Consider the following 57,671-nt stretch of genomic DNA (forward strand, 5'->3'; position numbering starts at 1 on the left):
AAAGGATGGCGTTCATTTTCAGCTATCACGAAAGATGTATCCTGAATAGAACCTAACACATTTGATATGTATATTTCCGCAGAGAATGCAGCACATCGTTATTTTCCGGATGATTAACCATGTTCTTTTTACATAAAGTTTATAATAGGAGAATGAGAATACAAAATCGCTTTTAATTATCACAGCACAAAATTATCCGTCAGGCGTTTATTTACTCGTTATTTATACAGGCGATGCTTAATTGCGTTGACAAAAAAACCATATATCTTATTGAATGAAATAAAAGGAATACCATCATGACAATTACTTATATTAAAACTGAACTTGCACCAGCCGACAACCAGCTCGCTGCATACCTTTATTTTACCTCAGATACCCCGGTAAGTTATTCTTACACTGTTACAAAAAGGACGACCAGTCCAACCAGCGTAGATTTTACCTATACATCGGATCTCATTTATGGTGTTACGCAAACCATTAAAATCCCTGTTATTGGTCTTTATGCGCAATATGCAAACAGTGTGCAGGTCGTATTTAAGGATGACACGGGTACTGAAGTTTTCAATCAGCCATTTATCATCAGTACAGAAGATCAGGAATATGATACATCTGTCATCTTCCACCTCGATATTGAGCAAACCGATCCTGCACTATTTACCTCTGTATGGGGAAACAGTTGGTTAATGGAATCCACTGGCCGAGGTTATGACCAAAATGGTGACCTGCGTTTTAACTTCTTATCGGTTTATCATCTCCAACCGCTGCGGATCCACAATGGCTACCTCTATACCGGCAGCGACGAAGATATGGCGTGGTACGGCCGTCGCTTTTTCAAAATTGATATCATGGGCAATGTCGTCCTTGAATTCGACATGCGTGATGCTGATGGCAATCACTATGCAAATACTCATGATGTAGTCTCGGACTCCGCGGGCGACATTTATATGTTTGGCACCGATAGCCCTAACCGACTAACCAACACGATGGCGCAAGATGCGCTGGTTCTGAAATTTAACGATCAGACAGGGAAAATGATTTGGGCGAAAAACTATACCAGCGAATATAGTGGTTCTCAAATTCTGAATAACAATACGCCTAATGATGTCCATTTTAACTCTCTTACATGGATTGCAAGCAGCCCAAATAACGAAGAAGCCATTATTGTCCATTCTCGCACAACGAGTACAACTTTTGGTATCTCTATCGTTGATGGCAGTATCTTGTGGGCAATCGACACAGGTAATTTCAACCCTCAGTTCCCGGCAAAACAAGCGACTATTCATATTGATAATTCGGGTATTACTCATTTTGAAAATGGTGCCCATACGGTGTGCATTACGAATAATAGTGCTTTTTCTGCCAGTATCGATCCTACCGCAGGAAAATTTGTCTTATCAGTGTTCGATAACCGATCTTGCGTAGATGAAAATGGCAACCCCGTTATTCGTCCGATAAATGACGCAGCGACGTCGGACCCCTATCAAACAGATCCAGCCCGCATTCTGTTCTATGCGGTCGACTTAGCAGCAGGCACCGCTGTTGAGATTCATGCGCCTGTTGAACTCCCAACGACGCCTATCCTCCAATGGACCGACTTTATGGGAGGCGTGTTTGATCATGGTGATTATTTCACTATTTTTACCTGCCATGCGCGCTCATTCTTTATCAGTGACGTAGACGGTAATATGGTTGCCTCTATCTATGATGTGATTTCTTTATCTGATGGCGCTCCTCAATACCCTGGGGAGGCCTACCGTGCAAGATTATTTAATGAAACGGAGCTTACTGACGTCATCACTGCGGCATCTATTTATGCAAATTAATCAAATGATGTAACAATCTGGAACATATGCAATTGATCACTGCATATGTTAATAGGGGGTCATGTCGAGCCATGACCCCTTGATGCTATATACGAAGCGCACAGGTCATGACTTCATCGCCGAAAAGATTGAGCCATTATTCATACCTGAAGGCGCTAATGTAAATTTATCGTTATAGTCTTGCGCCAGGGAAAGTAGTATTTGCGTCACCCGCCCTGCGGATAGTTGCGCGCTGCGACTAAAATGCGTTTGTTTATATAGCCAGTTGATAAAGCACCTGCTGGCCGTTAAAGAGACCATTTTAGCGTTATTGCTATCACCACCGGTTAATGGGCAAACCATCTTACGGTTTCTTCCCTGCTCCCAAAGCTGCCACTGACTTTGCCACCAGCCATGCTGTGACGTTCTCTGAAAATTCCAGGGTATATCACTATCATTATCGTTGATTTCTTCTTCTATAAACCACATTTCACCTTGCCCCAGGCGAAACAAATTTGCCCAGGCGGTAATGACTGCTCCCCGAAGAAAGCATTCGTGTGAAATAACATGCATCTTTACCTCAGGAAAGAGGAGATTCAGTATTCGAAAATGCCCGTGAGCCGCTATCACCGGGCGCACAATCGAACCTCTGGCGTTACATTTCAGAGCCGCGCTTCCATACTGTATTTCATCGAACTGGCTCCGGCGCAGAAACTGTGTCTCTCGCATATCAACGCGTTTTACAATATCAGCGTGATGCAAATCAGGCTCGATATTTCCCTTCCAGTGATAACGTAATGTTTCCCCACTTTGATGCTCAGTAAAATTAGTGGAGAGATGAATAATATTACCGCGGATGGCATCAAAACTGATCAGGACATACAATTTCTGTTCTGCAATTCTCCCCTGGAACGGTACAACCAGTGACACAGTTTCAATACGTTCTGGATACACTATTTTTCTTTGCTTTTGCTGTTTGGGTGTCCAGACTTTTTTGCAGGCGCGGCACTGAACGCGCTGTGTCCCCCGTGGGTTATAACCATAACAAATAGTTTTCTGGCAATAACATTCAGGGCAAAAATAACCGTTTTCTAAGGCATAGGCGCTTAAGCAAGAAAAAAGCCATTCATTAAATTGTTGTTCATTAAACAGAGGGGGATAACTCCCACATGCCCGGCAGTGCAATGCTGGATATCCCAGCCTGTAGTCTGGCCAACTGTAATCTTCAGATGCTGATACTGGCAGCCCTAAATTACGGCAACCAAACGATTTACAGGTATTAATCGTAAACAGAATCAATATTAATCACCAACGATTTGAATGGGTCGGTGATTTTGCCGCATAACTCTTGCATAAGTGTGTGAGCAGGTTCGCATAAAAAATCCTTTCAGAACGTAAAGTAGCGAATCTTTATATGACTGAAAGGAACGACTTATGAAGATAAAGTTAATCGCTGCGGGTATTCTGACGACGTTACCATTTTGGGCCTGCGCTAAGGATGTCACCATCCTTTATACCAATGATCTCCATGCTCATGTAGAACCTTATAAAGTGCCATGGATTGCTGACGGCAAACGGGATATTGGTGGCTGGGCGAATATCACTACTCTGGTAAAAGAGGAAAAATCAAAAAGTAAAGCGACATGGTTTTTTGATGCAGGTGACTATTTCACTGGCCCTTATATTAGTAGCTTAACGAAGGGAAAAGCAATTATTGATATTATGAATACCATGTCGTTTGATGTTGTAACGATAGGTAATCATGAATTTGATCATGGCTGGGATAATACATTATTACAGCTAAGCCAGGCGAAATTCCCTGTCGTACAGGGCAACATATTCTATGAGAACAGCAGCAAATTATTCTGGGATAAACCTTATACCATCGTCGAAAAAGATGGCGTGAAAATTGGCGTCATTGGTTTGCACGGCGTGTTTGCCTTCAATGATACCGTCTCCGCGGCAACGCGCGTAGGCATTGAAGCGCGGGATGAAATTAAGTTGTTACAGCGCTATCTCGATGAACTGAAAGGCAAAGTCGACCTGACCGTATTGCTGGTCCATGAAGGTACACCGGCGCGTCAGTCCAGTATGGGAGGGACCGACGTACGACGTGCACTGGATAAAGATATTCAAACTGCAAGCCAGGTGAAAGGTCTGGATATTCTGATTACGGGACATGCGCATGTCGGTACGCCGGAACCGATTAAAGTTGGCAATACGCTGATCCTCTCGACCGACAGCGGCGGCATTGATGTGGGGAAACTGGTACTGGACTACACGAAGCCGCATCAGTTTACGATGAAAAATTTCGAGCTTAAAACCATTTACGCCGATGAGTGGAAGCCCGATCCGCAAACGAAACAGGTTATAGACGGCTGGAATAAGAAACTGGATAAAGTAGTTCAACAAACGGTGGCGCAGTCGCCGGTTGAGTTGACGCGCGCGTATGGTGAATCAGCCCCGCTGGGTAATCTGGCTGCGGACGCTCTACTGGTGGCTGCGGGTAAAAATACTCAGCTAGCCTTGACCAACTCGGGCGGCATTCGCAATGAGATCCCGTCGGGCGCGATTACGATGGGTGACGTCATCAGTACGTTCCCCTTCCCTAACGAGCTGGCCACAATGGATCTTACGGGTAAACAATTACGCACGTTGATGGAACATGCCGCAAGTTTAAGTAATGGCGTCTTGCAGGTTTCAAAAGGCCTAGAGGTGAAGTATGACAGCAGTAAACCAATCGGTCAGCGGGTCGTCGTATTTACCCTTAATGGCAAGCCGATTGAGGATGCGACAGTCTACCACATTGCCACTCAGAGCTTCCTTGCTGACGGCGGCGATGGTTTTACCACCTTTACCGAGGGTAAAGCGCGTAATACAACAGGCGGTTACTACGTTTCTAATGCCGTGATCGATTACTTCAAAGCGGGCAACACTATTACGGATGAGCAGCTCAACGGCATGCGCGTTGCTGATGTGAAAAAGTAAAGGTTCTTACCATACAGGCTTTTGGCGCCGCATTGGTGATGAATGCATTGAAATAAAATAAACGTTTAAGGGTTCATACCTCTACATGGACCCTTTTCAAGCTATTATTTTTTTCAAGGGAATTGATTATGAAGAAAAATATAAAGCTGAGCCTGATTACGTTATGTTGGTTCGCAACGTTAACCGCCTCAGTTCATGCAAAAGATGTAACAATTTACTATACCAACGATCTACATGCTCATGTCTCTCCTGGGAAACTACCCACCGTTGACAAAGAACGTCTGGTAGGAGGTTTTGCGAATATAGCGACCATCGTCAATGATGCTAAGAAAATAAGTAAAGATGTTTTTTTCTTTGACGCAGGTGATTACTTTACCGGGCCCTATATAAGTACCCTGACCAAAGGCGAAGCCATTATTGATATCATGAACACCATGCCCTTTGATGCTGTGTCAGTGGGAAACCACGAATTTGACTATGGCGTTGATAACATGGTTAAGCAGTTATCAAGAGCACACTTCCCCATTTTGTTAGGTAATGTTTTTTATACCAACAGTGAAAAGCCCGTCTGGAATACCCCCTGGACAGTTGTCGAAAAAGATGGCATCAAAATTGGCGTAATCGGGGTACATCAGAAATTTGCATTTTATGACACGATTGCAGCTAAGGCTTACGCTGGTTCAGAGGCGCGTGATGAAGAGCCTTATATTCAAAAAGGGCTTGATGCCTTAAAAGGTAAAGTGGATATCATCGTGCTGCTTATTCATGAAGGTACGCCAGCGCGCCAGTCAAGCTATGGAAACAAAGACGTAGCCAGAATGCTACAAGCTGATATCGATACCGCGAAGAAATTTAAGGGTATTGATGTATTAATCACAGGCCATGCCCATGTAGGGACGCCAGAACCGATTAAAGTTAATGACACTCTCATTGTTTCAACGGATGCCTATGGTACTGACATTGGTAAATTAGTATTGGATTTTGACCCTCAGACGAAGAAAATTGAGCGTTACAAAGGTGAATTAATCACTGTATTTGCTGATGAATATAAACCTGATCCAAAAGTACAGATTAAAATTGATGAGTGGAATGCCAGGCTGAAAAAAATCACTGGCCAGGTTATTGGTTCGACAACGGCGCACTTTACGCGTTCATATGGGGAGTCATCACCCGTCGGTAATTTGATAATTGATGCCATGATGGCAAAAGTGCCGGATGCCGTCGTTGGATTACAAAACAGCGGAGGGATACGTGCTGATTTCCCACAGGGAAATTTAACCTACGGCGATGTTATTACCACCTTCCCGTTTAATAATGACCTGGTTGAAATGGATCTTACCGGAAAAGATCTCACCGATTTAATGATCCATGCGACTAATCTCACCAATGGTATTTTGCAAGTATCAAAAAGCGTTCATGTTGTCTATGACAGTACAAAACCGCTGGGCAAACGTCTCATTAAATTCACTGTCAATAATCAACCCATAGATCCGACCAGGATATATCGGGTTGCTACACACTCATTTTGTGCGACAGGTGGCGATGGATTTGAAGCATTTTTAAAAGGGAAAAATATTAAAACTATTAACAGCACTACCTCTGCCGATTCAATTATTGATTATGTGAAGGCGCATAGCCCAGTTAAACCCGATCATGAAATGAGGGTGACTGATGTAAGCGCAGCAAAATGAATTAAACAAGAAGTGATTAAATACTGACATGTATTTTAAATACCACTCGCTTTTCAACATACTCCCATTAAAGGAAATACACGCATGAAAAAAATGAAATATCTTTTACCAGGCGCATTGATAATGCTCCCCATGATTGCGTTTGCGGACTCTGGTAATAATGAATATCTATCAGACTGGTGGCATCAAAGCATTAACATAGTCGGCAGCAACTCTACTCGCTTTGGGCCACAAAAAAGGTCGGATCTCTATCCAGAATACCGTGCGTGGGCCCATGTGGATTGGTTTGATTTTTACGGCTATGCGGATTTGCCTAAATTTTTTGGTTTGGGAAATGACAACGATATTGGTATTTGGGACAATGGCTCGCCATTCTTTACAGAAATAGAGCCACGTTTTAGCATCGACAAATTAACGGGACTTGATTTGAGCGTTGGTCCATTTAAAGAATGGTATTTTGCTCACAACTATATTTATGATGCGGGTACTAACGAAGGACAGCGTCAAAGTACCTGGTATATGGGAATTGGGACGGATATTGATACGGGATTACCGATGACTTTATCTGCAAACATCTACGCTAAATACCAGGGGAATAATTATAACGCTGCCAACGAAAACGAATGGGATGGATATCGCTTTAAATTAAAATATGCTATTCCTTTAACTACACTGTTTGGCGGGAAGCTTAATTACGTCGGTTTCACCAATTTTGATTTTGGCTCAGACTTAAAAGACGAATCAGGTGGCGAGCAACCCTTTTACTCCCGTACTAATGATTCAATAGTTTCTACCCATATCCTCAGCTTAGTTTACTCTCACTGGAGCTATGGCGCGACCCTTCGTTATTTCTATCATGGTGGGCAATTTGAAGAAGGCAGTAAAGCATATAATAGCAAAGGGCAGATCACCCGTATAGACTCTACGGGGTGGGCCTACTATTTAACTGCCGGATACACTTTTTAAATATGTCTAAAAGGAATTAGCCATTAAGAAATAAAATAATAATGCCATTCATTTATGGATGGCATTATTTTATTTAACCCGGTACACGTATGACCCAGGAAGACTTAGAGCCACTCTTACCGTTCCCGGCAGACAATGCGCCGCCGGGCAAAAACTAAATCTGATAATCAATCGCCACTTCTTCCGGCTCCATCACCTGGCGTTTGATCTCATCCACGGAGAGCCCCGCATTGCACAGCTCGATAAAACGCCACACATAGTTACGCTGAAGCTGCCCGCGCTTCAGCCCCAGCCAGACGGTGTTCGCATCGAACAGATGACGCGTATCCAGACGCACCAGATTACCGTCCTCATATTCTCCGCCAGACTGCTCGGCCACCAGGCCAATCCCCAGCCCTAACTCGACGTAGGTTTTGATCACGTCGGAATCCTGCGCGCTCAGCACCACGTCCGGCGTGAGCCCTTTACGCTTGAACGCTTCATCTATGCGCGAACGCCCGGTAATGCCCTGCCGGTAGGTGATAAGCGGCCATTTGACGATCTCTTCCAGCGTCAACGGTGAAACCTGGTTCAGCGGGTGTTCGGCGGGTAATAGCAGGCTGTGGTGCCAGCGGAACCACGGGAACGCCACCAGCAGCGGGTCATTGCTCAGCCGTTCACTGGCGATACCGATATCGGCCCCACCGTTATGCAGCAGCACTTCAATTTCCTGCGGCGTGCCCTGGATCAGTTCGAGACGTACGTCCGGGAAGATCTCACGAAATGCTTTGATAACCGTCGGAAGGCTGTAACGCGCCTGTGTATGGGTGGTGGCGATAGTCAGCACACCCGAAGCGTCGTTGGTAAAGAGATCCGCCAGCCGACGAACGTTGCTGGCCTCGTTGAGAATGCGCTCAGCGATGGTCAGCAATGCCTTGCCTGGCTCGGTCATACCCAGCAGGCGCTTGCCGCGACGGATAAAAATCTCAATGCCTAACTCCTCCTCCAGCTCGCGGATATGTCGGCTGACGCCCGACTGAGAGGTGTAAAGCATATTGGCGACTTCGGTCAGGTTGTAATCCCGCCTGGCCGCCTCACGAATAATTTTAAGTTGCTGGAAATTCACAATTCACTCCGGCGCATCTGACATAAGGCTATTGTTAGAGTCAGGCGGGCTGGAGAACAAATAATAAAAACCAGCATCTTATGCTTATTTGGAATATCAGCTGACGAGTTGCAGCTCGCGATTTTCCAGCGACGGCTTACTGACCAGAGACATCAGGATCTCTTTCACCGCCTGCGCCTGCGGTGACAGGGAGCCGCGCGCGGACATATTCAACGACAGCGGTAAGCTCATGGATGGCGTGGTGATGCGGGCCATCCAGCCGTTCGCCGCGCTGCACAGTGAACATGCGGCAGACTCGGGCAGAACCGTTACCCCCATGCCGCTGGCAATGGCGGCAGTCAGCGTGGAGATGGAATCAATCTCGCCGATAATTTTGGCCGTCAGACGGCGCAGCGAGAACGCTTCGTCAACGCGCACGCGCACGGCACTGTAGTCGCGCGGCAGGAACAGGTTCATCTCTGCCACAGCGGTTAAATCAATGCTCTGGCCGGGGCAATCACGGGTACCGACCAGGTAAAGATCTTCCTTCAGCAGCGGCTGGCTGGTGATCCCGGCAACCGGGGAGCGATCGTACAGCACCGCCATATCCAGCTGACCGTTGAGCAGTTTGTCATTGAGCACGGAACCACTGTTCTCATGCAGATAAACCAGCACTTCCGGTAGCTCCGCGCGCACCGCCTGAAGCAGCGGCATGGTGACAGACGATGCGGCCGTTCCCGGCGCCAGGCCAATGGAGACATGGCCGCTCAGGGTCTGACCCACATTGTGCACGGCAAGCTGCGCCTGTTCACACTGACGCAGAATCGTGCGGGCATGGGTATATAAAATTTTTCCCGCTTCGGTAGGCGTTACGCCGCGCTTTGTGCGGATCAACAGTTGCTGGTCCATTTCGCCTTCCAGAGTCGCGACCTGCTGGCTCAGCGCAGGCTGCGCGATATGCAGCACTTCAGCCGCCTGGGTCAGGCTGCCGATATCGACGATTTTTACGAAGTATTTCAGTCGTCTTAAGTTCATGTTGCCCCCTGTTCGAAAATAGCGTGCCGGTAACGGCTGTGTTGTTAAACAGGTTTTGCAATATGGATGCCAGTTTTTTGCAGCGGGTGTATGTCGCTGCTAAGCGGCTGAAAATAAGGAAAGCCAATCACTGGTGCCTGTTTTGAGACGGGGACAACGGTTTCCGATCTGCCCCATTCGGGGTATATCTGCACAATAATGGTGCATTCCGTTGGCAAAAACGTCACTTTGCTGGTTTTGTCAGCAAACAGTTCAAAGTCGGCGATCCATCCTTTGACAAGGCGTACGCAGGTCGATAATATGCGCCCCGTTCACACGATTCCTCTGTAGTTCAGTCGGTAGAACGGCGGACTGTTAATCCGTATGTCACTGGTTCGAGTCCAGTCAGAGGAGCCAAATTTGAAAAGCCTGCTTTTAAAGCAGGCTTTTTGCTTTTCTGCGTTCGGTCAGTTTGTCGGGTGGCGCTGCGCTTACCCGACCTACATTCTGCGTTCGGTAAAATTGTCGGGTGGCGGCTTCGCCTTACCCGACCTACGGTCCTGTAGGCCCGGTAAGCGCAGCGCCACCGGGCATAGCAAGCTTCACCGGCATCCCCGACCGCCGTTCCAGCTCAGCGCCCGCCCCTTCACTAATTAGCTGCGTCCTTTGTGCGGCTGAAATGGGCAGCGGCACCTTATTTGTCGATTCAAATTCCGCGCGATTGCGTGACAGCGGCTCGTGAACCTCTACCCAACGGCTACCGTCCGGCTCGGTGGTCACCTTTAAGGGCTGATCGATAAGCTGTACCCGCGTCCCCACCGAAACGTTATCGAACAGGTATTTGATATCGTTATTACGCAGGCGAATGCAGCCCTGGCTGACGCGCAGACCAATGCCGAAATTTGAGTTGGTACCGTGGATCGCGTACAGCCTGCCGATATAGAGGGCATACAGCCCCATCGGATTATCCGGCCCGGCGGGAACGAACGCAGGCAACGTTTTCCCCTCTTTCGCGTAAGCGCGTCGCGTATTTGGCGTGGGTGACCAGGTTGGGCCTTCCTGTTTGCGCTCAACGGCGGTTACCCAGTTACGCGGCGTTTCGCGCCCGGCCTGGCCGATGCCAATAGGCAGCACCTCAACCGTGTTGCTGCCGGGTGGATAATAGTAAAGTCGCATTTCCGCGACGTTCACCACAATCCCCTCGCGCACCGTTGGCGGCAGAATAAGCTGCTGCGGCACCACCAGCTGTGTTCCGGCTCGCGGTAAAAACGGATCTACCCCCGGGTTGGCTTCCAGCATATTGCTCAACCCCTGCCCGTGCTGCGCTGCAAACGCTTCGAGCGGCAGGGTATTGCCCTCAGGCACGGTGATGGTGACTGGCGCCCCCACCAGGCGGCTGCCCTCGGGAGGGAGGAGGTAGGTTACAGCAGATGCAGCGGGAACCAGAATACCAAGCGTAAAAACGAACGAGGCAAATCGAATCATAGTGTTCTGTACTCAGTCAAAGAGAAAGCCTGCCGGTGGGCAGGCTTAGCCTGCTCATTCAGTCATCTTTTCGTCGTGCGCCATCTCCGGGTAAGGACTTTTTCTGCTTCAACAATCATGAACATCGCAAACCCAATCAGGAAGGTGATGATCCAGTAGCGGAACGGTAGCGCTTCGGTACCGAACAGCATTTGCATGAACGGCGCATAGATGATCAGAAGCTGAAGGGCGAGAAGTACGCCGCTCACGATCCATATTCCCTTGTTAGCCAGCAGACCTTTACCCAGGGAGAAGCCGTCGGTGACGCGGCAGTTGAGCATGTAAAACCACTGGGCGGTGACCAGCGTTTGCAGCAACACGGTGCGAATGAACTCCGGTGAGTAGCCGCGTGGTTGCAGCCAGGCCTCCAGCACAAAGGCGCTGATGGCAATCATCAGGCCGACAAACACCACTCGCCAGATGGCATAACCGTCCATCACATGCAGGTTTGACTTACGCGGCGGCCGGTTCATGATGTCCTTCTCACCCGCTTCAAACGCCAGGCCAAACGACAGCGTTGCCGAGGTTGCCATGTTCATCCACAGGATCAGTACCGGCGTTAGTGGGATCAGGTTCCCCGCCAGCAGGGCAATAATGATCAGTAAGGCCTGGGCGATGTTGCTCGGGATAACGAACAAAATGGTCTTTTTCAGGTTGTCGTAGACCCGACGCCCTTCATGGACCGCCCGGGCAATGGTGGCAAAGTTATCATCCGTTAACACCATATCGGCGGCTTCTTTGGTGACTTCAGTACCTTTGATCCCCATCGCGATGCCGACATCCGCCCGCTTCAGCGCCGGCGCATCGTTCACCCCGTCCCCGGTCATTCCGACCACTTCCTGCTTACTTTGCAGCGCCTGCACCAGGCGGAATTTATCTTCCGGGCTGGTGCGGGCAAAGATATCGTATTTTTGCGCCGCCTCGCTCAGCTGGTGGTCGTCCATCGCCTCCAGCTCGCGCCCGGTAATGGCGCTCGCCGCGTTGCCAATACCCAGCATCTGTCCAATGCTCATCGCCGTTTGTGGATGATCCCCGGTAATCATTTTCACGCGAATGCCCGCCTGCAAGCAGTCGGCAATGGCCGAAATAGCTTCCGGGCGCGGGGGATCCATCATGCCCGCAATGCCGAGCAGTATGACCCCTTCTTGCAGATCCGCATGCGTCAGCTCGCGCTGCCCGCTGGCAGCCGGTTTCCAGGCCGCAGCCACCATGCGCAATCCCTCGCGCGCATACTCTTCAATCTTCTCTTCCCAATAGTGCAGGTTGAACGGCTCCAGCCCGTTTTGGGTCTGCTGGTGCTGGCAAAGACGGAAAAGGACGTCCGGCGCACCGGTGATTAACATCACCTCTTCGTCGCCCAGGCGATAGAGGGTGGACATGTATTTATATTGCGAATCAAATGGGATTTTACTGCGCAACTCGGCGTCAATTGCCGGAAGCGGGATTTTGGCCGCCAGCACCTTCAGCGCGCCTTCGGTTGGACCGCCGGTGATTTTCCACAGCCCCTGCTCATCTTTGATCAGCTGGCTGTCATTACAGAGATCGACTGTGCGCAGATATCGCTCCAGCACAGATCCCGGGGTCACGGTGACCGGTGTCGGATCGTCAACGGGGTGAATAGTACCCACCGGCTCGTAGCTGTCTCCCTCCACGCGGTAGGTGGTGTCCGCGGTAATCACCGCTTTTACCGTCATCTCATTCATGGTCAGGGTGCCGGTTTTATCCGAGCAGATAACCGTCATCGCCCCCAGCGTTTCCACGGTAGGCAGCTTGCGAATAATCGCCTTGCGACGCGCCATCGCCTGCACGCCCAGCGAGAGGATGATCGAGATAATGGCCGGTAATCCTTCCGGCACCGCCGCTACCGCAAGGCTAATCAACGACAGCACCAGCTCTGATACGGGCATATCACGGAAGATAAGACTGAAAACGAACAGCGCCAGCATCATTACCAGAATGGTGATAAAAATGGTCTTGCCGAGCTTGTCCATTTGCACCATCAACGGGGTACGGTGTTTTTCAATGTCTGACATCATCTGGTTGATATGGCCGAGTTCGGTCTCCCCACCGGTCGCCACCACCAGCCCTTTTCCCGCGCCGGAGCTGATGGTGGTGCCAGAATAAAGCAGGTTGTAACGGTCGCCTAACGGCAACTCCCCGTGGAGCGCATCGCTGCTTTTCTCCACTACCGTGGATTCGCCGGTGAGAATAGCTTCTTCCACCCGCAGATTGTGCGCCTCTGTCACGCGAAGATCGGCAGGAATGCGATCCCCGGCGCGTATCACGACGATATCTCCGGGCACCAGCGCTGTCGTCGGGATAGTTTCATGGTTGCCCTGCCGGATGACCACAGCCTCGCTGGAGAGCATATTGCGAATACTTTGCAGCGATTTCTCCGCATTGCTCTCCTGAATATGGCCAATCAGGGCGTTAATGATGGCTACCCCAAGAATGACAAACATATCCACCCAGTGTCCCATTATCAGCTTCAGCAGCGCCGCCGCCAGAAGGACGTAAATAAGGACATCGTTGAAATGGGCCAGAAAGCGCAGCCAGCCAGGTTTACCCGGTTTTTGCGGTAAGGCATTTTCACCGTATTTTTCCAGCCTGGCGGTGGCTTCTGTACTGCTAAGTCCGTCGAGGCTGGATTGGATATTTGTCAGGGTTTCATCAACGGTTTGTTGATAATACGGACGGTGAGGCTTTTCTGTTATCATCGTTCCTTCCTCGGGTTCTTTTCAGAAATCACCTTGCTTTCATGACATTAACGAATAACGAAAACAGGAACATGCGCGTAACGAACGATACTCGCCGCCTCTGATCCTAATAAATGAGTTTGAATATTTGGATTACGCGATCCCACAATAATCGCACCGACGTTAAGCTCATCCGCCAGTTTGATTACCTCATCACGTATATTCCCGCTGCGAACATGTAGATGGACATTTGCTTCCGGCAGGTTGATTTTTTTTACCAGCTCAGCCAGTTTTTCTTTAGCATTATTAATCATATATTCATCCATCTTTCTCGCGTCTGCAATAAAACCGCGGGTCAGTTCCGCCGAGAACTTTGGCATAACGTACAGCAGATGGACATTACCCGATGCGCTTTGCGCCAGGAATTGGGCATGCTGTAGTGCTTTATCAGACAACGCTGTTTCGTATACATCCACCGGCACCAGAATCGTTTTATACATATCAAGCATCCTTTTTTATAACCAACACAACAGTGAGTGAATCAGAAGAGATCGCATCAAACCCATGGGTACAGGCGTGAATGCCTTTTACGGAAAAAAAGGAATGGATGCTATTAAACGTAGCACAGGAATATCAGGATGTTATTCAAAGGAGATACACCATCGTAACGCTTGTTTCGCCTGAGTATGTCACGCCACTAATAATGGTTATTTAACATTTATTTATTCACCGACTATGCTCATAGTCAGGCATGCAACACGTTTATTCTCTTTATCCCGCGCCACCTTCAACCTCATGGAGGAATGCATGTACGGTTTAAGCCTGATTCGCCTTGGTTTGTTTATTGCGCTCGCCATTATCGCCAGCACAGCAATCGGTTTATTTACCTATGTGGTCGTCTCGGCCCTGGCAGAATAGCGCCACCCCAGCATTGATGACGAAATAAATAAAACAATTATTATCAGGGGAATACTGTGAAGCGCTACCTCTCTCTTCTGCCTGCTGTTTTATTGCTGCTGACGGCGTGCGATCCGAAACCCGACCGCGCCGCGCCCCTGCCGAAAATGGTAAAAGTCGCAGAGGTGGTCAAGGCCGGCAACGCGCAGCAGCGCGTGTTTCCCGCCCGTATTGAATCCGGCGACGCCACGGATCTCGCGTTCAAACGAGCCGGGCAGATTGAGACCCTGGACATTCGCCAGGGTGCCGTTGTCAAACAGGGGCAACGGCTCGCCAGCCTCAACGCCCGTGAAGCCCGGCAGCGCCTGAACGACAGGCAAACGGCGGCGACCCTGGCTCAGCGGCAATTCGACCGCTTCCAGACCCTGGCGGGACGCCAGGCCGTGTCGAAAGCCGAGATGGATGTCCAGCGCGCCAACCGCGATTCAGCAAACGCCGCGCTACAGATTGCGCGCGAAGAATTAAGCCAGATGACGCTCGTCGCCCCCTTTAGCGGGACAGCGGCCAGCGTCCATGTGCGAAATCATCAGGTCGTCTCCGCCGGCCAGCCCGTCGTCACTTTGACCCGTACCGATCTGCTGGACGTGGTGTTCAGCCTTCCAGAGAACCTGTTTAACACCTTCGATATTCGCAATGCGCAGTACAAACCGGTAGTGAGGATCAACGCCCTGCCCGGTCGCGAGTTTACCGCTGTGTACAAAGAGCACTCAGGCAGTAGCGACAGCAACACATTGACCTGGCAGGTGATTTTAACCATGCCCCGCCCGGATGATTTTCCCGTCGTGGGCGGCGTCAGCGGAACGGTCACCATCAATTTAACCAACCTTCCGGCTGGTGTGGGCAGTGAGGCGCTGGTAGTGCCGGTTGAAGCGGTCTTTAACCCGGATAACCGCCCGCGCAATGAGCCACATGTCTGGGTGGTGACGGGCGAAGGCGATACGTTGCACCTTGAAGATCGTAAGGTCAGCGTGGGGCAAGTCAGCGCTGAGGGGGTCGTCATCGTCGGTGGGCTTAAGGCCGGTGAACGCGTGGTGGCCGCAGGCGTTGGGGAGCTACATCCCAACCAGCCGGTACGTATCTGGACGCGTGAACGGGGACTGTAATGGATATCTCTCGTCAGTTTATCAGCAACCCGGTTCGCGTCTGGCTGACTATTTTGCTGCTGGGCGTAGGCGGTATTATTGCCCTGTTGAACATTGGCAGACTGGAAGATCCGGCGTTTACCATCAAAACGGCGGTGGTGATCACCCATTATCCGGGCGCGTCGGCGCAGCAGGTTGAGGAAGAGGTCACCCTGCCGCTGGAAAATGCGCTTCAGCAGTTACCTTATCTGGATAACGTCAGCTCCATCTCCTCCAGCGGCCTGTCGCAGATCACGGTCAATATAGCCTCGCGCTACCACTCAAATGCACTGCCGCAAATCTGGGATGAACTGCGTCGCCGGGTGGGAGATGCCGCCAGACAGTTTCCACCCGGCGTAGTGACCCCGTTTGTGAATGACGATTTTGGCGATGTGTTCGGCTTTTTCTTTGCCATTTCCGGAGATGAATTCAGCAATCCGGAACTGGTCCGGTATGCCGAGCAGCTGCGCCGGGAGTTGGTCCTCGTGCCAGGCGTGGGCAAAGTGGCCATCGGCGGAGCCCTCACTCAGCAGATTAACGTGGACATTTCTCTGAGCAAAATGGCCGCGCGCGGGATAACGCTGAACCAGCTTTCTGCCCAGCTCAGCAGGCTGAACGTGGTCTCCAGCGCGGGAGAGATCCCCTCCGGTACCGAGTCAATTCGTCTGCATCCTACCGGTGAATTCGAAAGTATTGACGAGCTGGCCGATCTCATCGTGACCCCGCCCGGCGTTGGGGCGGCTACCCGCTTACGGGATATTGCCACCCTGTCACGCGGGCTGGATGCGTCCCCTGCCAGCATCTACCATGCCAACGGCAGAAAAGCCGTCACCATGGGCGTCTCCTTTATCCCCGGCGTTAACGTGATCGACGTGGGACATGCCCTGGAGGCGAAGCTAGAGCAGATGTCAGCCGAGAAACCGGCAGGTATCCATATCGACCTGTTTTACGATCAGGCGGCGGAGGTCGGGCATTCCGTTAACGGATTTATCATTAACTTCCTGATGGCGCTGGCGATTGTCATCGGCGTGTTGTTGATCTTTATGGGCTTACGCAGCGGGATCATTATTGCCTTTTCCCTCGCCCTCAACGTGCTGGGCACGCTGCTGATCATGTATCTCTGGGGTATTGAACTACAGCGCATTTCACTGGGCGCGCTGATTATCGCCCTCAGCATGCTGGTCGACAATGCCATTGTTATTGTCGAAGGGGTACTGGTAGCCCGGCAGCAGGGCTCGTCCCTGATGAACGCCATTAGCGACATTATTCGCCGTTCTGCGCTGCCGCTGCTGGGTGCAACGGTCATCGCCATCCTGGCCTTTGCGCCCGTCGGGCTGTCACAGGATTCCACCGGCGAATACTGTAAGTCGCTGTTTCAGGTCCTGCTGATTTCGCTCATGCTGAGCTGGTTCTCAGCCCTCACCATTACGCCAGTGCTGATTAAGTGGTGGCTGTTTAAACGAGATGCTGCACCGCCAAAGGCCGACGAAACGGATCCCTATGACAAACGCATCTATGGGATCTATCAGGGTGTGCTCAACGCGCTGTTACGGCGTAAAGCGCCAACGCTGGTAGTGATGGCCGCACTGCTGGCCGCCGCCATCTGGGGCTTTGGCTCGGTGCGGCAGAACTTCTTCCCCTCCTCCAGTACGCCAATTTTCTTTGTCGACCTCTGGCTCCCTTACGGTACCGACATTAACTGGACCGAGAAGATGACCGGTGATATCGAGAAAACCATTAACGGCCAGCCAGGCGTGGAAACTACGGTCTCGACGATTGGTCAGGGAAGTATGCGATTTATTTTGACCTACAGCGGACAGCGGCAGTACAGCAACTATGCGCAAATTATGGTGAGAATGGACGACCAGCGTAACATCCCCGCCCTGACCCGCCACGTGGATGAGTACATCGCACGGAACTATCCGCAGGTTAACGCCAGCACGAAGCGGGTGATGTTTGGCCCCTCCGGCGACAGCGCCATTGAAATACGTATTAAAGGCCCCGATCCTGACAGGCTGCGTCTGATCGCCAGCCAGGTAGACAACATCCTTACGCGCGATCCGGCGACGGACAGCGTCAGGAACGACTGGCAAAACCGCAGCAAAGTGATCCGCCCGCAGTACGTCACCGCGCTGGGACGTGAGCTTGGCGTGGATAAGCAGGACGTCGATAACGCACTGGAGATGAATTTCTCCGGCAGTCGGGCGGGACTGTACAGAGAAGGCAGCGACCTGTTGCCCGTGGTGGTGCGCCCGCCGGAAGGCGAGCGGCTGGACGCCAATCACCTGAATAACGTTCTGGTCTGGAGCCAGACCCGGCAGCAGTATATTCCGCTGAGCAACGTCATCAGCGGCTTCGCGCTGGAGTGGGAAGATCCGCTGATCCTGCGCCGTGACCGCTCCCGCGTGCTGACCGTGCAGACCGACCCTGACCCGCTAAGCCAGCAAACCTCCGGCGATATTCTCGCCCGCGTGAAGCCGCAAATAGATGCCCTTCCCCTGCCCCACGGCTACAGCATTGAGTGGGGCGGTGACGCGGAGAACTCCAGCGAAGCGCAGCAGGGGCTATTTACCACGCTGCCGCTCGGCTATCTGGTGATGTTTGTGATCACGGTGCTGATGTTCAGTTCGGTGAAAAACGCCGTCGCCATCTGGCTGACCGTGCCGCTGGCGCTGATCGGCGTGACGCCGGGGTTTTTAATTACCGGCATCCCTTTTGGCTTTATGGCGTTGATTGGCCTGCTGAGCCTGAGCGGGATGCTGATCCGCAACGGCATTGTGCTGGTGGAAGAGATAGAACAGCAGAAAGTGCAGCAGGATCAGCACAGTGCGATCGTTTACGCCGCCACGTCGCGCCTGCGTCCCATCCTCCTCACCGCCTTTACGACCGTACTCGGCCTCGCCCCTCTGCTGCTGGATGTGTTCTTCCAGAGCATGGCCGTTGTGATTATGTTTGGGCTTGGGTTTGCTACAATCCTGACGCTGCTGGTACTCCCCGTAATTTACGCGTGTTTCCATCGTAAGGACAAAACTGAACAACAATGAATGCGACAGGGCTGAATATCATCAAGACGCTGGGGTGTATGACGGCGGTTACCTTTTTCACCATCTACAACACCTGGGATCATTACGATTATGACTATCACTGGATCCTCGGTTTTTTAACCTTCATTTCGACCATCGCCACGCCGTTATTTTTTGTGGTTGCAGGGTATCTGGACGGGCAATCCCGACACGGCACGCGCTGGCAGCTGGATAAGATCAAAAGCCTGGTGATCGTCTTTCTGTTCTGGGTAACGATTTACTACCTGTGGGAGCCCTATCAGCGCGGATATCTGATCCAGCCCTGGTTCGTGTTCGCGTTTATCGTGATTTACACGTTTCACCCGGTGGTGGAGTGGCTCAGCCAGCGACGAACGCTCTTTTGCGGGGTAATTGCCGCCCTGCTGCTTTTCTCATACGGGTACGATTTACTGTCAGCCCTCTATCCTGATGCCCATGTCCTTTCATTGTCGCCGCAGTATCGCCTGTGGACGTGGCTGCTGTTTTATCTGACGGGGCAGCTCTTTTGCGATCCGCAGATCGCGGCGTGGATCGGCCGCAAAAATGTGGTCAGGGCAGCGGTCATCGCCATACCGTTTATTTATCTCTTCACGTGGTTTTACGAACGGCACTTCTTTTTTGCGCTATTTAAAGCAGACAGAAACGCCTTTATTCTCACCGGATCGCAAATCTACATTCTGATTATTGCCCTGGTGATTGCGGCCAACGGCGTGCGTTTTCGCCGCAATGCGGAGTTTAAAGAGTCCGTGCTGGCCGCCATTAGCAAAACCATGACCGGGGTCTATATTATGCACTACTCGGTGTTTCACCTGCTGACCGCGCTCATTCCGGTGACGTCCCTGAGCACCAAACTTGCTCTGATTGTGCTTACGTTTGTTACGTCGGTCCTGTTTTCGCTGCTGATCCTGTCCAACGCAGTGGCCAAAAAAGTGATCACCCTCTAAAAGCCCAGGCGCAGCCAGGCAAACAGCACGTTGCCGTTGTTGTAGGTCCCGGGAATATAGGTGAACTGGACGGTGACGCGCTTATATCCGGCAGAGAAAAGCGGGAAGATAAACGGCAGCGGGACATAGTTGGCAAAGTCGTCGCGTGCCGTGATCCCCGCAGCGGCCCCCAGCCCCAGACGGAAATCTTTTGCGTTATCCAGATACCAGCCTTTCTCCCAGCCGTAGCCCATCGCAGGCTGCCATTCGTTATGTGAATCTTTGAACATCATGGCAAAGAGCGCGCTCCAGTTGCCCTCGTCGTTGTAGCGGGACACGCCCAGCCCCCCGCCCCACGGCATTTCGTTGTAGTTGTCGGTTTTCTCTTTGTCATACATGAATCGAGCATGCCAGCTCAGAAACGGAAGGTAGAGATCGTGACGATCCGGCTGTTCCCAGGTTTGCGCAATATCGTCCGTTACTGCATCCCACCAGCGGTGAATACGCTGTTCGCCATAGACTTTCGGCTCCGCATGCAGCGGAGATACGACTAAAAACAGGACTACCCACAGTGCAGGAAAGAGGCGTTGCATCGTTATACCCTCAGCTTACGTCACGCAGCGATCGTTATTACTGTAAACCATTCAGCCCTAACCGGAGCCAAACAGGCTGATTTATGTTGTCGCCCGATAAGATGAAATTTATTTATTCTGCGCTTTCAGGAAAGATAAAAACGTTTTCTCAGGCCGCCTGTCGCGGTAGTCTCATACATTCCGTCAATATGACGGCCGTGATGTGAGTGACCTTTTCTTATACCAATAATTAAAAATCAGTACAGACAGGACAACTATGGACTCCACCCTTATCTCCGCTCGCCGCAACGAGGAGACACCTTCGCTTAACCGCGCCCGCCGCGCCGCTTTAGGTAGCTTCGCAGGCGCCGTCGTCGACTGGTATGACTTTCTGCTCTACGGTATTACCGCTGCGCTGGTCTTTAACCGTGAATTCTTTCCCCAGATCAGCCCCGCCATGGGCACGCTTGCTGCATTTGCCACCTTCGGCGTCGGTTTTCTGTTTCGTCCTCTGGGCGGGATAATTTTCGGCCACTTCGGTGACCGCCTTGGCCGGAAACGTATGCTGATGCTCACCGTCTGGATGATGGGCATTGCCACCGCGCTGATCGGTATTTTGCCCTCCTTTGCCTCGATTGGCTGGTGGGCCCCGGTGTTGCTGGTGACGCTGCGCGCCATTCAGGGCTTTGCCGTCGGTGGTGAATGGGGCGGCGCGGCATTGCTGTCCGTGGAAAGCGCGCCGAAGAACAAGAAAGCGTTTTACAGCAGCGGCGTGCAGGTGGGTTATGGCGTGGGTCTGCTGCTCTCCACGGGCCTGGTGTCGCTAATAAGCCAGCTCACGACAGACGAGCAGTTCCTGAGCTGGGGCTGGCGTATTCCGTTTATCTTCAGCATTGTGCTGGTCGTGGTGGCCCTGTGGATCCGTAACGGCATGGAAGAGTCGGCTGAGTTTGAACGGCAGCAGCGCGAAAAACCGGTCGCGAAGAAACGGCTGCCGGTGATGGAAGCGCTGGTGCAGCACCCTGGCGCTTTTCTGAAAATCATTGCCCTGCGCCTGTGCGAACTGCTGACGATGTATATCGTCACCGCCTTTGCCCTGAACTACTCCACGCAAAACCTCGGCCTGCCGCGGGAATTGTTCCTGAATATTGGCCTGGTGGTGGGCGGGATCAGCTGCCTGACCATCCCCTGCTTCGCCTGGCTGGCGGATCGCTTTGGCCGTCGACGGGTGTATATCACCGGGGCGCTCATCGGCACACTCAGCGCCTGGCCGTTCTTTATGGCGCTGGAGGCACAGTCGGTCTTCTGGATTGTCTTCTTCGCGATCATGCTTGCGAACATCGCTCACGATATGGTGGTCTGCGTGCAGCAGCCAATGTTCACCGAGCTGTTTGGCGCAAGCTACCGTTACAGCGGCGCGGGCGTGGGATATCAGGTGGCGAGCGTGGTCGGCGGCGGGTTTACGCCGTTTATCGCCGCCGCGCTGGTGACGTTCTCAGGCGGTAACTGGCATAGCGTGGCGATTTATCTGCTGGCGGGTTGCCTGCTTTCTGCCGCCACCGCCCTGTTGATGAAGGAAACCACGCACAGCTGATCTCCTCACTTTTGTTTCACAGGCGTGTGACATACTATCGGGTAAAGCCGCACACCTGTGGAACAAGGAGACAGACATGAATAATAAGGGCTCCAGCCTGACCCCGGCTCAGGCGCTGGAAAAACTCGACGCGCTGTATGAACAGTCCGTCAATGCACTGCGCAGCGCCATCAGTGACTATATCGAAACAGGGAAGCTTCCCGATGAAAAGGCCAGAACCCAGGGCCTTTTTGTTTATCCATCGCTCTCTGTCACCTGGGACGGCAGCGCCAGCAGCAATCCGAAAACCCGCGCCTATGCGCGTTTCACCCACTCCGGCTGTTACAGCACGACCATCACGCGACCTGCGCTGTTCCGCCCCTACCTGGAAGAGCAGCTTATCCTGCTGTATCAGGATTACGGCGCGCATATCAGCGTTGAACCGTCCCTGCACGAGATCCCTTACCCGTACGTGATAGACGGTTCAGCGCTGACGCTGGATCGCTCCATGAGCGCGGGGCTGACCCGCCACTTCCCGACCACTGAGCTGTCGCAGATTGGCGATGAGACGGCGGACGGGATCTATCACCCGGCAGAGTTTTCACCGCTGTCGCACTTTGATGCCCGCCGTGTCGATTTCTCGCTGGCACGCCTGCGCCACTACACCGGCACCCCAGCCGAACATTTCCAGCCGTTCGTGTTGTTTACCAATTACACCCGCTATGTGGACGAATTTGTCCGCTGGGGCTGTAGCCAGATCCTCGATCCGGACAGCCCTTACATCGCCCTATCCTGCGCGGGCGGGATATGGATCACCGCCGAAACCGAAGCACCGGAAGAGGCCATCTCCGACCTGGCGTGGAAAAAGCACCAGATGCCAGCCTGGCACCTGATCACCGCCGACGGTCAGGGCATTACGCTGATTAACATCGGCGTTGGCCCGTCGAATGCGAAAACCATCTGCGACCATCTGGCGGTACTGCGCCCGGACGTCTGGCTGATGATCGGTCATTGCGGCGGCCTGCGTGAAAGTCAGCTGATTGGCGATTACGTCCTCGCCCACGCTTATCTGCGTGACGACCATGTCCTTGACGCGGTTCTGCCGCCGGATATTCCTATCCCGAGTATCGCTGAAGTGCAGCGCGCCCTGTACGACGCCACCAAAGAGGTGAGCGGCATGCCGGGTGAAGAGGTGAAGCAGCGCCTGCGTACCGGTACGGTCGTCACCACCGACGATCGTAACTGGGAGCTGCGCTATTCCGCCTCCGCCCTGCGTTTCAATCTCAGCCGTGCGGTCGCAATCGATATGGAAAGCGCCACCATTGCCGCGCAGGGCTATCGCTTCCGCGTCCCTTACGGCACGCTGCTGTGCGTGTCCGATAAACCGCTGCACGGCGAGATCAAACTGCCGGGCCAGGCGAACCGTTTTTACGAAGGGGCGATCTCAGAGCATCTTCAGATTGGTATTCGCGCCATCGATTTACTGCGTGCAGAGGGCGACAAACTGCATTCCCGCAAGCTGCGCACCTTCAATGAGCCACCGTTCCGCTGATAACAAGGACCCACTCACCCGGCCTGGGATTCCGTAGGTCGGGTAAGCGGAGCGCCACCCGACAATTTCACGAACGCAGAAAAGCAAAAAGCCTGCTTTAAAAGCAGGCTTTTTAAATTTGGCTCCTCTGACTGGACTCGAACCAGTGACATACGGATTAACAGTCCGCCGTTCTACCGACTGAACTACAGAGGAATCGTGTGAACGGGGCGCATATTATCGATGCGCCCTGAGGATGTCAAAGGGTGAATGCAGATTTTCAATCGTTTGCCGATTTATTCTCCACTTCGCACATTTGTCAGGCACTTGCCGTTTCCGAAACCTCCTGCTCCGGTTTTTTTCGCGGATATTTCCACAGCCAGCGCCCGCTCACCATGCGCCAGTAGAACAGCGCCCCGCGCACGGCCCAGTCAAGGAACATCCCCAGCCAGACGCCGACAACGCCCATACCCAACATTACCCCCAGCGTGTAGCCCGCCACAACGCGACAGCCCCACATGCCGAGCATGGAGACCCACATCGCAAACCGGGCATCGCGCGCCCCTTTCAGCCCGGCAGGAAGTACCCAGGACGCGGCCCAAATTGGCATAAACGCCGCGTTGAGCCAAATGAGCACCTTCACGACCTCTTTCACGTCATTTTCATGCGTATAGAACGAGGCCATCAGCCCGGCAAAAGGCGCAGTTCCCCATGCAATCGCCGTCAGTCCAATAGTTGAAAGCCAGAAGACGTGCCGAAGTTGCCGTTCCGCCTGCCCTATCTGCCCCTTTCCGAGACGTCTGCCGGTGATGATCGTCGACGCCGACCCCAGCGCGTTTCCCGGCAGGTTAATGAGCGAGGCGATGGAGAAGGCAATAAAGTTGCCGGCGATGACGTCTGTTCCCATCCCGGCAACAAACATCTGCGTCAGCAGTTTCCCACCGTTAAACAACACGGATTCGATGCTGGCCGGAATCCCGATCCCCATCACTTCCCAGATAATGGCGAAGTTAAGCGGACGGAAATAGCTTTTCAGCGTCAGGCGCAGCGATGGCGTAATTCCCGCCATCAGTACGCCAATTATCGCCGCCGCACCAATATAGCGGGAAATGGTCAGCCCTAAACCCGCGCCGACAAAGCCCAGCCCCTCCCAGGAAAAGACGCCGTAAATCAAAACGCTGCTGATAATGATATTCAGGATGTTCATGCCGCCGTTAATCAGCAGCGGAATTTTGGTATTTCCTGCTCCACGAAGCGCACCGCTACCAATCAGCGCGATGGCAGCCGCCGGATAACTCAGCACCGTCATTTCCAGGTAGGTGAGAGCCAGATCCTTCACCTCGCTGGTCGCTTCTCCCGCGACAATGTCGATAATTTCTTTGCCGTAATAATGGATAACCGCCGCAAGGATGATCGAAAAGAGGGTCATGATCATCAGCGACTGTCTGGCCGCTTCGCGGGCACGCTTCGGATCAAGCTTGCCCAGGCTAAACGCCACCACCACCGTCGTACCGAGATCGATAGCGGCAAAGAAGGACATCACCACCATATTGAAACTGTCCGCCAGCCCTACCCCGGCCATGGCTTCTTTACCGAGCCAGCTCACCAGAAAAGTGCTCAGCACCCCCATTAGCAGGACGCAGGTATTCTCCAGGAAAATAGGCACGGCAAGGGGGGTGATTTCACGCCAGAACAGAACTCGATAGCTCTTACGTTTTGCATACCAGGGCGTGCGCATAATCGCCTGGCGTAGGGGTGCGGTGACGTTCAAAATGGACCTTAGAGAGAAAGTTGAAACTCCATTTCAAATGATGGGGCAGAAATGCGTATCCTGCAAAGTATTTTCCATAAAATTATGTTTGGATTTACAACAAAATGACGACAGAATCATCAAACAAACGCTTTTGCCTGAGATCAGGTTTGACAAAAGTTTTTTCGCCGCTAAGATAAGCCTCCACAACGATTCCTCTGTAGTTCAGTCGGTAGAACGGCGGACTGTTAATCCGTATGTCACTGGTTCGAGTCCAGTCAGAGGAGCCAAATTTAAAAAGCCTGCTTTTAGAGCAGGCTTTTTGCTTTTCTGCGTTCGTGAAATTGTCGGGTGGCGGCTTCGCCTTACCCGACCTACGTGATAACAGTCCTGTAGGCCCGGTAAGCGCAGCGTCACCGGGCAACAGAGTGTGCGATTACTCGCCTTTAGCGTCGACGTTTTTGATTTCGCCCATCACTTTCAGCTTCTTGGAGATGTCGCGACGCTCTTTGGACAGCTCAGCGTTTTTGATGATGTAGTCATCAACGCGATCTTCATAATCGCTCTTCATGCTGGCGATGATGCCCTGAATAGCTTCAACGCTCATGCCAGGCTTGATGTAGTCGCTCAGGTTGTCCAGCAGCAGGACACGTTTCTGGTTGTCACGGATCTTCTTCTCTACGTCCTGGATTTCGCGCTGTAGCTTGTTTTTGCGGCGGAACAGGCGGACGAACTCCAGAACATCCTGGAACGAAGGCTTGGTAGTTTCCATTTTTACACCCCTGATAATGTGAGATTCGGATTCGTTAAAGCAACCGTTTTAACAGACAGCGGCTGCGAATGACAATGAGTATATCGTTTAAAACCATCATAACCCTAATTGTTGCTGAATCGAAGCAGCAGGCATCACATACGCTTTTTATTTGCGCAGCGCCCGGCAAATCAGCTGCGATAACAACTCCAGCTGTCGCGCCAGCTCCATACTCAGCCAGACATAACCATGGATGGGCGTTTCCGCCACATTGTCTCCCTGGCGCTCATTCATCAGCTGTTTAAGCTCGGCGACGATTTCGTTCAGCCGCTCGCTGTTCGCCCGTATCGGCTGTGGGTTACCTTCATATAGCGCATGGGCGATGGTCAGCAGGGTTTGTTGCGTCATCTGCTGCGTCTCTTTCAGCGTATGCGCGTTGAGCATCAGAAGATGGCTGGGGCGTGAGGCCCAGTGGGCATTGATTTGCAGTTCAAGCATACAGACCAGATTACGGCTGACCGTCTGAATAGCTTCAAAAATGGCTTTCTGGATATGGGTTTCTTTGCTTGCCGGGGTAATCAACCCGCGCATTTTGACCACATCATTGAGGATTTTTTGCAGGTGCTTTTCCAGACGCGGGCGCTCAATCAGATTCGGCGAAAACCCGGCCTGGTAGACCCGGTTAAATGCCGTGACGTAGTTTGCCATCTGAATGCGCCAGTGCAGGAAGGCGCGCTGCGGCCAGATGCCGGTAAACAGCATGGCGAGCAACGAGCCGAGGATTACATCCCCGCTTCGCCACAATGCGGTGGTCATATCGCCCGCCGGTGCGCCGACCACAACCGCGAGCGTAATGCCAATCAGCAGCGCCTGATACGGTTTCTTGCCGAGGGCCAGCCATCCACAAAGAAACATCGCCACCGCGCACCACAGCAACATGACCGGAAACGAAATCAGCTCCAGCTTCAGGGCGATAAGCCCAAGCGCTGAGCCTAAAACGGTGCCGCCTATGCGTTCGAAAGCGCGCGGGACCACGTTCCCCCAGAATGAGATCGGCCCCATCACCACCACCAGCGTGATCAGCGGCCACGTCCCTTCCGGGATATCCAGCAGACGAACCAGTACGAAGGTCAACACAAACGCCAGCGCAATGCGGCAACCGTGCACCACGCGATAATGTTTGTATAACCGAATTTCAAAAGGGGTTAATGACTTGTCGGGGCGCACACCCGTCTCCAGCTCTACGGCAAACCACAATTGTACTGTGTTTTCAGCCGGGTGGATCGCGCCCGGCTGAAAAACCCTGCATTCCGCAGGATTATCCCACTTTGTGCTCTACCGGTACAAACATCTCAATATCCCAGTAGCCGTCAGCATTGCCATCGTTCAGATAGCGTTCGAAGCAGGGTTTTGCCGCGATCTGGAATTTGTTGTCTTCCAGCAGGGAGTTGAAGAATTGATACCACGGAGTGGCGAAATCATGATTTTCGACGCGCGCGGCGGCAATAGCATACTCTCCGGCAGCAATTTCGGTCATCATCACCCCTTCGCTGTTTTCAGGAATAGTGAAATCGTCCGCTACCGTTACGGCGGTAACGCAGCGGAGCTTTTCTGCCGGCACGTCATCCGGATTGTCATAATAAACGGCCACCCACTCCTGCGGCTGAATATGACGCCCGTCTACCCACATGACCAGCTGTTCAAATCCCTGCTTGACCGTCTTTTCCCACGGCCCCACGAGATGAAAGCCAGCGATCGTACGTTTCTGTTGCTGCCTGATGCTGTAGTCCATGCTGCCTCCGTTTATTACTGTATATATATACACTGTAAAGCAGAATCGAGATTATCGGCAAACCAGGAGTGTTTATTATGTGAGCAGACTCGCAACACTGCCAGTCTGCCCAAAAAGGTCAGAGTTTATGATGCAGATAATCGCCGAGGCGGGAGAAAAGGCCGCCCTTTTCAACGCTTTCCAGCGTAACCAATGGCCAGTGCGCTACCACCTTGTCACGATCGTACAGCTGGATCTCCCCTACCCGCTGATGCGCGGCGATCGGCGCTTCCAGCTCTTTTTTATCCATCACGTATTTCGCCTTGATGTTTGGCACTTCCGATTTGGGTAATGCCAGCCAGAAGTCCTGATCCGTGCCCAGCGCGATCTGCTCTTTATCGCCGTACCAGATGCGCTCGGTTCCCACTTTTTTACCGTTATGCAGGATCTGCACCGTATCAAAATTTTGCTGTCCCCAGTGCAGCAGCTTGCGCGCCTGATCTTCACGTCCTTTCGGGCTGTCTGCCCCCATCACCACCGCAATCAGTCGACGCTGACCGTCCACCGCGGAGGCAATCAGGTTAAAGCCCGCGCCCGAGGTGTGACCCGTTTTCAGGCCATCCACGTTCATGGTCTTATCCCACAGCAGGCCGTTGCGGTTCTGCTGGGTGATGCCGTTCCAGGTCAGGCTCTTTTCGCTGTACATGTGATAGAACTCAGGCTCGCCGTGAATGATGGCCCGAGAAAGCACGGCGAGATCGTAAGCGGAGCTGTGCTGGCCCGGTGCATCCAGCCCGTGTACGGTTTCGAAGTGGGTATCGCGCAGGTTCAGTTTTTCAACGTAGTCATTCATCATCCTGACGAACTGCGGCTGACCGCCCGCCACGTGATCCGCCAGCGCCACGCAGGCGTCATTGCCGGAATCAACAATCAGGCCGCGGCTGAGATCGCGCACGGAAACCCGATCGCCCTCCTTCAGAAACATCAGCGACGAACCGTCAAAGACCGGATTGCCTTTTGCCCATGCGTCACGTCCGACCGTCACAATGTCATCGGGGCTGATGCGGTGGCTATCAATGGCACGATCGACAACGTACCCCGTCATCAGTTTGGTCAGGCTCGCCGGATTACGCTGCTGATGTTCGTTGCCCGCCGTTAAGATTTGACCCGTGGTGTAATCCATCAATACCCAGGAGCCAGCCTGGATGGCAGGCGGCTGAGGTGAAAAATCCAGCGGCTCGGCAGCCAGCGCGGATGAAATACTCGAAGCGAGTAAAGAAACAGCAATAAACAGACGGCGTTTCAACGGTATATCCTCAGGTCAGTAAAAATCGATGACCTTTTTACGGGAGTTCTGATGTCGTTACCTGCCTTAATTGCAAAAAAATGTGACAGCACGCAGATTTTTTCGGAACAAATCTCGCAAATTTCTTGCCTGACGGTGCTTTTTATTCGGACTGCTCACCCCAATCGTTTACCATAGAGACGTCAATTTTTAACAGGATGAGATTACTGGTGTCTGACTCTGCCGCGCGCCCGACTTTTTTGTTCCACGATTACGAAACCTTTGGCACCCATCCGGCGCTGGACCGACCGGCGCAGTTTGCGGCTATCCGTACCGATGACGAATTTAACGTCATCGGCGAACCCGAGGTGTTTTACTGTAAGCCCGCCGATGACTATCTGCCGCAGCCGGGCGCGGTAATGGTGACGGGCATCACGCCTCAGGAAGCGCGGGATAAAGGCGTTAGCGAAGCAGAATTTGCCCGTCGCATCCACGACCTGTTCACGGTGCCCAATACCTGCGTGGTGGGTTACAACAACATCCGTTTTGACGATGAAGTGACGCGCAATATCTTCTACCGCAACTTCTACGATCCGTATGCCTGGAGCTGGCAGAACCGTAATTCACGCTGGGATTTGCTGGATATCATGCGCGCCTGCTATGCGCTGCGCCCGGAGGGGATTAACTGGCCGGAGAACGACGACGGCTTGCCGAGCTTCAGGCTCGAGCACCTGACGCGGGCCAACGGCATTGAGCACAGCAACGCCCACGACGCGATGGCAGACGTTTACGCGACCATCGCTATGGCGAAACTTGTAAAAACCGCGCAGCCGCGCCTGTTTGAGTATCTGTTGAGCCATCGCAGCAAGCAAAAGCTGATGACGCTAATTGACGTGCCGCAGATGAAACCGCTGGTGCATATTTCAGGGATGTTCGGTGCGTGGCGCGGGAATACAAGCTGGGTGGCGCCGCTTGCCTGGCATCCGGACAACCGTAACGCCGTCATCATGGTGGATCTCGCCGGAGATATCTCCCCGCTGCTTGAGCACGACAGCGACACCTTACGTGAACGGCTCTATACGCCGAAAGAGGCGCTGGGTGACCTGCCAGCCGTACCGGTAAAACTGGTGCACATCAATAAGTGCCCGGTGCTGGCGCAGGCCAACACGCTGCGCCCGGAAGACGCCGACCGGCTGGAGATTAACCGTCAGCACTGCCTCGATAACCTGAAAGTGCTGCGCGACAACCCGCATGTGCGCGAGAAAGTCGTCGCCATTTTTGCCGAAGCAGAGCCGTTCGTGCCGTCTGAGAATGTGGATGCGCAGCTTTATAACGGCTTCTTCAGCGACGCCGATCGCGCGGCGATGAATATCGTGCTGCAAACTGACCCGCGTAACCTGCCCGCGCTGGATATCACCTTCGCAGATAAGCGCATTGAGAAGCTGATGTTTAATTATCGCGCGCGCAACTATCCCGGCACGCTGGATGAAGCAGAGCAGGAACGCTGGTTACAGCATCGGCGCAACGTGTTTACGCCGGAGTTTCTTAATAGCTACGCCCAGGAGCTGGAGATGCTTTACGGTCAGTATGAAGGGAATGCTGAGAAGCAGGCGCTGCTGAAAGCGCTGTTCCAGTATGCGCAAGAAATTGTCTGAGTAGCGGGTACAAAAAAGCCGGAGGCGATGTCTCCGGCTTTTTTTTGCCGGGTGGCGCTAACGCTTACCCGGCCTACGAAACTGTAGGTCGGGTTGAGCATAGCCGTCACCCGACACAGTCTTACGCGACGTCTTCGTACTGAGGAACCGGGTTGCGGAAGCTTCTGGTCACGCAAGCCAGGTAAATCAGACCGATTGCACCCCAGATCAGACCCAGAACCATTGAGCTCTCTTCCAGGTTGATCCACAGGGCGCCCACCGTCAGGGCACCACACACTGGCAGCACCAGATAGTTGATGTGGTCCTTCAGCGTCTTGTTGCGCTTCTCACGGATCCAGAACTGCGAAATCACGGAGAGGTTAACGAAGGTGAACGCCACTAGCGCACCAAAGTTAATCAGCGCCGTGGCCGTTACCAGGTCGAATTTAATCGCCAGCAGGGCAATAGCGCCCACCAGCAGCACGTTCCACGCCGGGGTACGCCATTTAGGATGCACGTAACCGAAGAAGCGGGTTGGGAACACACCGTCACGGCCCATCACGTACATCAGACGAGAAACGCCCGCGTGCGCAGCCATACCGGAAGCCAGTACGGTGACGCTGGAGAAGATCAGCACGCCCCACTGGAAGGTTTTACCCGCCACGTACAGCATAATTTCAGGCTGTGATGCATCCGGATCTTTAAAGCGAGAGATATCCGGGAAGTACAGCTGTAAGAAGTAAGACGCACCGATGAAGATCAGGCCGCCAATCAGCGCGGTCAGGAAAATCGCTTTCGGGATCACGCGCTCAGCGTCTTTGGTCTCTTCAGACAGAGAAGAGATACCGTCGAAGCCCAGGAACGAGAAGCACAGGATAGTCGCACCGGTGATCATCGGCACTACGTGAGCGCCTTCAGACCAGAACGGACGGGTGCTGGTCAGCGTACCTGCGCCTTCACCGTGGGAAACGCCGTAGATGATCAGCCCAACGATAACCGCAACAATCCCCATCTGAAGGATCACAATCAGGGTGTTGAAGTTAGCCACGGTCTTGATACTGCGCAGGTTAGAGATGGTCATAAAGGCCACCAGCGCCACAACGAAGATCCACGACGGCACGGAAGGCACCAGCGCTTCGAAGTAAATTTTTGCCAGCAGAATGTTGATCATCGGCATGAACAGGTAGTCCAGCAGTGATGACCAGCCCACCATAAAGCCAACCGCCGGGCTAATGGATTTCTGAGCATAGGTGTACGCAGAGCCTGCGGACGGGAAACGGCGAACCAGTTTACCGTAGCTCAGCGCTGTAAAGAGGATGGCGACCAGCGCAAAGGCGTACGCCGTTGCAACGTGACCGTCAGTAAGGCCTGATACGATACCGAATGTATCGAACAGCGTCATCGGTTGCATATAGGCAAGGCCCATCATAACAACCGGAATCAACGTAAGCGTTTTACGTAATTCCACGCGAGAGGTGTTTGGAGTTGCGTTATGCGACATAGTTATTCTCCTTTACGGTGATAACCGCCACGTAAGCGAAAAATTGCCCCATTTCTTTCTTCCTCAGCGACAACAACTGTCGGATTTTAGTAAATATCTATCCGGTACGAAGCCCGGCCTCTTGGTTTTTAGTTTCGTTTCGTACATGCAAAAAAAAATAACCGACGCCTTTTATATCGTCGATTATTCATTTGTTTGCAGCGGCGGCATTTTGCCCTATTCCAGATACAAAAGGCAATACATTGAGAAACCTGCCCATAAATTAATTTTACTAACTGATTGATTTCCCATCATCTGCCTGAGCGTAAACTGTGGCGATAGCACTATTTGCTAAAATTTCGTCTCGCCACCAGGCGCTGGCAAGCCCGGCGGTCTGTTCATTCCAGCCCACCCATACCGATTCGTTACTGCTTTGCGCTAAAACCTGTTTTTCCACCAGCGCTCCGCTGTCAATAAACCGCTGCGCTAAATAACGGGGAAGGTAACCGCACCCCAGGCCGCTTATTTGCAGCTCCAGCTTGGTTTTAAAATCAAAAACGGTGATGGCCTCCTGCTCATCCAGCAGCTGCGATGAAATGCCGCATTCGGGGCGAGAACTGTCTCCAACCACAATGGCGCGATAGTTTTTAATGACGCGTCGGGTAACAGGCTCCGGTTCATTCGCCAGCGGGTGATGAGGCGCAACGGCAAAAACCTGCTCCAGAACACCGAGCCGCGCAAAACCAAATTCGCTCAACTGGGGAGGCTCATGCAGCGCCCCAACGATGATATCCGCCCTGCCCTGCGTCAGGGCCTCCCAAGAACCGCCCAGCACGCCATTGATAAAAACCAGCCGGGTGACGCTGTGGCGCTGATAGAACGCCTCAATAAGCGGAGTAAGCAGGGAGAAAGGGAAAGTATCATCAACCCCAATCACCAGCTCATTTTCCCAGCCCTGGTGAAGTTTGACGGCCTGTTTTTCTAGCTCGCGAACCGTATGCAGCACGTCACGCCCTTTTTCCAGCAGCATCTGCCCTGTGCGGGTGAAACGCGCGCGATGCCCGGTGCGGTCAAGGATTTGGATTTTAAGATCGCTCTCGAGCTTTTGCACGGTGTAGCTCAGAGCCGAAGGGGTTTTATAGAGCTTCGCCGAGGCGGCGGCAAAGCTCCCCTCTTTTTCAAGCGCATCCAGAATAACAAGAACATCCAGCAGCGGTTTCATCTTCGCCCCCTTGCGGTGTGCGATTGTCTCCGCCGGCGCAATTATTCCATGGGCATAACCAGCGGATCGGGATACTGATATTCAAATCCCAGTTCATGGCAAATACGATTGCCATCAATAATTTTGCCTTTGCGTTCCCCCTGCGCCTCACTGAATACCGGCGGCGCCAGACCCAGCTGGCGCGCCATCAGCGGATAAAAGGTACTGCGCGGCGGATGCGAAGGCGCACATATATTATAGATGTGCCCCCCTTTCGGAGCCTGCAAAAGCAGTTCTATGGCGCCGATAACATCCTCAAGATGCACAAGATTAACCCCGTGCTGGCCATCCGGCGCGGATTTACCGGCAAAGAAGCGCCCCGGATGACGCCCCGGCCCCACCAGCCCGGCCAGGCGTAAGATATCCACCTGCGTGCCAGGCAAATTGTGCAGCCAGTCTTCCAGCTCTTTCAGCACCCGGCCGCTGGCGGTCACCGGACGGCGCTCGGTGTTTTCTTTCGCCGTACCGTCGATATCGCCATAGACGGAGGTGGAGCTGGTGAAAATGATACGCGGGATATGGTGCGCCAGGGCGCTGTCGACGATCTCCTGCACCGCCTGCAAGTAAAAAGACTCACCCGGGCCGCTGCGCCGCGCCGGTAAGGTAATGACCAGCGCGTCCACATTCATCAGTTCATCCAGCTCGTCGGTATCGCAGATAAGCTCGGGTTCGAGACGCAGCTCGACACCATCAATGCCGCACATGCGTGCCGCTTCAACCCCATCTCGGGTGGTCTTACTCCCTGTCACCTGCCAGCCTTTCGCGGCTAATGACATCGCCAGTGGCATTCCTAACCATCCTAACCCGACAATCGCGACCTTTTTCATTACATTCTCCGCTTAACGATGCCTGTTATAAGGCTACGCCAGCCTGGTGGAACGCACAATTCATACCATCAATATGAAATGAATTAATGATCAAAAAAAGCCCTTGCTTTATGGCGTACAACTGGTTTAGGTTAAAAGACATCAAATGCATAAGCATTCAACGAGAATTTATATGACACGCGTTCCTTTTAAAAACCACCATCATCACCATCATCCTGACTAGTCTTTCAGGCGATGTGTGCTGGAAGACGTTTGGATCTTCCAGTGGTGCATGAACGCATGAAAAAGCCCCCGGAAGATCTTCTTCCGGGGGCTTTTTTTTGGACCGCATTCAGACAGGTTAAAACAGGTTAACGAGGAACACAGAATGTTAGATAACTCACGTTTACGCATAGCTATTCAAAAATCAGGCCGTTTAAGCGACGATTCACGCGAACTGCTGGCCCGCTGCGGGATTAAAATCAACCTGCACACCCAGCGCCTGATCGCCCTGGCTGAAAATATGCCGATCGACATTCTGCGCGTACGTGATGACGATATCCCGGGCCTGGTGATGGATGGCGTCGTTGATCTCGGCATCATCGGCGAAAACGTACTGGAAGAAGAGTTATTAACCCGCCGCGCGCAGGGCGAAGATCCGCGCTACTTTACCCTGCGTCGTCTGGACTTTGGCGGCTGCCGCCTGTCGCTGGCTACGCCGGTCGATGAAGCCTGGGACGGCCCGGCCGCGCTGAACGGCAAACGTATCGCCACCTCTTACCCTCACCTGCTGAAGCGTTACCTCGATCAAAAAGGCGTGCAGTTTAAATCCTGTCTGCTGAACGGCTCCGTTGAAGTGGCGCCGCGTGCGGGCCTGGCCGATGCCATCTGTGACCTCGTCTCCACCGGCGCCACGCTCGAAGCGAACGGCCTGCGCGAAGTGGAGGTGATCTACCGCTCCAAAGCGTGCCTTATCCAGCGCGACGGCGAGATGGCCGACGCCAAACAGCAGCTCATCGACAAACTGCTGACCCGCATTCAGGGCGTGATTCAGGCGCGTGAATCCAAATACATCATGATGCATGCGCCGACCGAGCGCCTGGACGAAGTGATTGCCCTGTTGCCGGGCGCTGAGCGTCCAACCATTCTGCCGCTGGCGGGCGACCAGCAGCGCGTGGCGATGCACATGGTCAGCAGCGAAACCCTGTTCTGGGAAACCATGGAAAAACTGAAGGCGCTGGGCGCAAGCTCCATTCTGGTGCTGCCAATTGAGAAGATGATGGAGTAACGACCATGAGCTTTAACACAATCATCGACTGGAATACCTGTAGCGACGCGCAACAGCGCGAGCTGCTGATGCGCCCGGCAATTTCCGCCTCGGAGAGCATCACCCGCACCGTGGCGGAGATCCTCGATAACGTCAAAGCCCGCGGGGACGACGCGCTGCGCGAGTACAGCGCGAAGTTTGATAAAACTGAGGTCGACGCGTTACAGGTTACCGAGCAGGACATCATTGATGCCAGCAATCGTCTGGGTGATGACATCAAACAGGCGATGGCCGTCGCGGTGAAAAATATTGATACCTTCCACACCGCGCAGAAATTGCAGGCGGTGGATGTGGAAACCCTGCCCGGCGTACGCTGCCAGCAGGTGACACGCCCGGTGTCGTCCGTCGGCCTCTATATTCCCGGCGGCTCTGCCCCGCTGTTTTCGACCGTCCTGATGCTGGCGACCCCGGCACGTATTGCCGGTTGTCAGAAGGTGGTGCTCTGCTCTCCGCCACCGATCGCCGATGAGATCCTGTATGCGGCGAAGCTGTGCGGCGTGCAGGCGATCTATAAAGTGGGCGGTGCGCAGGCGATTTCTGCCCTGGCGTTCGGGACAGTATCCATTCCTAAGGTCGACAAAATCTTTGGCCCGGGCAATGCCTACGTGACCGAAGCGAAGCGTCAGGTCAGCCAGCGTCTGGACGGCGCGGCGATTGATATGCCTGCCGGTCCGTCTGAAGTGCTGGTGATTGCCGACAGCGGCGCTACACCGGATTTCGTGGCCTCTGACCTGCTCTCGCAGGCCGAGCACGGCCCTGACTCGCAGGTGATTTTACTGACGCCAGATGCCGACATGGCAAAACGCGTGGGCGACGCCGTTGAGCGTCAGCTGGCTGACCTGCCGCGTGCGGAAACGGCGCGTCAGGCGCTATCCGCCAGCCGCCTGATTGTGGCCCGCGATCTTGACCAGTGCATCGCCATCTCCAACCAGTACGGTCCTGAGCACCTGATTATTCAGACCCGCAACGCGCGCGAACTGGTCGACAGCATAACCAGCGCAGGCTCGGTGTTCCTCGGGGACTGGTCACCGGAATCCGCCGGGGATTACGCCTCCGGCACCAACCACGTGCTGCCCACGTATGGCTATACCTCAACCTGCTCCAGCCTGGGGCTGGCGGATTTCCAGAAGCGCATGACCGTGCAGGAACTCTCCCGCGAGGGATTTGCCTCGCTGGCGTCGACCATTGAAACCCTGGCCGCCGCCGAGCGCCTGACTGCCCACAAAAATGCCGTGACGCTGCGCGTTGCCGCCCTGAAGGAGCAAGCATGAACATCGAAGAATTAGCCCGCGAAAATGTCCGTCTCCTGACGCCCTATCAGTCTGCGCGTCGTCTGGGCGGCAACGGCGACGTCTGGCTGAATGCCAATGAATATCCCACGGCGGTGGCCTTTGAGCTCTCGCAGCAGACGCTGAACCGCTACCCGGAGTGTCAGCCGAAAGCGGTGATCGAGAACTATGCGCAGTATGCAGGCGTGAAGCCTGAGCAGGTGCTGGTCAGCCGTGGGGCTGATGAAGGGATTGAGCTGCTGATCCGCGCCTTCTGTGAGCCGGGTAAAGACGCGGTGATGTACTGCCAGCCTACCTACGGGATGTACAGCGTCAGCGCCGAAACCTTTGGCGTAGCCTGCCGCAACGTGCAGGCGCTCGACAACTGGCAGCTGGATTTGCAGGGCATCGCTGATAACCTCGACGGCGTGAAGGTGGTGTTTGTCTGTAGCCCGAACAACCCCACCGGGCAGATTATTCATCCGCAGGATATCCGCACCCTGCTGGAGATGACGCGCGGCAAGGCCCTGGTCGTCGCTGATGAAGCCTATATTGAGTTCTGCCCGCAGGCGACGCTGGCAGGCTGGCTTGAGGAGTATCCGCATCTCGTTGTGCTGCGTACCCTTTCCAAAGCCTTCGCCCTCGCCGGCCTTCGCTGTGGATTTACGCTGGCGAATAAAGCGGTTATCGACCTGCTGCTGAAAGTGATTGCCCCGTATCCGCTCTCAACGCCGGTTGCCGATATTGCGGCACAGGCGCTGGCCCCGCAGGGCATCAGCGCGATGCGCGAGCGTGTGGCGCAGATCCTGGAAGAGCGTCAGTATCTTGTCGATGCCCTGAAAACGATTCCGTGCGTGGAGCAGGTGTTCGACTCGGAAACCAACTACATCCTGGTGCGCTTCACCGCCTCAAGCGCAATATTTAAATCGTTGTGGGATCAGGGCATTATCTTACGAGACCAGAATAAACAACCTACCCTGAGCGGCTGCCTGCGTATTACCGTCGGCACCCATGCAGAGAGCCAGCGCGTGATTGACGCCCTGAAAGCGGAGAAAGTATGAGTCAGAAGTATCTCTTTATCGATCGTGACGGCACCATCATCTCGGAGCCACCCAGCGATTTTCAGGTCGATCGTTTCGACAAGCTGGCGTTTGAACCCGACGTGATCCCGGTGTTACTGAAGCTTCAGAAAGCAGGCTATAAGCTGGTGATGATCACCAACCAGGACGGTCTGGGCACCGACAGCTTCCCGCAGGCGGACTTTGACGGCCCGCACAACCTGATGATGCAGGTGCTGACCTCGCAGGGCATCGCCTTCGACGAGGTGCTGATCTGCCCGCATATGCCTGCCGACGAGTGCGACTGCCGCAAGCCAAAAGTGAAGCTTGTTGAACGTTATCTGGCGGAAGAGGCGCTGGATAAAGGCAACAGCTATGTGATCGGCGATCGCGTCACGGATATCACGCTGGCGGACAACATGGGCATTGCGGGCCTGCGCTATAACCGCGACACGCTAAACTGGGCGATGATTGGCGAGCAGCTCACCAGACGCGACCGCTATTCCCACGTTGAACGCAACACCAAAGAGACGCAGATCGACGTGAAGGTCTGGCTCGACCGCGAAGGCGGCAGCAAGATCCACACCGGCGTCGGTTTCTTTGACCACATGCTGGATCAAATCGCCACTCACGGCGGCTTCCGTATGGAGATCACCGTTAAGGGCGACCTGTATATCGACGATCACCACACCGTGGAAGATACCGGCCTGGCGCTGGGCGAAGCCCTGAAGCTGGCGCTCGGCGACAAGCGCGGCATCAACCGCTTCGGCTTTGTTCTGCCGATGGACGAGTGCCTGGCGCGCTGCGCGATGGATATCTCCGGGCGTCCGCACCTGGAATACAAAGCCGACTTTACCTACCAGCGCGTGGGCGATCTCAGCACCGAGATGGTGGAACACTTCTTCCGCTCGCTTTCTTATACTATGGGCCTGACGCTGCACCTGAAAACCAAAGGCAAAAACGATCACCACCGCGTCGAGAGCCTGTTCAAAGCCTTTGGCCGTACCCTGCGCCAGGCGATCCGCGTGGAAGGTGACGCCCTGCCCTCGTCGAAAGGAGTGCTGTAATGAACGTGGTGATTCTGGACACCGGATGCGCCAACCTGAACTCCGTACAGTCGGCGATTATGCGCCACGGCTACGAGCCGGTGGTGAGCCGCGACCCGGACGTGGTGCTGCGTGCGGATAAACTCTTTCTGCCGGGCGTTGGCACCGCTCAGGCGGCGATGGATCAGATCCATGAGCGCGAGCTGGTAGATCTCATCAAAGCCTGTACTCAGCCGGTGCTGGGCATTTGCCTCGGCATGCAGCTGCTTGGCCGCCGCAGCGAAGAGAGCAACGGCGTTGATCTGCTGGGCATTATTGAAGAAGACGTGCCGAAAATGACCGACCACGGCCTGCCGCTGCCGCACATGGGCTGGAACCGCGTTTATCCGAAGGCGGGCAACAGGCTGTTCCAGGGTATTGAAGACGGCGCGTACTTCTATTTCGTCCACAGCTACGCCATGCCCGTGAATGCCTACACCATCGCCCAGTGCAATTACGGCGAGGCGTTCACCGCCGCCGTGCAGAAAGATAACTTTTACGGCGTGCAGTTTCACCCGGAACGCTCCGGCGCCGCCGGTGCGCAACTGCTGAAAAACTTCCTGGAGATGTGATGATAATTCCCGCTTTAGATTTAATTGACGGCACGGTTGTTCGTCTCCACCAGGGCGATTACGGGCAGCAGCGCGACTACGGTAACGACCCGCTGCCGCGGTTACAGGCTTACGCCGCCGAGGGCGCTGAGGTGTTGCACCTGGTCGATCTGACCGGCGCGAAAGATCCGGCCAAACGCCAGATCCCGCTGCTTAAAACACTGGTGGCTGGCGTGGACGTCCCGGTGCAGGTGGGCGGTGGCGTGCGTACGGAAGCCGATGTTGCCGCCTTACTGGACGCCGGCGTGGCTCGCGTGGTAGTCGGTTCGACCGCTGTGAAAGATCCTGAGAGTGTCAAGGGCTGGTTCCGCCGCTTCGGTGCGGATGCACTGGTGCTGGCGCTGGATGTGCGCATTGACGCGCAGGGTAACAAGCAGGTCGCGGTCAGCGGCTGGCAGGAAAACTCCGGCGTAACGCTGGAAGAGCTGGTCGGGATGTATCTCCCCGTAGGGCTGAAGCACGTCCTGTGCACGGATATTTCACGCGATGGTACGCTCGCAGGCTCTAACGTCTCGCTGTATGAAGAGGTTTGCGCGCGTTATCCGCAGGTGGCGTTTCAGTCCTCTGGCGGTATCGGCGACCTGGCGGATATCGCCGCTCTGCGCGGAACCGGTGTACGTGGCGTGATCGTGGGTCGCGCGCTGCTGGAAGGCAAATTTACGGTGAAGGAGGCGATTCAATGCTGGCAAAACGGATAATTCCCTGCCTGGACGTGCGTGATGGTCAGGTTGTAAAAGGCGTGCAGTTCCGCAACCACGAGATCATTGGCGACATCGTTCCCCTGGCAAAACGTTATGCCGAAGAAGGCGCAGACGAACTGGTATTTTACGATATCACCGCCTCCAGCGATGGCCGCGTGGTGGACAAAAGCTGGGTGGCGCGCGTGGCAGAGGTGATTGATATTCCCTTCTGCGTGGCGGGCGGGATTAAATCTGCTGACGATGCGGCGAAAATTCTCTCTTTCGGTGCGGACAAAATTTCGATTAACTCCCCTGCGCTTGCAGATCCGGAGCTGATTACGCGTCTGGCGGACCGCTTTGGCGTGCAGTGCATTGTCGTGGGGATCGACACCTGGTTTGATACCGCGACAGGCAAATATCACGTTAACCAGTACACCGGCGATGAAAGCCGCACGCGCGTCACCCAATGGGAGACGCTGGACTGGGTGCAGGAAGTACAAAAACGCGGTGCGGGTGAAATTGTGCTGAACATGATGAACCAGGACGGCGTACGCAACGGTTACGACCTCGAGCAGCTGAAAAAAGTGCGCGCGGTCTGCCAGGTTCCGCTGATTGCCTCCGGCGGCGCAGGCACCATGGAACACTTCCTTGAAGCCTTCCGCGATGCGAACGTAGACGGCGCGCTGGCCGCTTCCGTGTTCCACAAACAGATTATCAATATTGGTGAGTTAAAAACGTACCTGGCCGACCAGGGCGTGGAGATCAGGGTATGTTAACAGAGCAACAACAGGCGCAGCTGGACTGGGAAAAAACTGACGGATTACTGCCGGTGGTTGTACAGCATGCCGTTTCAGGCGAAGTGCTGATGCTGGGATACATGAACCAGGAGGCACTGGCAAAAACGATCGACAGCGGCAAGGCGACGTTTTTCTCGCGCACCAAACAGCGCCTGTGGACGAAAGGGGAAACCTCGGGTCACTTCCTGAATGTGGTCAGCATTACGCCAGACTGCGACAACGACACCCTGCTGGTGCTGGTCAACCCGATTGGGCCGACCTGCCACAAAGGCACCAGCAGCTGCTTTGGCGAGGCGAGCCATCAGTGGCTGTTCCTCTATCAGCTGGAACAGCTGCTGGCAGAGCGTAAATCAGCGGATCCCGAGAGCTCGTACACGGCAAAGCTGTACGCCAGCGGCACCAAGCGTATTGCGCAGAAGGTGGGTGAGGAAGGCGTTGAAACGGCGCTGGCGGCCACTGTGCATGATCGGGAGGAGCTGACGAATGAAGCGTCGGATTTGATGTATCACCTGCTGGTGCTGCTCCAGGATCAGGAGTTGGATTTAACGACGGTGATTGGGAATTTGCGGAAACGACATAAATAAAAAAAGACCGGGGAGTCCCGGTCTTTTTTTGTGTGTAAATCAGGCTCGTGGCTTGTAGTTTCTCAGCGCGTTACGGCCAAGGACGACAGCAGAACCGATGATCCCGCCGAGGAGAACGGCAAGGATGAGGGTGATGGCCTTTTTAGGGCTGTCACGACGGATAGGCAGATTAGGTTTCATGACGTAACGATAGACGTGAATAGTGTCTGGGTTAACGTTGAGGTTCTGAATATCCAGTAAGTTTTGTTTGGTCTGGTAGTAAGCGCCTGAGAAGACCAATGGTCGGGTAGACTCATGTTGAATCATCGAACTCAACGCCTCAGTACCGAGCAGGAATAAAGTATCTTGAGTAACATCCTGAGTTTGCTGGATTTTTGGGGTAGTAATCTTCGCCGCTTCAGCAAACTTCAATGCTTCAATTATTTGCTTGATGCGCAGTTCCTTTTGCTCCTGCGCTACTTTCTCCTGGTTTTCCAGCGAGTCGTTTAAGGTAGTGATCTGTTGCTTAATGTTATCTTTCAAGTCAACGGTTAATTCTTTAGCCGTTTGCTCATCAATCTGTTGAATATATTGCGCTAACTGCTTTTGGGCGGCCTCAGCCGACTCTCCAGTATAGCTCACACTGAGCGGCAGTGACTGCCCTTTAACTGCTGCTTCAATGCTCAGTTCCTCTGGTACTTCCTGATTTTCAAGAGCCTGAGACAAAGCAGAAAAGGAAGAATTAAAACGGCCAATAGCGCGGGTCTGTATGTCCAGCATTGAAGGTGCGGCAGAACCATAAAGGATATTTAATGCATTCGAATAAGTCGCAATTTGCGCCGCATCAGGCTGTGCGATGATGGCGGATGAAGTCCATTTTTCTTTGGCAAAAGTCAGATAGCCAACCGCAAGTACGATGAATAAAACGATAACAGCACCAATTAGCCACTTACCACGCCACAGCTGTAGTACCAAATCCAGTAAATCAATTTGCTCCGGGTCATTGTTGCGTGTGACCAGGTTATTGTTGTTTTGCGTCATACAATCCCTAACAGATGAAAAAGGGCAAAAATAATCTTGTTTCCTTAGTGTATCTGTTGCTGGCGATTTTTCTATAAGAATCCGATGAGTTATATCGGAAAGATGAGTTATGTAAGTGAAGTGCGACGCGCTATCATAGTCGGATTCTGATGTCCTGGGACATCAACAAGAACACTGAAAATGAGGGAAACTATGAAATTTCTGGTAACGGGCGCGGCGGGCTTTATCGGTTCTCATGTCAGCAAGCGCCTGCTTGATGCAGGGCATGAAGTTGTTGGGCTTGATAATCTGAATGATTACTATGACCCTAACCTCAAACTCGCTCGCCTCGAACTGCTCAAATCCGAGAGTTTCACCTTCCACAAGCTGGACTTAGCGGACCGCGAGGGCATGGCTGCGCTCTTCGCCAATGAGAAATTTGACCGCGTAATCCATCTTGCCGCACAGGCGGGCGTGCGTTACTCGCTGGAAAACCCGCATGCCTACGCTGATGCGAACCTGGTAGGTCACCTGAACGTGCTGGAAGGCTGTCGCCACAATAAGGTTCAGCATCTTCTGTATGCGTCATCCAGCTCTGTGTACGGCCTCAACCGTAAGATGCCGTTTTCTACTGACGACTCCGTAGATCATCCGGTATCGCTGTATGCCGCAACCAAAAAAGCCAATGAGCTGATGTCGCATACCTATTCGCATCTGTATAACCTGCCGACCACTGGCCTGCGCTTCTTTACCGTCTATGGCCCGTGGGGGCGCCCGGACATGGCGCTGTTCAAATTCACCAAAGCCATGATTGAAGGCAACAGCATCGACGTATACAACTACGGCAAGATGAAGCGCGACTTCACCTATATCGATGATATTGCGGAGGCGATTATTCGCCTACAGGACGTCATTCCTCAGGCCGATGCCGACTGGACGGTCGAAACCGGTTCGCCAGCAACCAGTTCTGCCCCGTATCGCGTGTATAACATTGGTAACAGTTCACCTGTCGAACTGATGGATTACATCACCGCGCTTGAAGAGGCGCTGGGCAAAGAAGCGGTGAAAAATATGATGCCGATCCAGCCGGGGGACGTGCTGGAGACCAGTGCGGACACCAAAGCGCTGTATGACGTTATTGGGTTTAAACCACAAACCTCAGTCAAAGAAGGCGTGAAAAACTTCGTCGACTGGTACCGCAACTTCTATAACGTTTAAAAACAAAAAACCCGGCAGAGTGCCGGGTTTTTTTATATCACGATTTTAATCAGTCGCTGCCGAACAAATCTCGGGTATAGACTTTATCTTTCACGTCCGCCAGCTCTTCCGCCATACGGTTGGAGATAATTACATCCGCTTCTTTCTTGAATGCATCCAGATCGCGAATGACGCGAGAGTGGAAGAACTCGTCTTCCTGCATGGCCGGTTCATAAATAATGACCTGCACGCCCTTCGCCTTAATACGCTTCATGATCCCCTGAATGGAAGAAGCGCGGAAGTTATCGGAACCGCTCTTCATGATCAGGCGATACACGCCCACCACTTTCGGCTGACGCGCCAGAATGGAATCCGAGATGAAGTCTTTACGCGTGCGGTTGGCATCCACAATGGCGGAAATCAGGTTGTTCGGCACCGCCTGATAGTTAGCCAGCAGTTGCTTGGTATCTTTTGGCAGGCAGTAACCACCGTAACCGAAGGACGGGTTGTTGTAATGGTTACCGATACGCGGGTCAAGACACACGCCCTCGATGATCTGACGGGTGTTCAGCCCCAGGCTCTCGGCATAGCTGTCCAGCTCGTTGAAGTAAGCCACGCGCATCGCCAGATAGGTGTTGGCGAAAAGCTTAATCGCCTCTGCCTCGGTAGAATCGGTGAACAGCACCGGAATATCTTTTTTGATTGCGCCTTCCTGAAGCAGTGCAGCAAAACGCTCTGCACGCTCGGAACGCTCACCAATCACGATACGGGATGGGTGGAGGTTATCGTATAACGCCCTGCCCTCGCGGAGAAATTCCGGCGAGAAGAAGACATTATCAATACCCAACTCTTCTTTAATCGATTTGGTGAAGCCCACTGGAATCGTCGATTTGATGATCATCACCGCGTTAGGGTTGATTGCCGTAACGTCTTTGATCACCGCTTCAACGGTAGAGGTATTGAAGTAGTTGGTTTTAGGATCGTAGTCTGTTGGGGTGGCAATGATGACAAAATCCGCATCGCGGTAGGCGTCTTCTTTATCCGTAGTAGCGCGGAAATTAAGCGACTTATTAGAAAGGTAATCCTGAATCTCTTTATCTACAATCGGCGATTTCTTCTGATTGAGCATATCCACTTTGGCCTGCACGATGTCCAGCGCAACCACTTCATGGTTTTGTGCAATCAGAATACCGTTTGAGAGACCAACATAGCCTGTTCCGGAGATTGTTATTTTCATTCGCTAATGACTTCTGTGAGTTAACTGTACAAATGGTCGCCTGACCATCGCGATAAACCTGACTGTTGGGCTTTGTACCTCCTGGCCGACAGAACTGTCAAGGCAAACCAGGATTAATCCCTATGAGTGGGCTGACATTCAGACTTCTTCGAAAAAGTCGGCATTTTCAGGATAAAAAAAACCCGGAGAATTCTCCGGGTTATGTTCACAGCCAGTTGATTAAATTATTCCATCCATTCGGTATGGAATACACCGTCTTTATCGGTACGTTTATACGTATGCGCACCGAAGTAGTCACGCTGTGCCTGAATCAGGTTCGCTGGCAGAACGGCAGCACGATAGCTGTCGTAATATGCCACCGCAGCGGAGAAGGTCGGAACCGGGATACCATTCTGCACCGCGTACGCAACAACATCACGCAGCGCCTGCTGATATTCGTCAGCAATTTGTTTGAAGTAAGGTGCCAGCAGAAGGTTTGCGATACCCGCATTCTCAGCATAGGCATCGGTGATTTTTTGCAGGAACTGAGCGCGAATGATACAGCCGGCACGGAAGATCTTCGCAATCTCACCGTAGTTCAGATCCCAGTTGTTCTCGTCAGATGCCGCGCGCAGCTGAGAGAAGCCCTGCGCGTAAGAGACGATTTTACCCAGATACAGCGCACGGCGCACTTTTTCAACGAACTCCGCTTTATCACCAGCGGGTTTAGCCTGCGGGCCAGACAGCACTTTAGATGCTGCAACGCGCTGCTCTTTCAGAGAAGAGATATAACGTGCAAAGACGGATTCGGTAATCAGGGACAATGGCTCACCCAGATCCAGAGAGCTCTGGCTGGTCCATTTACCGGTGCCTTTGTTCGCGGCTTCATCCAGAATCACATCAACCAGGTATTTACCCTCTTCATCTTTCTTGGTGAAGATATCTTTGGTGATGTCGATCAGGTAGCTGTTCAGCTCGCCTTTGTTCCACTCGGTGAAGGTCTCTGCGAGCTCCTCGTTGGAGAGGTTCAGGCCGCCTTTCAACAGAGAGTAGGCTTCAGCAATCAGCTGCATATCGCCGTATTCGATGCCGTTGTGAACCATTTTCACATAATGACCAGCACCGTCAGGACCGATATAGGTCACGCACGGCTCGCCGTCTTCAGCGACGGCTGCGATTTTGGTCAGGATTGGCGCAACCAGTTCGTAGGCTTCTTTCTGTCCACCAGGCATGATAGATGGACCTTTCAGAGCGCCCTCTTCACCGCCGGATACGCCGGTACCAATGAAGTTGAAGCCTTCAGCAGACAGTTCACGGTTACGTCGAATGGTGTCGTGGAAGAAGGTGTTACCGCCATCAATAATGATGTCGCCTTTATCCAGATACGGTTTCAGTGAATCGATAGCAGCGTCGGTACCTGCGCCCGCTTTCACCATTAACAGGATACGACGAGGTGTTTCCAGAGACTCAACGAACTCTTTAACCGTATAGAAAGGAACCAGTTTTTTGCCTGGATTCTCAGCGATGACTTCTTCGGTCTTATCACGGGAGCGGTTGAAAACGGAGACGGTATAACCACGGCTTTCGATGTTGAGCGCCAGGTTGCGCCCCATCACTGCCATACCGACAACGCCGATCTGTTGCTTGGACATTACATACTCCTGTCAGGTGTGGTCGCCACGAAAAAGACGTGGCTTGAATGTATCTTTGATGTTAACTCAGGTTCAGAAAAAATGGGTAGTGGAAGATGCTGTTAACCATGCCCTGTTAACTGTCGAAAAGGGAGTGACTTGTCTTTGGGGTTGCTAATTGTAGGTCTGTTCATACAAACGCGTAATTTCTGACCACTGGTATCGACGGTAAGCAATTTCTGCCATATCCTTTCCAGACTGTGGAAGTACAGAGGATTCTATATTTTCAATTATCTCTCTTAGATGATTGCTTGAAGAGAAATAATGTGCTTTATCTTCAGTCGTGTAGCGATTGAAATTACAATCAAAAGCCAAAATATCCATACCAAATTGCATCGCTTCAACCAAGGATGGATTTGTACCGCCAGCGCTGTGGCCGTGAACATAGCCTTTACACTGACTTCGCAAATCGAAAAGTACCGAAATATCGTATATAGGATCAATAATTTCGATATTATCAAATTTACTGTACTTATTTTTTAAAGCGAGGCCATATTCACTATTATTCCAGTTACCAACGAATTTGAGTTTATATGGTGTACCGGCGAAGGATTCGAGAATCATAGAAACGTTATTTTCAGGCTCGATACGGCACAGCGAAAGATAAAAATCAGATTTCTGGTCAGGAACCACTCGCCCCTTGATAAGCGCATGTTCTCCGCCATAAGCAATAACCTGATTATTCTTATTATATTCAGACTTAACATAATCACCAATAGCCTGATTATCAGAAATAACAACATCAGAACTGAACACAGCTAACTTTTCAGAAAATTTTAGGAAGGATTTAGCCATACGTCCCCACTTCTCTCGTCGCCACTCCAGACCATCAATATTGGTAACTATTTTAGAATGTGAAAAAAGTCTAAATATTGGCAGTACGACACATCCCGACACCCCAAGAATCAGGACAACATCATGCTTTTCCTTGAGGCAACGGAATAAGCTATAAATATCATAGAAGATACTTGAGGCTCCATTCGCCTTTAGGGAAATATATTCAAGTCGGGCATTTTTATAATGCGCTGGTTTATTTTTATAGTGCTTTGATGAACAGAAAACTGTATAGGTTACATCTTCACTTTGATAATCTACCAGGTTTTGCACCAGAGATTCAAAACCGCCATAACATGCAGGGATCCCAACAGTGCCAACTACCGCAATTTTCTTCATAGGATTGTTCATTTATTATGTAATTGAAGTGACAGTTTGTAGCCTTCAAGTGTCTGTTCAGCAGTATGCGCCCAGGTGAAATTAGAAACGATACGCTCTTTTAATTTCGTATTAAAAGGCTTCTCCATAACATCAATCACCCCCTGACGTATAGAGGACACCTCACCCGGCTCACAATACACAGCCATATCTTCAAAATAATATTGAGTATCGCCGCGATCCGTCACAAGCACGTTACAGTTCATCATTGCGGCTTCAAGTGTTGAAAGCCCTGGGGTTTCCATCCAGGAAATTAACGCATGAGCTTTAGCAACTTTATATAATGCAGCAAGCTCTTCCTGTGAGACATGCTCGATAAAAATAACGTTATCACCAGCCTCGCGTTTACATTGTTCGTAATAGCCTAAACTATTAGGACTAGGCTTACCTACTAATACCAGTTTGTATGGGAGGTCTTTACATGCACGAATAAGTTCTAACTGACACTTACGAATTTCGATGCGTGCGGCACTAAGTAGACAACCTTCAAGGTGTTGATATTTGGAGGCTTCTGTAGCATCAAAATTAAAGACATTTAAGTCAACGGCATTCGCCACAGAAACCCCAGCCTTGCCTGGTAATCCCATATCGTGACGGACACGTTCAAGCTCAGTAGGACTATTAGGGAGAAGCACATCGACAGCTCGTGCAATCTCTCGCTGGGCTCTAATATGACCTTTTAACAGATATTCTATAGTTCCTGAATGAAAATTCCTATTTTTTATAATACGCATTGCCGTTTTTAGATATTCGACTTTGCTTTCCTGGAAATTATTTGCGACCCAACGCTGCAATCCGACACGCGCTTTTTGATCGCACTCATAATAAGTCCCCCATATGGTCGAAAGCACCATGGGTTTATTTTTCTCTTTAGCTTGTCGGACATAATGGAGAATGTCCTGAGGATTCCTTAAATTGAAAAAATGAATCAAATCGTAATTATCGAAATTTATTTCACCGCCATCGAAAATATCAATCGAAACACCGATCTTTTCCAGATATTGTTTCGTTTTGAGTAACTGAATGGTATCTCCACCAGGACCACTGAATAATGTTGGCCGGGAAATAAATAATACTTTCATCATAAAAATTATTCCTTACTGATATTCAGGTTAAAGAGAGGTGTTTGAGTTTTTCTTTGCAAGATAACACAAGCTCTTTAGCCGAACTCTCTTCGGATGCTTCTGCATAAATTCTCAATTCAGGAGCATTGCCTGAAGCTCTAAGGTGAAGTATAGATGAGTCTGTTAGCGTCATTCTGACGCCATCGGTATAATCAACTTTATCTAAACCAACATTCAGACCAAGATAAATCAGAAGTTCTTCAGGCTTATCTTTACCAAGGGAAATTAAACGTGTTGACTCGTGAGAAGGAAAAGCCTGAATCCGATCAGAATAAGTATATCTTTGCGGCAGTAAGTTTAATGCAGCCTTAATCCCGGTCTTCGCATAGGCAGCTAAAACTACCAGTGCAGGAAGCACAGAATCTCGGGTTGGTAGCGGGCCAATAAAGTTATCGCCCTGACGGATTGCACTCGCCAGAATAAATCCACCATTTGCTTCGAAGCCAGCGACAGTCTCATGACGAGAAATTAATGTTGATAAGCCGTCGATTACATAAGGGGAACCTATTTTAGTGTACAACACTTCATCGAATTTGCAGCATTGATTCAAAAGAGTATTGGATGAGACGGGGGTCGCAACAGCTTTAACACCAAGGGCAATAGCGGTTAGAATGCATAAAATATCACCACGCAACCACTCACCATTTTCGTCTGTTAAAAGCGGTCGGTCGCCGTCACCGTCCGTTGAGAATATTGCATTAAGGTTAAATTGATTTCTCCAGTCGCGGGCTTTTTGCTTATCTTCCTCAGATACGGCTTCAGTATCAATGGGAACAAATGCTTGAGTTCTTCCTAAGGATATTACTGTAGCGCCGAGTTTTTCAAAAATGCTTGGATAAACATCTCGGCCAGAACTCGAATGCTCGTAAATTCCAATGCGGAGTCCCTTCAGACAATCAGCTGGGAAAAAACGAGTATACCTTGCTATGTAATTTTCTTTTGCAGATTCATCTATTGTCAATGTTTCAACATTTTCGCAGTCATTCAACGGGATGTCGCAATTCGTAATATCAAGCTCATCCTGCTTAGTGATTTCGCCAGTTGAAGTATAAAACTTCAGCCCATTCCTATCGAAAGGAATGTGGCTACCAGTTACCATTATTGCTGGCACACCTTTACTAAGCGAGTGATACGCTAAGGCAGGTGTCGGGATAACACCATAAAAACGATAATTAACGCCGAGATTTTTTAAGGCGTTAGCACAGCTCAACGCTATACCATAGCTACTAGGACGATTATCGATAGCAATGAAAACTTCGTCTGTTTTTTTTGATTTGCTTACTACAGTAACGAAATTTGAAACGTAAGCGCGCACAACCAAATCAGTAAACGCTTCGACCATGCCACGCGCACCGCTTGTACCAAACATTATGGTACTGTTATTTATAATATCCTTTGTAGATAAATTATTCATGAGCAGTTTCCTTAACCATTAATCCCTGTAAATATCGTCTTCTTCGAGATATGAGCCAGACTGAATTTCAATAACTTCCAGAGGGATACGACCATTATTTTTAATGCTGTGCATTATTCCAATAGGAATATACGTAGATTCATTTTCGGTAACAAAGAAATTTTCTTTTCCCTTTGTTACATATGCCGTTCCTTTAACAACTATCCAGTGCTCAGCCCGATGATGATGATACTGCTGAGAGATGCCTGCCCCTGGATTAATAACGATCTTGTTTACGATATAATTATTACTTCGGGTGATACAACGAATATTTCCCCATGGGCGAAATACTTCACTATGCAGAATATGTTCTTTACGTTTTAAACGACTCAGCTCTTCTACCACCGTTTTAACGTTCTGCACTTTATCTAAAGAAGCAACCAGTAATGCATCCTGAGTTTGCACAACTGCGAGATTTTCAACACCAACTAATGTCACGAGTGAATCTGACGAATACATATAGTTATTCGTACTATCAACACAAATAGCGTCACCGATCTTCGCATTTCCCGATTTGTCTTTTTGTGATGTTTCCCAAAGCGATAGCCAAGATCCCACGTCACTCCATTGGGAAGAAAATGGAATAACTGCACTTCGTTCGGTATGTTCCATCACTGCATAGTCAATTGAGTTTTTTGGAGAACAGCTAAAAGCTTCGGCATCGACCCGTAAAAAATCCATATCAGCTTGAGAATTTAGTAATGATTTTTCGCAAGCAGAAAATATATCAGGAGCATACTTTTTCAATTCGTCTAAATAGGTGGATGCTTTGCATACAAACATGCCACTGTTCCAAAAATAATTGCCTTTCTTAAGATATTCTTCAGCTTTTTCGAAAGAAGGCTTTTCAACAAATGACTCAATCTTAAATAAATTGTTGTCAAGCTCATCACCAGAGCGGATATAACCATAGCCGGTTTCTGGTTTATTTGGAACAACCCCAAAAGTAACAATATAGCCCTCTGCAGCAGCATTAACACCTTCTGTTACCAGAGCAGTAAACTTATCTTTATCTTCTATATGATGGTCTGCAGCTAAGACCACTAATATCGCATGCTTATTATAAGTTAAAGCATGAAAGGCTGACAAAGCAATGGCTGGTGCAGTATTTTTTGCTTCAGGCTCAAGGATAATCTCTGCTTTTTTATAATTAATCGTACGAAGTTGTTCCGCTACAATAAAACGATAATCTTCATTACTCATAATAATAGATCTTTCATGATCTATATCATCAAGACGCGCTATTGTCTCCTGCAACAACGTCGTTTCGCCAATCAGTTTCAAAAATTGTTTAGGATATGTGGATCGGGAGAGTGGCCATAAACGGGTGCCGGAACCGCCAGCCATAATTACAGGAACGATATAATTATAATCCATTTTCATAATCTCACTTATTCTGCTGCAGACCTTTGATATATCCACTCAACATATAATAATACATCGGCAAGGCGATTAATTTCTTATGTTTCAGCAACATAACAGGTATTGTTATCGGGAAGAGTATCAACGCAACGAAGCGAGCTAAATATTTCTTTTTATCAAGGCGGTGATATCCATCCCCTATCCCATAGTTGATTAGCTTAGATTTTAATTCCTTAAAATCAACTGGAAGATCCCAATAAACAAATGCGTCATAGGCTATAATTATGCGATCAGTTTGTTCAAAAGCACGCAAGATAAATACGGTATCTTCAGCCGTATAAGAATCTTCCGGATACCCCCCTGCGCGCTCCCAAATATGTTTTTCAAAACCCAGTGAACGAGAACTTGGTAAAAAGCTTTTAGCTGGCGTATCTGGTGGTAGCGCTGGACAAAAAATGTCAGCTGTGTATTCCTGGAATTTGTTTGTTACTCGAGCCTTGTATGTTCCAGAAACAATCTCCGCCCCTTCATCGAAGCATGCCTTCATGTTTTTAACCCAGTCTTTGTCAACAATACAACCTGCATCAGTGACTAAAATATGATTATATTTTGCATTGCGGATTGCCACATTTCGACCGCGAGCGATTGGCCCCTTCGAATACTTTTTGCAACACTCAGGATCCACAATAACATTTAACTCACATTGACCAGCCAGACCAGAGAAAGCTTCTTTGATAAGTTCAACTGTATTGTCGCTGGAACCTCCATCGACAATGACAATTTCATCAGGAATATCGGTCTGATTAAGAATGGAATCACAAAATCGCTTGATTGATGCAGCTTCATTGAAGACAGTTGAAATTAACGTAACTTTATTCATGAATGTGTAGCCTTGTCAGAATTATTTTGAATAGTACTTACCTGATTCTTCAATAAAGCAAGTGTGATAAGTATTGACAAAAGCAATGCATATTCAACACGAACATAAGAGTTATAAATCAGAAATATTGAGAGTACTGATAAATAGTATTCATTAGACTTAAAGAAATAAACAAACAGCGCAAAATGTACAAAAAGATACAACAGCAGAAGGAGCAAACCACCACGCAACAAGTTTGCTGCAATGAATGAGTGAGGGAAGAAATATCTGTTCCCTAGTCGCTCCTTTTCAGAAAAACTTTTACTGTCTAGTGCCTCAAGAATTGGCAGCGGATATTTATCAAAATTGAAACTGCCAGAGAGACCATAGCCTAAGAGGACCTTCATCTCAGAACTCTCGTTCCCATCAAGTATATTAATAACTTCATACTGCCTGACTTTTCCTGAACCAGACATCTCCTTGTTTTCCTGAAAAACATTCAGATCAGAAACTTTCCACAATAAGAAATTATATAAATTTGGATTGGTAACCAATACTGCGAAACATAGAACAGTAAAGAATGGTATTATTTCCATCATAACTTTAAATTTTAGTTTTATTTTTTTCGATAATAAGAAAGAAAAAAACAGGGTTATGATAACTATACCAATTAATGCTCGACTCAAAGAGAATAGTGAGATATAGAATAGAATCCTATAAACCATCGATCTTTCGAAAATAGTTTTATCTTTAGTCTGTAAAAAAAGAATGAACGTTATTGCCGAAATTAAAGGCTGAGTAAAATAATCCCAAGATGGAGTGCCTAGAGTAAAATCATAAGCAATAAATAAAATAACTCGCAACCCGATAATTACAGGCAGAAATATTAAGAAACTTTGTAACTGTGCCTTAAGCTCTTGTTCTTTCCAATTTGAAAGAAGTAAAAATACGCATATTAATACTATGTATATTTTTACATTTGTAATTGCGATGGATAAATCAAAAGGTTGATCATTGATAACTGTAATGAATACCAACCATGCCAATAAAAGCACTACCGCAGAGACTGCAATTCCGGACGCTCTACTAAGTTTGAATTTATTGAAAACAACTATCGCCACGGGTAGCGTTATGATTGCCCAATAAAATAATGTCAGCGGACCAATTTTTACAGTATTTACTGTATTATAGAAAATTTCGTTTGAACTTAATGAATCATAAAGAAAAAGTATATCTCTGGGATATTCGGGGATCAAAAAAAGTAAAAATAAACTTACTTCAATAAGCTTTTTTTTCTTAAACAATCCATAATATATCAATATAAAAAATGCTAATATCGAAATTAGCATACCTGCCATATTATCAGCAAAAAATGTTATCCATGCGAAGGACATTAGTGACCAGAATAAAATTCGGCCAAATTCATTTCGACTCATGACCTCTCCAGTGATGTTAGCCTGTCACCACATCTGTTAGCGTTTTTAAAGCTCGTTGTTTCTCATCAGTTATGTTCGTTATATTCAGATTAGTGCAGGTCATTTGTTCTAATTCAAGATTATCAACCAATGATGATCCATCGAACACACATGGAGAAAAATACATATGCTCTAAAAAAGCATTTATTTTGGGAGAATATGTAAAGGCAACTAGCGGAACTTTATACAATGTGGCAAAAACTATCGAATGCAATCTCATCCCTATATGGTATTTAGACAGAGCAATTTTTTGTACAGATTCATTTTCGTTACAAAAATGAAATTTAATAGTATCAGGTAGATGCTTACATAGTTCGCGATGAAACTCATGATCGTTATTTATTGCATGTTGATGCATCGAAACAAAACAAATATTTGATATACCTGTGCGTTCAATAACATTATTAATTGCAACTGTATAATTGTGGATCAACTTCTCATCAAAAACATAAGCGTAATGACCAGAAACAGAAATAAAGGATTCATTTTCATGTGATTGATCTGAATTGGCATAAATTCCATTTAACAGGACAAGATCTCCACCCAACTCACATTTTTTTAACCGAAAATCATGCATTGCTTTTTGATATGATTTATTATCACGAAAAACGACAAATGTTGAAAATTGAAGAATTAAATTAACAATTATTTTTGCCCAGTTTGTGGTCAAATGACCAATTCCTACCCCGATAAAATAATTTTTCGTTCCAGTAATAAAACAGAAAAGAGTAACAATAAAAAGTAATATAAGACCAGAGTAACCGGTGTTTTCATCTTTATAAAAGCAGGTTCCCCCTCCCCAAACAAGTTTTTCAGACCTCATTAACGCACACAGAAAGCGTAATTTATTTTTAAGCCCTGCCAATGGCTTAAAAGTAACACCGTCTTCAATTTTTTCTTTATCATAATTACCGAAGACATTAATATTTTCGTAGCGTCGTGAACGTTTGATAGCCTGGAGGCAGACATCAAGCATTACGTCATCGCCAAGATTTTTAAAGCCGTAATAGCCCCATAACGTGATTTCAGATTTTTTTTTCATTTTCACAGATCGTAATAAGATATAGCCAGCCAACCAAGCGTGACAGCAGTACAGCATATGCCATCCCGATTTCACCGAGGTAGGTTATCAAAGGGTACGATGAAACAATCATCACCAGTAACTGGGTGATCTTCAGATAAAGTAATCGGTTGTTAGACTGATGGTAGAGAACACTTTCCTTGTCAGTAAAGTACAGACCCACAGAGAAAGCTATGGTAAGAATATACATGATATTTGCTGCTGACTCGTAGGTGTTACCATATAATAATGAAAGCACCCACTTCGAACATATGAGATACCCTAATATGATAAAAGCGATGAAAAATATTTTTTGTTTTTTTTGCACATTTTGAATACCAACTTTTACCAACACGGCCATCACCGATGAGTTAAGTAACGGTATTAGCATACAAAGTGTGCTTGCGACAAAGTAATTTGCTGCGTTAAATCCCATTCCATCGATGATAATCACGTCTACACGCATCAATAATGCAACGATAGCTGTCACCAAATACAGCTTAAATATTACTGGTAAATCATCTTTAAAATAATAATTTTTATGTGGAAAACTCAAAGATATATATCGCCCACTAATAATATAAACAATAGAAACGATATAGGCAACGGTAAGCCCCATCAAGGCATAAATAACATTAGTGGGATAGACAATCACAGCGGTTGTGACAAAACCTAATTTTACAGCATTGCTTAGCACATTATTAAAGGAATAACGTCCCCAAGCCTCATCAATTTGGTTAAATATATTCAGGACTTTATGAATGGTCATCAACAAGGAGGCAAAAACACATAATACGCTGTTGATACCCCAGTAATAATAAACAACAGGTAATAAAAGTATAAATATACCAATCATGCCAACTATAGCCATACTCGCTAGCATTTCACAGTGATGTTTATCTTTTTTCTTATAAATTACAATTAGTGAAGATGAAAGACCGAATTCAAAAATCGCACTAAGGATGACTGTTGCATTAATGAATACGGCTAGCTGGTTAAACTCGGCTACAACAAGATATTTTGCAGCAACAACATTCACCATGAAAGTTAAAATTGCTGACAGTAAACCGCCAGCAAAAGTAACAAATATTGATTTGTTCATATTTATTAATATCAGAAATAGCGTGCAGATGCGAAAATTGGTAATTCCTCATCCTTTTGAGATAGAGCAATATTCAATTCACCCAGCGGCCAAAGAATATTTAATTCTGGATCATTCCAGATCACACCGGCTTCTGATTCTTTATGATAATAGTTGGTCGTTTTATATACGAACTCTGCGTTTTCACTGAGTGTTAAGAAACCATGGGCAAAGCCTTCAGGGATCCATAATTGACGTTTATTTGTTGCTGACAGATGAACACCGACCCATTGACCAAAAGACGGTGAGGCTTCGCGTACATCAACCGCAACGTCAAAAACCTCGCCAACAATGCAGCGTACTAGCTTTGCTTGTGCGTAAGGAGGCATCTGATAATGTAATCCTCTCAAAACCCCTCCACTAGATTTTGAATGATTATCCTGTACAAAATCGACATGGTGTCCTACCGCCTCGTTGAACATTTTTTGGCTAAAGCTTTCATAAAAGAACCCTCGCTCGTCGCCAAAAACTGTTGGCTCAAAAATTTTTACATCAGAGATAGATGTTTCAATTACTTTCACGCTCAAATATCCTTTACTAATTTAAGTAAATACTGACCGTAAGCATTCTTTTTAAGCGGTTCTGCCAACTTTTTAACCTGCTCTGCGTCAATAAAGCCTTTGCGGTATGCAATTTCTTCCGGACATGCCACTTTCAAGCCCTGACGTTCTTCTATTGTCGCAATGAAGTTGCTGGCTTCAATCAGACTCTGATGCGTACCTGTATCTAGCCATGCATAACCGCGCCCCATCATGGCGACAGAAAGGTTTCCTCTTTCAAGATACAAGCGGTTAATATCTGTAATTTCGAGTTCACCGCGCGCAGAAGGCTTGAGATTTTTTGCCATCTCTACAACTTCATTATCGTAGAAATACAATCCAGTTACCGCATAATTACTTTTAGGCTCAAGTGGTTTTTCCTCAAGACTAATAGCAAGACCGGATTCATTAAACTCAACTACACCATAACGCTCTGGATCATTTACGTGATAAGCAAAAACGGTAGCGCCCTTTTCATTGCTAACGGCGGCCTCAAGTTCTTTAGGCAAATCATGCCCGTAGAAAATATTATCGCCTAAAACAAGTGCACAATTGTCTTCACCAATAAACTCTTCACCGATTATAAAGGCTTGTGCTAATCCATCTGGACTTGGCTGAACCTTATATTGCAATGATAATCCCCATTGACTTCCATCGCCGAGCAATTGTTCAAAGCGTGGCGTATCCATTG

At 50.4% G+C, this 57,671-nt stretch carries 50 protein-coding genes, 3 tRNA genes and 1 other annotated feature (2 of these 54 only partly in view); of the genes, 23 read left to right on the plus strand and 30 right to left on the minus strand.

The window, feature by feature from the left end; translation table 11 throughout:
• Positions 1-49: the 3' portion of a M15 family metallopeptidase gene (locus LOC22_RS02285; RefSeq protein ID WP_017693120.1), read on the plus strand. It extends 341 nt beyond the left edge of the window; 49 of the gene's 390 nt are visible here — the last part of the coding sequence; its start codon lies off the left edge, out of view; its stop codon occupies positions 47-49.
• Positions 50-296: 247 nt separating this feature from the next.
• A complete protein-coding gene (locus LOC22_RS02290) occupies positions 297-1,823 on the plus strand; it encodes an aryl-sulfate sulfotransferase (protein ID WP_230239319.1) in 1,527 nt (508 codons plus the stop codon).
• A 105-nt stretch (positions 1,824-1,928) separates the two neighbouring features.
• On the opposite strand, the gene LOC22_RS02295 is transcribed toward LOC22_RS02290, so the two are convergent.
• A complete protein-coding gene (locus LOC22_RS02295; RefSeq protein ID WP_139153124.1) occupies positions 1,929-3,104 on the minus strand; it encodes a cytoplasmic protein in 1,176 nt (391 codons plus the stop codon).
• 132 nt (positions 3,105-3,236) lie between these two features.
• On the opposite strand from LOC22_RS02295, the gene LOC22_RS02300 reads away from it, so the two are divergent.
• The 3 genes from LOC22_RS02300 to LOC22_RS02310 all read left to right on the plus strand — a co-directional run bounded on the left by LOC22_RS02300 (position 3,237) and on the right by LOC22_RS02310 (position 7,447).
• Entirely contained in the window at positions 3,237-4,790 is a 1,554-nt protein-coding gene (locus LOC22_RS02300; RefSeq protein ID WP_230239320.1) for a bifunctional metallophosphatase/5'-nucleotidase, read from the plus strand.
• A 128-nt stretch (positions 4,791-4,918) separates the two neighbouring features.
• Positions 4,919-6,481 carry a bifunctional metallophosphatase/5'-nucleotidase gene (locus tag LOC22_RS02305; protein WP_230239321.1) on the plus strand — a complete coding sequence of 521 codons (1,563 nt, stop codon included), beginning with the start codon at positions 4,919-4,921 and terminating at the stop codon, positions 6,479-6,481.
• Between the two features lie 84 nt (positions 6,482-6,565).
• Entirely contained in the window at positions 6,566-7,447 is an 882-nt protein-coding gene (locus LOC22_RS02310) for a nucleoside-specific channel-forming protein Tsx (RefSeq protein WP_039270462.1), read from the plus strand.
• A 154-nt stretch (positions 7,448-7,601) separates the two neighbouring features.
• Here the strand turns inward: LOC22_RS02310 and cbl are convergent, their stop codons facing one another.
• The gene (gene cbl, locus LOC22_RS02315) at positions 7,602-8,552 is read right to left on the minus strand and encodes an HTH-type transcriptional regulator Cbl (protein WP_045142649.1); all 951 of its coding nucleotides are present in this window, start codon (positions 8,550-8,552) and stop codon (positions 7,602-7,604) included.
• A 96-nt stretch (positions 8,553-8,648) separates the two neighbouring features.
• Positions 8,649-9,566: a nitrogen assimilation transcriptional regulator NAC gene (gene nac / locus LOC22_RS02320; protein ID WP_045328761.1), complete on the minus strand. Its 918-nt coding sequence runs from the start codon at positions 9,564-9,566 to the stop codon at positions 8,649-8,651.
• Positions 9,567-9,886: 320 nt separating this feature from the next.
• Between nac and LOC22_RS02325 the strand changes: the two genes are divergently transcribed.
• A tRNA-Asn gene (locus LOC22_RS02325) sits at positions 9,887-9,962 on the plus strand.
• Positions 9,963-10,097: 135 nt separating this feature from the next.
• Here the strand turns inward: LOC22_RS02325 and ldtA are convergent.
• From ldtA to LOC22_RS02340, 3 genes are all read right to left on the minus strand, one after another.
• Positions 10,098-11,030 carry a L,D-transpeptidase gene (ldtA, locus tag LOC22_RS02330; RefSeq protein WP_045328763.1) on the minus strand — a complete coding sequence of 311 codons (933 nt, stop codon included), beginning with the start codon at positions 11,028-11,030 and terminating at the stop codon, positions 10,098-10,100.
• A 62-nt stretch (positions 11,031-11,092) separates the two neighbouring features.
• Positions 11,093-13,786 carry a cation-transporting P-type ATPase gene (locus LOC22_RS02335; RefSeq protein WP_230239322.1) on the minus strand — a complete coding sequence of 898 codons (2,694 nt, stop codon included), beginning with the start codon at positions 13,784-13,786 and terminating at the stop codon, positions 11,093-11,095.
• A 47-nt stretch (positions 13,787-13,833) separates the two neighbouring features.
• The gene (locus tag LOC22_RS02340; protein WP_230239323.1) at positions 13,834-14,265 is read right to left on the minus strand and encodes a universal stress protein; all 432 of its coding nucleotides are present in this window, start codon (positions 14,263-14,265) and stop codon (positions 13,834-13,836) included.
• A gap of 474 nt (positions 14,266-14,739) precedes the next feature.
• Here LOC22_RS02340 and LOC22_RS02345 point away from each other — a divergent pair, with 474 nt between their 5' ends.
• From LOC22_RS02345 to LOC22_RS02355, 3 genes are read left to right on the plus strand one after another with little or no spacing between them, the layout of a single operon-like run.
• Positions 14,740-15,825: an efflux RND transporter periplasmic adaptor subunit gene (locus LOC22_RS02345; protein ID WP_032104796.1), complete on the plus strand. Its 1,086-nt coding sequence runs from the start codon at positions 14,740-14,742 to the stop codon at positions 15,823-15,825.
• On the plus strand, positions 15,825-18,887 hold the full coding sequence (locus LOC22_RS02350) for an efflux RND transporter permease subunit (protein ID WP_230239324.1): 3,063 nt from the start codon (positions 15,825-15,827) through the stop codon (positions 18,885-18,887). Before LOC22_RS02345 ends, LOC22_RS02350 begins: the two co-directional genes overlap by 1 nt.
• 38 nt (positions 18,888-18,925) lie before the next feature.
• Complete coding sequence (locus tag LOC22_RS02355) at positions 18,926-19,849, plus strand: acyltransferase (protein ID WP_026080612.1); 924 nt, start codon at positions 18,926-18,928, stop codon at positions 19,847-19,849.
• On the opposite strand, the gene pagP is transcribed toward LOC22_RS02355, so the two are convergent.
• The gene (pagP, locus tag LOC22_RS02360) at positions 19,846-20,421 is read right to left on the minus strand and encodes a lipid IV(A) palmitoyltransferase PagP (RefSeq protein ID WP_165464579.1); all 576 of its coding nucleotides are present in this window, start codon (positions 20,419-20,421) and stop codon (positions 19,846-19,848) included. The genes LOC22_RS02355 and pagP overlap by 4 nt on opposite strands.
• Before the next feature lie 256 nt (positions 20,422-20,677).
• Here pagP and shiA point away from each other — a divergent pair, with 256 nt between their 5' ends.
• Positions 20,678-21,994, plus strand: a complete 1,317-nt coding sequence (gene shiA / locus LOC22_RS02365; RefSeq protein ID WP_032104790.1) for a shikimate transporter — start codon at positions 20,678-20,680, stop codon at positions 21,992-21,994.
• Between the two features lie 76 nt (positions 21,995-22,070).
• Entirely contained in the window at positions 22,071-23,525 is a 1,455-nt protein-coding gene (locus LOC22_RS02370; protein ID WP_230239325.1) for an AMP nucleosidase, read from the plus strand.
• A 119-nt stretch (positions 23,526-23,644) separates the two neighbouring features.
• Here the strand turns inward: LOC22_RS02370 and LOC22_RS02375 are convergent.
• Both LOC22_RS02375 and emmdR read right to left on the minus strand, forming a co-directional pair.
• Positions 23,645-23,720 (minus strand) — tRNA-Asn (locus tag LOC22_RS02375).
• A 103-nt stretch (positions 23,721-23,823) separates the two neighbouring features.
• The gene (gene emmdR / locus LOC22_RS02380; protein WP_023294986.1) at positions 23,824-25,242 is read right to left on the minus strand and encodes a multidrug efflux MATE transporter EmmdR; all 1,419 of its coding nucleotides are present in this window, start codon (positions 25,240-25,242) and stop codon (positions 23,824-23,826) included.
• A 226-nt stretch (positions 25,243-25,468) separates the two neighbouring features.
• On the opposite strand from emmdR, the gene LOC22_RS02385 reads away from it, so the two are divergent.
• Positions 25,469-25,544, plus strand: a tRNA-Asn gene (locus LOC22_RS02385).
• Positions 25,545-25,690: 146 nt separating this feature from the next.
• Here the strand turns inward: LOC22_RS02385 and LOC22_RS02390 are convergent.
• The 4 genes from LOC22_RS02390 to dacD form a co-directional block, all read right to left on the minus strand.
• The gene (locus LOC22_RS02390) at positions 25,691-26,026 is read right to left on the minus strand and encodes a DUF496 family protein (RefSeq protein WP_000450410.1); all 336 of its coding nucleotides are present in this window, start codon (positions 26,024-26,026) and stop codon (positions 25,691-25,693) included.
• Positions 26,027-26,173: 147 nt separating this feature from the next.
• Positions 26,174-27,232 (minus strand): FUSC family protein, encoded by a 1,059-nt coding sequence (locus LOC22_RS02395; RefSeq protein ID WP_017693112.1) that lies wholly within the window; start codon positions 27,230-27,232, stop codon positions 26,174-26,176.
• 91 nt (positions 27,233-27,323) lie between these two features.
• Positions 27,324-27,797 carry a DNA gyrase inhibitor SbmC gene (sbmC, locus tag LOC22_RS02400; protein WP_032671710.1) on the minus strand — a complete coding sequence of 158 codons (474 nt, stop codon included), beginning with the start codon at positions 27,795-27,797 and terminating at the stop codon, positions 27,324-27,326.
• Positions 27,798-27,915: 118 nt separating this feature from the next.
• Positions 27,916-29,088, minus strand: coding sequence for a serine-type D-Ala-D-Ala carboxypeptidase DacD (gene dacD / locus LOC22_RS02405; protein ID WP_047740833.1), 1,173 nt, complete (start codon positions 29,086-29,088; stop codon positions 27,916-27,918).
• A 191-nt stretch (positions 29,089-29,279) separates the two neighbouring features.
• Between dacD and sbcB the strand changes: the two genes are divergently transcribed.
• Complete coding sequence (gene sbcB, locus LOC22_RS02410; protein WP_413464786.1) at positions 29,280-30,716, plus strand: exodeoxyribonuclease I; 1,437 nt, start codon at positions 29,280-29,282, stop codon at positions 30,714-30,716.
• Between the two features lie 121 nt (positions 30,717-30,837).
• On the opposite strand, the gene LOC22_RS02415 is transcribed toward sbcB, so the two are convergent.
• The 4 genes from LOC22_RS02415 to LOC22_RS02430 all read right to left on the minus strand — a co-directional run bounded on the left by LOC22_RS02415 (position 30,838) and on the right by LOC22_RS02430 (position 34,263).
• A complete protein-coding gene (locus LOC22_RS02415; RefSeq protein ID WP_006811203.1) occupies positions 30,838-32,196 on the minus strand; it encodes an APC family permease in 1,359 nt (452 codons plus the stop codon).
• A complete protein-coding gene (gene yoeI / locus LOC22_RS02420) occupies positions 32,186-32,248 on the minus strand; it encodes a membrane protein YoeI (RefSeq protein ID WP_099458931.1) in 63 nt (20 codons plus the stop codon). The genes LOC22_RS02415 and yoeI overlap by 11 nt, the downstream gene beginning before the upstream one ends.
• 219 nt (positions 32,249-32,467) lie before the next feature.
• Positions 32,468-33,397, minus strand: a complete 930-nt coding sequence (locus tag LOC22_RS02425; protein WP_230239326.1) for a LysR substrate-binding domain-containing protein — start codon at positions 33,395-33,397, stop codon at positions 32,468-32,470.
• 41 nt (positions 33,398-33,438) lie between these two features.
• Positions 33,439-34,263 carry an SDR family oxidoreductase gene (locus LOC22_RS02430; protein WP_017383300.1) on the minus strand — a complete coding sequence of 275 codons (825 nt, stop codon included), beginning with the start codon at positions 34,261-34,263 and terminating at the stop codon, positions 33,439-33,441.
• Positions 34,264-34,435: 172 nt separating this feature from the next.
• On the opposite strand from LOC22_RS02430, the gene hisL reads away from it, so the two are divergent.
• The 9 genes from hisL to hisIE all read left to right on the plus strand — a co-directional run bounded on the left by hisL (position 34,436) and on the right by hisIE (position 41,652).
• A complete protein-coding gene (gene hisL / locus LOC22_RS02435; RefSeq protein ID WP_099516347.1) occupies positions 34,436-34,486 on the plus strand; it encodes a his operon leader peptide in 51 nt (16 codons plus the stop codon).
• Positions 34,462-34,585 (plus strand) — a sequence feature (His leader region). It overlaps the preceding gene by 25 nt.
• 45 nt (positions 34,586-34,630) lie before the next feature.
• Positions 34,631-35,530 carry an ATP phosphoribosyltransferase gene (gene hisG, locus LOC22_RS02440; protein ID WP_000886595.1) on the plus strand — a complete coding sequence of 300 codons (900 nt, stop codon included), beginning with the start codon at positions 34,631-34,633 and terminating at the stop codon, positions 35,528-35,530.
• 5 nt (positions 35,531-35,535) lie between these two features.
• Positions 35,536-36,840 carry a histidinol dehydrogenase gene (gene hisD, locus LOC22_RS02445; protein ID WP_230239327.1) on the plus strand — a complete coding sequence of 435 codons (1,305 nt, stop codon included), beginning with the start codon at positions 35,536-35,538 and terminating at the stop codon, positions 36,838-36,840.
• Positions 36,837-37,898, plus strand: a complete 1,062-nt coding sequence (hisC, locus tag LOC22_RS02450) for a histidinol-phosphate transaminase (RefSeq protein WP_230239328.1) — start codon at positions 36,837-36,839, stop codon at positions 37,896-37,898. Before hisD ends, hisC begins: the two co-directional genes overlap by 4 nt.
• On the plus strand, positions 37,895-38,962 hold the full coding sequence (gene hisB, locus LOC22_RS02455) for a bifunctional histidinol-phosphatase/imidazoleglycerol-phosphate dehydratase HisB (RefSeq protein ID WP_045328776.1): 1,068 nt from the start codon (positions 37,895-37,897) through the stop codon (positions 38,960-38,962). Before hisC ends, hisB begins: the two co-directional genes overlap by 4 nt.
• Complete coding sequence (hisH, locus tag LOC22_RS02460; protein ID WP_015572396.1) at positions 38,962-39,552, plus strand: imidazole glycerol phosphate synthase subunit HisH; 591 nt, start codon at positions 38,962-38,964, stop codon at positions 39,550-39,552. Before hisB ends, hisH begins: the two co-directional genes overlap by 1 nt.
• Entirely contained in the window at positions 39,552-40,289 is a 738-nt protein-coding gene (gene hisA, locus LOC22_RS02465; RefSeq protein WP_015572395.1) for a 1-(5-phosphoribosyl)-5-[(5-phosphoribosylamino)methylideneamino]imidazole-4-carboxamide isomerase, read from the plus strand. Before hisH ends, hisA begins: the two co-directional genes overlap by 1 nt.
• Complete coding sequence (gene hisF / locus LOC22_RS02470) at positions 40,271-41,047, plus strand: imidazole glycerol phosphate synthase subunit HisF (RefSeq protein ID WP_003859481.1); 777 nt, start codon at positions 40,271-40,273, stop codon at positions 41,045-41,047. The genes hisA and hisF overlap by 19 nt, the downstream gene beginning before the upstream one ends.
• The gene (hisIE, locus tag LOC22_RS02475) at positions 41,041-41,652 is read left to right on the plus strand and encodes a bifunctional phosphoribosyl-AMP cyclohydrolase/phosphoribosyl-ATP diphosphatase HisIE (protein WP_064489442.1); all 612 of its coding nucleotides are present in this window, start codon (positions 41,041-41,043) and stop codon (positions 41,650-41,652) included. The genes hisF and hisIE overlap by 7 nt, the downstream gene beginning before the upstream one ends.
• Before the next feature lie 39 nt (positions 41,653-41,691).
• On the opposite strand, the gene wzzB is transcribed toward hisIE, so the two are convergent.
• Positions 41,692-42,672: an LPS O-antigen chain length determinant protein WzzB gene (gene wzzB / locus LOC22_RS02480; protein WP_047738827.1), complete on the minus strand. Its 981-nt coding sequence runs from the start codon at positions 42,670-42,672 to the stop codon at positions 41,692-41,694.
• A 192-nt stretch (positions 42,673-42,864) separates the two neighbouring features.
• Here wzzB and LOC22_RS02485 point away from each other — a divergent pair, with 192 nt between their 5' ends.
• Positions 42,865-43,869 carry an NAD-dependent epimerase gene (locus LOC22_RS02485; protein WP_032619359.1) on the plus strand — a complete coding sequence of 335 codons (1,005 nt, stop codon included), beginning with the start codon at positions 42,865-42,867 and terminating at the stop codon, positions 43,867-43,869.
• 49 nt (positions 43,870-43,918) lie between these two features.
• Here LOC22_RS02485 and ugd read toward each other — a convergent pair whose 3' ends face one another.
• The 12 genes from ugd to rfbA form a co-directional block, all read right to left on the minus strand.
• A complete protein-coding gene (gene ugd, locus LOC22_RS02490; protein WP_045343191.1) occupies positions 43,919-45,085 on the minus strand; it encodes a UDP-glucose 6-dehydrogenase in 1,167 nt (388 codons plus the stop codon).
• Between the two features lie 224 nt (positions 45,086-45,309).
• Positions 45,310-46,716, minus strand: coding sequence for an NADP-dependent phosphogluconate dehydrogenase (gndA, locus tag LOC22_RS02495; RefSeq protein ID WP_047738831.1), 1,407 nt, complete (start codon positions 46,714-46,716; stop codon positions 45,310-45,312).
• Positions 46,717-46,869: 153 nt separating this feature from the next.
• Positions 46,870-47,928: a DUF1972 domain-containing protein gene (locus tag LOC22_RS02500; protein ID WP_047354504.1), complete on the minus strand. Its 1,059-nt coding sequence runs from the start codon at positions 47,926-47,928 to the stop codon at positions 46,870-46,872.
• A gap of 8 nt (positions 47,929-47,936) precedes the next feature.
• Positions 47,937-49,052 (minus strand): glycosyltransferase family 4 protein, encoded by a 1,116-nt coding sequence (locus tag LOC22_RS02505; RefSeq protein WP_198923121.1) that lies wholly within the window; start codon positions 49,050-49,052, stop codon positions 47,937-47,939.
• 22 nt (positions 49,053-49,074) lie between these two features.
• Complete coding sequence (locus LOC22_RS02510; protein WP_047738833.1) at positions 49,075-50,505, minus strand: phosphomannomutase; 1,431 nt, start codon at positions 50,503-50,505, stop codon at positions 49,075-49,077.
• Positions 50,506-50,523: 18 nt separating this feature from the next.
• Positions 50,524-51,927: a mannose-1-phosphate guanylyltransferase/mannose-6-phosphate isomerase gene (locus LOC22_RS02515; RefSeq protein ID WP_198923969.1), complete on the minus strand. Its 1,404-nt coding sequence runs from the start codon at positions 51,925-51,927 to the stop codon at positions 50,524-50,526.
• 4 nt (positions 51,928-51,931) lie between these two features.
• Positions 51,932-52,786, minus strand: a complete 855-nt coding sequence (locus tag LOC22_RS02520) for a glycosyltransferase (protein WP_047738835.1) — start codon at positions 52,784-52,786, stop codon at positions 51,932-51,934.
• Positions 52,783-54,201 (minus strand): hypothetical protein, encoded by a 1,419-nt coding sequence (locus LOC22_RS02525; RefSeq protein ID WP_230239329.1) that lies wholly within the window; start codon positions 54,199-54,201, stop codon positions 52,783-52,785. The genes LOC22_RS02520 and LOC22_RS02525 overlap by 4 nt, the downstream gene beginning before the upstream one ends.
• Before the next feature lie 16 nt (positions 54,202-54,217).
• Positions 54,218-55,282 (minus strand): polysaccharide pyruvyl transferase family protein, encoded by a 1,065-nt coding sequence (locus LOC22_RS02530; RefSeq protein WP_230239330.1) that lies wholly within the window; start codon positions 55,280-55,282, stop codon positions 54,218-54,220.
• Entirely contained in the window at positions 55,266-56,402 is a 1,137-nt protein-coding gene (locus LOC22_RS02535; RefSeq protein ID WP_230239331.1) for a hypothetical protein, read from the minus strand. Before LOC22_RS02535 ends, LOC22_RS02530 begins: the two co-directional genes overlap by 17 nt.
• An 11-nt stretch (positions 56,403-56,413) precedes the next feature.
• Positions 56,414-56,962, minus strand: coding sequence for a dTDP-4-dehydrorhamnose 3,5-epimerase (gene rfbC, locus LOC22_RS02540; RefSeq protein ID WP_047738840.1), 549 nt, complete (start codon positions 56,960-56,962; stop codon positions 56,414-56,416).
• Between the two features lie 2 nt (positions 56,963-56,964).
• Positions 56,965-57,671: the 3' portion of a glucose-1-phosphate thymidylyltransferase RfbA gene (rfbA, locus tag LOC22_RS02545; RefSeq protein ID WP_048210193.1), read on the minus strand. It continues 172 nt past the right edge of the window; 707 of the gene's 879 nt are visible here — the last part of the coding sequence; the start codon falls outside the window, past its right edge; it ends in the stop codon at positions 56,965-56,967.

This window comes from Enterobacter sp. AN-K1 (assembly GCF_020971765.1).
Classification (GTDB): domain Bacteria; phylum Pseudomonadota; class Gammaproteobacteria; order Enterobacterales; family Enterobacteriaceae; genus Enterobacter; species Enterobacter hormaechei_C.

What these genes read in the sequence shown, in the direction of transcription:
- LOC22_RS02290 (WP_230239319.1), top strand. Translation starts at nt 297, where the DNA reads ATGACAATTACTTATATTAAAACTGAACTTGCACCAGCCGACAACCAG.
- LOC22_RS02300 (WP_230239320.1), top strand. Translation starts at nt 3,237, where the DNA reads ATGAAGATAAAGTTAATCGCTGCGGGTATTCTGACGACGTTACCATTT.
- LOC22_RS02305 (WP_230239321.1), top strand. Translation starts at nt 4,919, where the DNA reads ATGAAGAAAAATATAAAGCTGAGCCTGATTACGTTATGTTGGTTCGCA.
- LOC22_RS02310 (WP_039270462.1), top strand. Translation starts at nt 6,566, where the DNA reads ATGAAAAAAATGAAATATCTTTTACCAGGCGCATTGATAATGCTCCCC.
- nac (WP_045328761.1), bottom strand. Translation starts at nt 9,566, where the DNA reads ATGAACTTAAGACGACTGAAATACTTCGTAAAAATCGTCGATATCGGC.
- ldtA (WP_045328763.1), bottom strand. Translation starts at nt 11,030, where the DNA reads ATGATTCGATTTGCCTCGTTCGTTTTTACGCTTGGTATTCTGGTTCCC.
- LOC22_RS02335 (WP_230239322.1), bottom strand. Translation starts at nt 13,786, where the DNA reads ATGATAACAGAAAAGCCTCACCGTCCGTATTATCAACAAACCGTTGAT.
- LOC22_RS02340 (WP_230239323.1), bottom strand. Translation starts at nt 14,265, where the DNA reads ATGTATAAAACGATTCTGGTGCCGGTGGATGTATACGAAACAGCGTTG.
- LOC22_RS02350 (WP_230239324.1), top strand. Translation starts at nt 15,825, where the DNA reads ATGGATATCTCTCGTCAGTTTATCAGCAACCCGGTTCGCGTCTGGCTG.
- LOC22_RS02355 (WP_026080612.1), top strand. Translation starts at nt 18,926, where the DNA reads ATGACGGCGGTTACCTTTTTCACCATCTACAACACCTGGGATCATTAC.
- pagP (WP_165464579.1), bottom strand. Translation starts at nt 20,421, where the DNA reads ATGCAACGCCTCTTTCCTGCACTGTGGGTAGTCCTGTTTTTAGTCGTA.
- shiA (WP_032104790.1), top strand. Translation starts at nt 20,678, where the DNA reads ATGGACTCCACCCTTATCTCCGCTCGCCGCAACGAGGAGACACCTTCG.
- LOC22_RS02370 (WP_230239325.1), top strand. Translation starts at nt 22,071, where the DNA reads ATGAATAATAAGGGCTCCAGCCTGACCCCGGCTCAGGCGCTGGAAAAA.
- emmdR (WP_023294986.1), bottom strand. Translation starts at nt 25,242, where the DNA reads ATGCGCACGCCCTGGTATGCAAAACGTAAGAGCTATCGAGTTCTGTTC.
- LOC22_RS02390 (WP_000450410.1), bottom strand. Translation starts at nt 26,026, where the DNA reads ATGGAAACTACCAAGCCTTCGTTCCAGGATGTTCTGGAGTTCGTCCGC.
- sbmC (WP_032671710.1), bottom strand. Translation starts at nt 27,797, where the DNA reads ATGGACTACAGCATCAGGCAGCAACAGAAACGTACGATCGCTGGCTTT.
- sbcB (WP_413464786.1), top strand. Translation starts at nt 29,280, where the DNA reads ATGAGATTACTGGTGTCTGACTCTGCCGCGCGCCCGACTTTTTTGTTC.
- LOC22_RS02415 (WP_006811203.1), bottom strand. Translation starts at nt 32,196, where the DNA reads ATGTCGCATAACGCAACTCCAAACACCTCTCGCGTGGAATTACGTAAA.
- LOC22_RS02425 (WP_230239326.1), bottom strand. Translation starts at nt 33,397, where the DNA reads ATGAAACCGCTGCTGGATGTTCTTGTTATTCTGGATGCGCTTGAAAAA.
- LOC22_RS02430 (WP_017383300.1), bottom strand. Translation starts at nt 34,263, where the DNA reads ATGAAAAAGGTCGCGATTGTCGGGTTAGGATGGTTAGGAATGCCACTG.
- hisG (WP_000886595.1), top strand. Translation starts at nt 34,631, where the DNA reads ATGTTAGATAACTCACGTTTACGCATAGCTATTCAAAAATCAGGCCGT.
- hisD (WP_230239327.1), top strand. Translation starts at nt 35,536, where the DNA reads ATGAGCTTTAACACAATCATCGACTGGAATACCTGTAGCGACGCGCAA.
- hisC (WP_230239328.1), top strand. Translation starts at nt 36,837, where the DNA reads ATGAACATCGAAGAATTAGCCCGCGAAAATGTCCGTCTCCTGACGCCC.
- hisB (WP_045328776.1), top strand. Translation starts at nt 37,895, where the DNA reads ATGAGTCAGAAGTATCTCTTTATCGATCGTGACGGCACCATCATCTCG.
- hisH (WP_015572396.1), top strand. Translation starts at nt 38,962, where the DNA reads ATGAACGTGGTGATTCTGGACACCGGATGCGCCAACCTGAACTCCGTA.
- hisA (WP_015572395.1), top strand. Translation starts at nt 39,552, where the DNA reads ATGATAATTCCCGCTTTAGATTTAATTGACGGCACGGTTGTTCGTCTC.
- hisF (WP_003859481.1), top strand. Translation starts at nt 40,271, where the DNA reads ATGCTGGCAAAACGGATAATTCCCTGCCTGGACGTGCGTGATGGTCAG.
- hisIE (WP_064489442.1), top strand. Translation starts at nt 41,041, where the DNA reads ATGTTAACAGAGCAACAACAGGCGCAGCTGGACTGGGAAAAAACTGAC.
- wzzB (WP_047738827.1), bottom strand. Translation starts at nt 42,672, where the DNA reads ATGACGCAAAACAACAATAACCTGGTCACACGCAACAATGACCCGGAG.
- LOC22_RS02485 (WP_032619359.1), top strand. Translation starts at nt 42,865, where the DNA reads ATGAAATTTCTGGTAACGGGCGCGGCGGGCTTTATCGGTTCTCATGTC.
- ugd (WP_045343191.1), bottom strand. Translation starts at nt 45,085, where the DNA reads ATGAAAATAACAATCTCCGGAACAGGCTATGTTGGTCTCTCAAACGGT.
- gndA (WP_047738831.1), bottom strand. Translation starts at nt 46,716, where the DNA reads ATGTCCAAGCAACAGATCGGCGTTGTCGGTATGGCAGTGATGGGGCGC.
- LOC22_RS02500 (WP_047354504.1), bottom strand. Translation starts at nt 47,928, where the DNA reads ATGAAGAAAATTGCGGTAGTTGGCACTGTTGGGATCCCTGCATGTTAT.
- LOC22_RS02505 (WP_198923121.1), bottom strand. Translation starts at nt 49,052, where the DNA reads ATGATGAAAGTATTATTTATTTCCCGGCCAACATTATTCAGTGGTCCT.
- LOC22_RS02510 (WP_047738833.1), bottom strand. Translation starts at nt 50,505, where the DNA reads ATGAATAATTTATCTACAAAGGATATTATAAATAACAGTACCATAATG.
- LOC22_RS02515 (WP_198923969.1), bottom strand. Translation starts at nt 51,927, where the DNA reads ATGAAAATGGATTATAATTATATCGTTCCTGTAATTATGGCTGGCGGT.
- LOC22_RS02520 (WP_047738835.1), bottom strand. Translation starts at nt 52,786, where the DNA reads ATGAATAAAGTTACGTTAATTTCAACTGTCTTCAATGAAGCTGCATCA.
- LOC22_RS02525 (WP_230239329.1), bottom strand. Translation starts at nt 54,201, where the DNA reads ATGAGTCGAAATGAATTTGGCCGAATTTTATTCTGGTCACTAATGTCC.
- LOC22_RS02530 (WP_230239330.1), bottom strand. Translation starts at nt 55,282, where the DNA reads ATGAAAAAAAAATCTGAAATCACGTTATGGGGCTATTACGGCTTTAAA.
- LOC22_RS02535 (WP_230239331.1), bottom strand. Translation starts at nt 56,402, where the DNA reads ATGAACAAATCAATATTTGTTACTTTTGCTGGCGGTTTACTGTCAGCA.